32 protein-coding genes, 1 tRNA gene and 5 pseudogenes (2 of these 38 cut by a window edge) are annotated in these 57,671 nt (G+C 48.9%); 19 read left to right on the forward strand and 19 right to left on the reverse strand.

What is annotated here, in order from left to right; all coding sequences use genetic code 11:
* The 13 genes from E7747_RS00260 to E7747_RS00330 all read left to right on the forward strand — a co-directional run.
* Nucleotides 1-141 carry the final stretch of a hypothetical protein gene (locus E7747_RS00260; protein ID WP_136413332.1) on the forward strand. 1,158 nt of this gene lie to the left of the window's left edge, so the window shows 141 of its 1,299 coding nt (coding positions 1,159-1,299); its start codon lies off the left edge, out of view; its stop codon occupies nucleotides 139-141.
* A 420-nt stretch (nucleotides 142-561) separates the two neighbouring features.
* The gene (locus tag E7747_RS00270; RefSeq protein WP_136413336.1) at nucleotides 562-1,092 is read left to right on the forward strand and encodes a hypothetical protein; all 531 of its coding nucleotides are present in this window, start codon (nucleotides 562-564) and stop codon (nucleotides 1,090-1,092) included.
* Nucleotides 1,093-1,349: 257 nt separating this feature from the next.
* On the forward strand, nucleotides 1,350-1,571 hold the full coding sequence (locus E7747_RS00275) for a hypothetical protein (RefSeq protein ID WP_136413338.1): 222 nt from the start codon (nucleotides 1,350-1,352) through the stop codon (nucleotides 1,569-1,571).
* On the forward strand, nucleotides 1,568-2,227 hold the full coding sequence (locus tag E7747_RS00280; protein ID WP_136413339.1) for a hypothetical protein: 660 nt from the start codon (nucleotides 1,568-1,570) through the stop codon (nucleotides 2,225-2,227). The genes E7747_RS00275 and E7747_RS00280 overlap by 4 nt, the downstream gene beginning before the upstream one ends.
* Before the next feature lie 139 nt (nucleotides 2,228-2,366).
* Nucleotides 2,367-3,437, forward strand: coding sequence for an IS110 family RNA-guided transposase (locus E7747_RS00285; protein WP_136413341.1), 1,071 nt, complete (start codon nucleotides 2,367-2,369; stop codon nucleotides 3,435-3,437).
* Nucleotides 3,438-4,405: 968 nt separating this feature from the next.
* Nucleotides 4,406-4,702 carry a PH domain-containing protein gene (locus E7747_RS16420; RefSeq protein WP_168185165.1) on the forward strand — a complete coding sequence of 99 codons (297 nt, stop codon included), beginning with the start codon at nucleotides 4,406-4,408 and terminating at the stop codon, nucleotides 4,700-4,702.
* A 199-nt stretch (nucleotides 4,703-4,901) separates the two neighbouring features.
* Nucleotides 4,902-5,672, forward strand: a complete 771-nt coding sequence (locus E7747_RS00300; RefSeq protein ID WP_136413346.1) for a dihydroorotate dehydrogenase electron transfer subunit — start codon at nucleotides 4,902-4,904, stop codon at nucleotides 5,670-5,672.
* Nucleotides 5,672-6,580, forward strand: a complete 909-nt coding sequence (locus tag E7747_RS00305; protein WP_136413348.1) for a dihydroorotate dehydrogenase — start codon at nucleotides 5,672-5,674, stop codon at nucleotides 6,578-6,580. The genes E7747_RS00300 and E7747_RS00305 overlap by 1 nt, the downstream gene beginning before the upstream one ends.
* Before the next feature lie 27 nt (nucleotides 6,581-6,607).
* Nucleotides 6,608-7,033, forward strand: coding sequence for a hypothetical protein (locus E7747_RS00310; RefSeq protein ID WP_168185166.1), 426 nt, complete (start codon nucleotides 6,608-6,610; stop codon nucleotides 7,031-7,033).
* Between the two features lie 69 nt (nucleotides 7,034-7,102).
* Nucleotides 7,103-7,597 carry a hypothetical protein gene (locus tag E7747_RS00315; RefSeq protein WP_136413352.1) on the forward strand — a complete coding sequence of 165 codons (495 nt, stop codon included), beginning with the start codon at nucleotides 7,103-7,105 and terminating at the stop codon, nucleotides 7,595-7,597.
* A 43-nt stretch (nucleotides 7,598-7,640) separates the two neighbouring features.
* Nucleotides 7,641-7,973 (forward strand): translation initiation factor, encoded by a 333-nt coding sequence (locus E7747_RS00320; protein WP_168185167.1) that lies wholly within the window; start codon nucleotides 7,641-7,643, stop codon nucleotides 7,971-7,973.
* A 13-nt stretch (nucleotides 7,974-7,986) separates the two neighbouring features.
* Complete coding sequence (locus tag E7747_RS00325; RefSeq protein ID WP_136413354.1) at nucleotides 7,987-10,476, forward strand: UvrD-helicase domain-containing protein; 2,490 nt, start codon at nucleotides 7,987-7,989, stop codon at nucleotides 10,474-10,476.
* 172 nt (nucleotides 10,477-10,648) lie between these two features.
* Nucleotides 10,649-11,347: a hypothetical protein gene (locus E7747_RS00330; RefSeq protein ID WP_136413355.1), complete on the forward strand. Its 699-nt coding sequence runs from the start codon at nucleotides 10,649-10,651 to the stop codon at nucleotides 11,345-11,347.
* 31 nt (nucleotides 11,348-11,378) lie between these two features.
* Here E7747_RS00330 and E7747_RS00335 read toward each other — a convergent pair whose 3' ends face one another.
* Nucleotides 11,379-13,445 (reverse strand): porin family protein, encoded by a 2,067-nt coding sequence (locus E7747_RS00335; RefSeq protein WP_136413356.1) that lies wholly within the window; start codon nucleotides 13,443-13,445, stop codon nucleotides 11,379-11,381.
* 113 nt (nucleotides 13,446-13,558) lie between these two features.
* Between E7747_RS00335 and E7747_RS00340 the strand changes: the two genes are divergently transcribed.
* Entirely contained in the window at nucleotides 13,559-14,890 is a 1,332-nt protein-coding gene (locus E7747_RS00340) for a sensor histidine kinase (protein ID WP_136413358.1), read from the forward strand.
* The gene (locus E7747_RS00345; protein ID WP_136413360.1) at nucleotides 14,887-15,594 is read left to right on the forward strand and encodes a response regulator transcription factor; all 708 of its coding nucleotides are present in this window, start codon (nucleotides 14,887-14,889) and stop codon (nucleotides 15,592-15,594) included. The genes E7747_RS00340 and E7747_RS00345 overlap by 4 nt, the downstream gene beginning before the upstream one ends.
* A gap of 200 nt (nucleotides 15,595-15,794) precedes the next feature.
* Here E7747_RS00345 and E7747_RS00350 read toward each other — a convergent pair.
* A tRNA-Ser gene (locus tag E7747_RS00350) sits at nucleotides 15,795-15,881 on the reverse strand.
* Nucleotides 15,882-16,383: 502 nt separating this feature from the next.
* Between E7747_RS00350 and E7747_RS00355 the strand changes: the two genes are divergently transcribed.
* From E7747_RS00355 to E7747_RS00370, 4 genes and pseudogenes are all read left to right on the forward strand, one after another.
* Entirely contained in the window at nucleotides 16,384-17,700 is a 1,317-nt protein-coding gene (locus tag E7747_RS00355; protein WP_123613229.1) for a glycoside hydrolase family 28 protein, read from the forward strand.
* A 276-nt stretch (nucleotides 17,701-17,976) separates the two neighbouring features.
* Nucleotides 17,977-19,319, forward strand: a pseudogene (locus E7747_RS00360) (sodium-dependent transporter).
* Nucleotides 19,320-19,530: 211 nt separating this feature from the next.
* On the forward strand, nucleotides 19,531-21,582 hold the full coding sequence (locus E7747_RS00365; RefSeq protein ID WP_136413362.1) for an alpha amylase C-terminal domain-containing protein: 2,052 nt from the start codon (nucleotides 19,531-19,533) through the stop codon (nucleotides 21,580-21,582).
* 218 nt (nucleotides 21,583-21,800) lie between these two features.
* A complete protein-coding gene (locus E7747_RS00370; protein WP_136413363.1) occupies nucleotides 21,801-22,358 on the forward strand; it encodes a YhcH/YjgK/YiaL family protein in 558 nt (185 codons plus the stop codon).
* Nucleotides 22,359-22,453: 95 nt separating this feature from the next.
* Here E7747_RS00370 and E7747_RS00375 read toward each other — a convergent pair.
* The 17 genes and pseudogenes from E7747_RS00375 to E7747_RS00445 all read right to left on the reverse strand — a co-directional run.
* Nucleotides 22,454-23,791, reverse strand: a pseudogene (locus E7747_RS00375) (alpha/beta hydrolase family protein); the annotation flags it as partial.
* A gap of 3 nt (nucleotides 23,792-23,794) precedes the next feature.
* The gene (locus E7747_RS17405) at nucleotides 23,795-24,097 is read right to left on the reverse strand and encodes an alpha-L-rhamnosidase C-terminal domain-containing protein (protein ID WP_394366333.1); all 303 of its coding nucleotides are present in this window, start codon (nucleotides 24,095-24,097) and stop codon (nucleotides 23,795-23,797) included.
* A gap of 24 nt (nucleotides 24,098-24,121) precedes the next feature.
* Nucleotides 24,122-26,379 (reverse strand): annotated as a pseudogene (locus tag E7747_RS00380) (family 78 glycoside hydrolase catalytic domain); the annotation flags it as partial.
* Nucleotides 26,265-26,555, reverse strand: coding sequence for a hypothetical protein (locus E7747_RS17410; protein ID WP_394366312.1), 291 nt, complete (start codon nucleotides 26,553-26,555; stop codon nucleotides 26,265-26,267). The pseudogene E7747_RS00380 and the gene E7747_RS17410, both read right to left, overlap by 115 nt.
* 18 nt (nucleotides 26,556-26,573) lie before the next feature.
* The gene (locus tag E7747_RS00385; protein WP_136413367.1) at nucleotides 26,574-29,897 is read right to left on the reverse strand and encodes an MGH1-like glycoside hydrolase domain-containing protein; all 3,324 of its coding nucleotides are present in this window, start codon (nucleotides 29,895-29,897) and stop codon (nucleotides 26,574-26,576) included.
* Entirely contained in the window at nucleotides 29,894-30,853 is a 960-nt protein-coding gene (locus E7747_RS00390; RefSeq protein ID WP_228449211.1) for a glycoside hydrolase family 43 protein, read from the reverse strand. Before E7747_RS00390 ends, E7747_RS00385 begins: the two co-directional genes overlap by 4 nt.
* A gap of 69 nt (nucleotides 30,854-30,922) precedes the next feature.
* Nucleotides 30,923-34,828 carry a family 78 glycoside hydrolase catalytic domain gene (locus tag E7747_RS00395; protein WP_136413369.1) on the reverse strand — a complete coding sequence of 1,302 codons (3,906 nt, stop codon included), beginning with the start codon at nucleotides 34,826-34,828 and terminating at the stop codon, nucleotides 30,923-30,925.
* A gap of 39 nt (nucleotides 34,829-34,867) precedes the next feature.
* Nucleotides 34,868-36,313, reverse strand: coding sequence for a glycoside hydrolase family 140 protein (locus E7747_RS00400; protein WP_136413371.1), 1,446 nt, complete (start codon nucleotides 36,311-36,313; stop codon nucleotides 34,868-34,870).
* Nucleotides 36,314-36,538: 225 nt separating this feature from the next.
* Nucleotides 36,539-38,983, reverse strand: coding sequence for a glycoside hydrolase family 95 protein (locus E7747_RS00405; protein WP_136413373.1), 2,445 nt, complete (start codon nucleotides 38,981-38,983; stop codon nucleotides 36,539-36,541).
* Between the two features lie 717 nt (nucleotides 38,984-39,700).
* Nucleotides 39,701-41,307: pseudogene (locus E7747_RS00410) on the reverse strand (polysaccharide lyase); the annotation flags it as partial.
* Between the two features lie 25 nt (nucleotides 41,308-41,332).
* A pseudogene (locus E7747_RS00415) lies at nucleotides 41,333-43,962 on the reverse strand (glycoside hydrolase family 2 protein).
* 15 nt (nucleotides 43,963-43,977) lie between these two features.
* Nucleotides 43,978-46,260: a DUF5703 domain-containing protein gene (locus E7747_RS00420; RefSeq protein ID WP_136413375.1), complete on the reverse strand. Its 2,283-nt coding sequence runs from the start codon at nucleotides 46,258-46,260 to the stop codon at nucleotides 43,978-43,980.
* A gap of 60 nt (nucleotides 46,261-46,320) precedes the next feature.
* Nucleotides 46,321-47,790 carry a sialate O-acetylesterase gene (locus E7747_RS00425; protein ID WP_123613215.1) on the reverse strand — a complete coding sequence of 490 codons (1,470 nt, stop codon included), beginning with the start codon at nucleotides 47,788-47,790 and terminating at the stop codon, nucleotides 46,321-46,323.
* A gap of 20 nt (nucleotides 47,791-47,810) precedes the next feature.
* Entirely contained in the window at nucleotides 47,811-51,047 is a 3,237-nt protein-coding gene (locus tag E7747_RS00430; protein ID WP_136413377.1) for a glycosyl hydrolase, read from the reverse strand.
* Between the two features lie 21 nt (nucleotides 51,048-51,068).
* The gene (locus E7747_RS00435; RefSeq protein ID WP_136413379.1) at nucleotides 51,069-53,909 is read right to left on the reverse strand and encodes a glycoside hydrolase family 2 TIM barrel-domain containing protein; all 2,841 of its coding nucleotides are present in this window, start codon (nucleotides 53,907-53,909) and stop codon (nucleotides 51,069-51,071) included.
* A 51-nt stretch (nucleotides 53,910-53,960) separates the two neighbouring features.
* Complete coding sequence (locus tag E7747_RS00440; RefSeq protein WP_455550226.1) at nucleotides 53,961-57,203, reverse strand: glycoside hydrolase family 2 TIM barrel-domain containing protein; 3,243 nt, start codon at nucleotides 57,201-57,203, stop codon at nucleotides 53,961-53,963.
* Nucleotides 57,204-57,214: 11 nt separating this feature from the next.
* On the reverse strand, nucleotides 57,215-57,671 hold the final stretch of the coding sequence (locus E7747_RS00445) for a beta-d-glucuronidase/beta-L-arabinofuranosidase (protein WP_136413381.1). 3,719 nt of this gene lie beyond the right edge of the window; only the last 457 of its 4,176 coding nucleotides appear in the window; its start codon lies beyond the right edge, outside the window; its stop codon occupies nucleotides 57,215-57,217.

Genomic DNA, 57,671 nt, shown 5'->3' on the forward strand with positions numbered 1-57,671 from the left:
TATGAAGAAACTATGTATTGGGCGGCACGGCTGTTTAGCGACGTACTTCCCGCTGAGACTCATGATGCGGCAATTAGGTTAGTCGAAAACTGCGACAATCCCGAAATTGTCTCGCGTGCCAAAAGACTTCTAATCAAATAATATAATGAAAGATAAAAAGACGCTTTTAAGATACATAATAATCCTGATTTATTGTGCTATCGGATTAACAACGTTGCTTGCTTTGCCTGTGATGGCAATTGATGGTACGATTCGCTTTAGATGTCTACCAAAACTACTATTATTGGCGATTTATATCAGTAATGTAATCCTATACCTTATAAGTGGGACAATAGCGTGGCTTATTAATGGCAGAAATAAACAAGGAAATAGTAAATTTATGATTCTCCTGACATGGTTTATATATTATATCCTATTTTGTTTCGTGGCATACTGTTCTGATACTTATAAGTCTTGGTGGCCTTTGGCAGTTATCGGGTGCTTTATAGCCTCATTTTTGCCACAAATTGTTTTAATCCCCTTTATCAATAAATGGCTTGATAAGCAAAGATCAACGACATTATGAAGATTCTATTGAATATGATAATTGCTATCACGCTATTGTTGATAGGCGTGTCTCATGTCAATGCGCAGGAGCGTATTTTGCCCGAAGAAGAGCGTCACGCAAAACTTGACTCCATAATTGCTGAAACGGAGCGTCATTTTGGATGTAACGATGATGCTTATTCCGCCAAAGATAAATATGGTGCCAAAGCCTTCAAGAAAATGAAGTATGACGAAAACGGAGTAGCTACCATAACGCTACCAGTTATATATAGGGCATTAGGCAAAGCTGTTGAGCAGAGCGACAAAGACGAAATAGTTATAAAGGAACTGATTGGCTGCACCTCATCGACATCACTTGAATTCCTGTATCGTGGAAACGAGTATTACATTCCGTTATCATGTAATAACGATATTGAGGTAACTCCGGCAGAAAATGAACTGATTGAGGTAACAATCAGATTATTTAACCCAAAAGTGTTTCACTACTCTAAAAGGACAATACCTTATCCGTATTGCATTGTCGAATCCATTAATCTACTCAGATGAGATATGAAAAAGTGGCAGAAAATAGTAGGTGTTGTAGTGATTTTAGCCTTGATTGTTGCAAATGTCTGGGCTGTGATGGACTGTATCCATTTGGTCGATACAGCGGGAGCGTGGTGTGCTGAAATCACACAAAAATCATTCTTTGATTGCATCTTTAGTTTCAGACAGCATTTTTGGTTTTATACATTCCTATCAATAATTGATCTCGTTATAATAATAGTGTTGTTCATTTGTCTTTGGCGGAAAGGAGGCAGGCAATGAAGCAGATTTGGCCCATATTAGGTGTAGCATGCGTCCTGATTTCGTCAATCGGGAGAATAGCTAATTCCCTTACGGATGTGCTGATTGCTGTCGGTGCAATTGCCCTTGTCGCATTGGTTATATGGCTTTTCGAGACCGGGAGATTAAGGATTAACGAGCGTCTTGGCAAAGTACTGAAGAAAATCGGTGAGTTGCTGAAACCAAATACAGATCAATGAACAGCGACAAACAGGCAGCGTTCCGCGACGCATTCCACGAACTTGACGGCATGAATTATCATGGAGACTATTATGCTGAATATCACGGCGAATTAGGCACTATCCTTTTTGAATGTAACGCAGGAAATGTTATAATCCGAGCTATAAGAATTGAGCCAAGAGAGGAATATTACCTCGACTCGGATTGCGGTTTCCAGTCGGAAGAAGCATATTATTTCATAGAGCGTGGCGTGGATTGGACTGAGGGCACATACTCGTTGATTTCAGAAACGCAGTTCTTCACTAACTGGCGTGAGCGACTTGAATATGACGACAAAGATGATGCATATTCATTCTTTGTGCAGGCATCGCTGATGTATTTCGCTGCGGTAGCCAACGGCGACAAGAAAGAACAGACCAATAGCCGATGGGACATTGAAAACGCCACCAAATATCTCATAACTCATGACGCAATAGACGAAATGATTGAACTCATGACAATTTATGAACAGTCGATGTATTGGGCTTCACGACTGTTTGTAGATGTCATTCCGGAATACGCTCATGATACAGCCAATCGGTTGGTTGAATACAGCGACAATCCCTATATAGTCTCTCACACCAAAAGACTTATAGCACATGGCAGAAAGTCACTATGTTTGCATCAGATTAGCTGACGGGGCGCTCAACGGGGGCTGTCTGCCCCCTTGCCGCTAAGGCTTCCCCCGAGAGGAGTGAGGAGAAAAGATAGACGTAAGGGCAATTGCATGTAAATTTGTAAAAGCAAAATACATTAACAGCAAAACCGATACGTCTATGGTACAAAGTAACAAAAAAGATTTCAGCGGACAAAATATCTCTATTGGTATCGACGTCCATCTGAGAACATGGAGTGTCACGGTGCTCACCCCCTCTGGTTTTATGCGCACTCATACTCAAAAGGCTTCGGCCAAAGAGCTCTTTGAACATTTGAACAAGCATTATCCTAACGGTAGCTACCATGCAGCCTACGAGACGGGGTTTTCGGGCTTCTCGACCTATTATGCCCTGACTGAGCTTGGTATAAAATGCACCGTGGTACATGCGGCTGACGTTCCGACCACCCAGAAGGAAAAGGTCTCGAAGTCAGACCCGGTGGATTCAAAAAAGCTGGCCAAAGCCCTTATGCGCGGTGAGCTCGGCAGTGTGTACATTCACTCGAAGGACAGCCTCGACGACCGTGCGCTGGTACGCCACCGCGCCACTATTGTGAAGCTTTCCGGCGGCATAAAATCCAGAATCAAGCATCTGCTGTACAACAACGGCGTGGAGTACCCCGAAGAATATTTCCGAAGCAACCGCCACTGGACAAGATGTTTCATAACGTGGTTGCAGAATGACGTGCGGTTGCTCTCCGACACACGGGTCTCGCTTGACCTGCTCATTGCCGAGGTACTCCATTACAGGGAACGCCTCCTTGATGTGAACCGCAGATTGCGCTCGCTGGCGCGCAGCGACAGGTATGCCGAGAAATACGGCATCCTGATGTCGGTTCCAGGCATTGGTTCGACAATTGCCATGAGCCTGCTTACCGAGATTGACGACATCGGTCGCTTCAGTAACCAGCGCCAGTTCGCATCGTTCCTCGGACTCGTGCCGATGATGTCGTCAAGCGGCGACAAGGAATACGTCGGTGAGAAGACTTTCCGGGGAAACAAATTCCTCGGTCCAAAAATAGTCGAGGCCTCATGGATAGCCATACGGCACGACGCGGAACTCTCCGCAAAGTTCGGCGCATTGTGCACCCGCGGAATGAAGTCGCAGGAAGCCATAATCCGGATAGCCCGCAAGCTCTCCAACATAATATTTTCCGTACTGAAATCAAACCGCAGATATGAATGCCGTTAGATAATGCGACACTCAAAAGTCTTATAGGCAAATACAGTAAGACGGCTACTCTCGCCTCCTTGATGAGCCTTGGCTGCATCTAAAAGAAAGGTTGTGGCGTCTTTCCTATTATGCTGAATAAGTAAACTGTCAGCCCGATGGGGCGTGACTGATAGAAGTTTGCCTGATAGGACTTTTTTTACTACAAGGCATTTCGGGCTCTAACCGATTGCCGGTTATTTGATTGGGGCAGAGGCCTCGATCATGACTCTTTTGTGCCTACACAATTGGCACAGAAACATAAGCAATTGATTTTTAACGTTAATCTTTTCTAAATCTCAACGAGAATTTTGGAATACAACATAGAAGGTGGCAAGCAATGAAACTGACTGATAACCGATTTTGGATAGTATGGGCTATGACCGAACTGCTGCTGTTGGCGTCCTGCATAGATGTTGCTGTCAGATGTCAGTCGCTTGCTATGATATGTGTATTTGCTATAACACAACCGTTAATGATAGCTTTGGCTTTATTCAAAATCACTCATTATAATGCCGCGTTGGTAAATTTGGTAATCATAAGCTCGTACACGGCTTATTCAATCTATCTAAGAATGACGCATGAGGATACTGATGGCTGGGGTTGGTTTACCTTAACAGTTATGCTTCCAATTGCTCAACTCATACTGCTATTACTTTATTTGGGACTTGAACGATTCGCAAGAATCGCCCAACGCAAAAATCAATCATAATGTCTTTTGGTGACAGCCTCTAATATCAAAACAACACAACATGGATAATAATTCAATCGTTCCGCCTCCATATATCCACAAGTATCATGTAGTGTTTCGATGCAAGGTGGATAATAGGCTGTACAAATGGCCTATAATAATGTGGTGCATATTTGATGTAATCATTTTTATCGCAGCTCCGACTATCTTATGGGGATTGTTTGCCGTGCTTTGGAGCGGGGCCCCACTATTGGCAGTAGTGCTTTTAGCACGATATATATGGGGTAATGTCACTTATGCCATAGATGACGATGTATTACGCATATCAACACCTTTGAAGTCATTAGCCATCAATATAGACAACATCAAGAAAATACGACGTGGAAAATTCTGGGTTGAAAGTGGCCGAAATTACTCGGCGACTTACATCAAGCTCCGTATTATATACGACAGAAACAGTTACATTTACGTGTCGCCTGAAGATGAGGAATTATTCGTTGACACGCTGCAAGCTATAAATCCCAATATCGAATATAGCAGCGAACGCGGCTTGTAGTCGTAGGCAATACGGACGAAATGCGATAAATAGAACCGTAATACCCTCCAATGTTTTTATCCCGATTTTTGACGGTTTGTAGGGAATTTATTACTTTTGTGGTGACTGAAGGATTATTGCCTGATGTCACCGCTTATGGATTAGTGCATGGCTTACAAGGCCATTCCGATTCAAGAAATTGAAATGTAATCAATCAACCATGAAACAAGTTAAAGATTTCATCATTATTGATAACTGCAAGTCAGGCGACTCATACTGCAGGATGGTTCTTTCACCTGCCGACGGCAGCCGGCTCCCCGAGATGCTTCCGGGGCAGTTTGTCGAAGTCGGAGTAGAAACGTCCGGAGTGCTTCTCCGTCGCCCAATCTCAATCAACGATGTCGATTACGAAGCCAATACACTTACACTCCTTGTCCGGAATGCCGGACGAGGGACTTCGGCTCTGATGGACATGAAATCAGGCGACAGAATCAACCTTCTGCTGCCCTTGGGCAAGGGGTTTTCCACAGAAGCTCCACAAGGAGCGAAACTCCTCCTCATCGGAGGAGGTGTCGGTGTCGCTCCGCTTCTATATCTCGGAAAGGTGCTGAAGAATGAAGGTTTCGCGCCTGAATTCCTGCTCGGAGCACGCACTGCCGCCGATCTCCTCTCACTCGATGAGTTCAAAAGCGTCGGGACAGTACATGTATGCACCGAAGACGGCTCTGACGGAGTAAAGGGATTCGTGACCGCTCATCCGTGCCTTTCGGAAGCCTACCACCGTTATTATTGCTGTGGCCCCGCCCCGATGATGAAAGCTGTTGCAGCCGTGGCACGACGCAACGGCACTGATTGCGAGGTGTCTCTCGAAAACATGATGGCTTGTGGACTTGGCGCATGTCTGTGTTGCGTCGAGAAGACGGTGAAAGGCAATGTGTGTGTCTGCACCGAAGGCCCTGTATTTAACATTAACGAATTAACTTGGGAGTAATGGCAAATCTTTCAGTCAACATAGGCGGTCTGGAACTCAGCAATCCGGTGATGACCGCATCGGGAACTTTCGGTTATGGCGAAGAGTTTACACCCTTCATCGACATCGACCGGTTAGGCGCATATATAATAAAAGGTACTACCCTCAATCCACGTCAGGGCAACGACTATCCGCGCATGGTCGAGACACCGGCCGGCATGCTTAACGCCGTCGGACTCCAGAACAAAGGAGTGGATTACTTCATCGAACGCATCTATCCCCGCATCAAGGACTACAAGTCACGGCTTATCGTGAATGTATCCGGTGCAAACGTCGACGATTATGCCGAGACCGCACGCCGTCTCCACCCTCTCGACGGAATAAAGGCCATCGAGGTCAATATTTCGTGTCCCAACGTCAAGGAGGGAGGAATGGCATTCGGCACGACAACCAACGGAGCAGCATCCGTCACCCGGGCAGTCCGTCAGGCATACCCCGACAAGACCCTGATTGTAAAACTCTCTCCCAACGTGACATCAATTGCCGACATCGCACGAGCCGTCGAAGCCGAAGGCGCAGACTCCGTTTCGCTTATCAACACACTCATGGGCATGTCGATTGATGTGGAAAAACGCCGTCCTCATCTGTCGACCGTCACAGGAGGCCTTTCCGGACCTGCGGTGCGCCCCGTCGCAGTCCGTATGGTTTGGCAAGTGGCAAAAGCCGTAAAAATCCCGGTCATCGGACTTGGAGGCATCATGAACGGCCGCGACGCCATCGAATTCATGCTCGCCGGCGCACGAGCCGTCGAGATAGGCACTGCCAATTTCGTAGACCCCGCAGTGACAATGAAAGTCATCGACTTCATGGAAGACTACTGCCGGCGACACGGCATAAACGACATCAATGAGATTGTAGGCTGTATCTAACATGAGACAGCCTGCAATTAAATCAGAATGACACATCATTTTAACGCAATGAAATCAGCCCGCACCGCAATCCGCCTCTCCGTCATCGTCGCATGTGCGATGAATCTGTGTGCATGCTCACATCTGAGTAAAGAGGCCGAAGAAATCATCGGTACATATTACAATACCGAGCTATCGCAGACCGACCCCGTCATGGAGCTGCACAAAGATGCAAAATGTATAATCCGGGCAATAAAACCGGGAATCCTGACGTATAGCGTAGACGGAAAGTGGAATGTGGAAAATGATTCATTGATTGTTACGCTCGACCCCGAAAGCATGACTTTTGAAGGTGACAGCACTCTTATCGGACGAATACCGACACGCATTGCCCAGAAAGTTGTCAGCTATAATGATTTCTCACTACAGCTTGAGACCGACGGCATCACCTATCTATATCAGAGGCGTAAATAACGTGCCTGCTTCCTCCGAAAAGTTTAGTATCCTGATGTGTTTTTCCATTTATCCTCTTTTTAAACATTTATGAAACACGCATTTTTATTTAGTTGTATAATCTGCGGAGCGTTGTCTTTCAATTCATGCGGTGGCTCTGATTCTATAGCGGAGCGCATTTCGGCAGCCGAACTTGCATTAGCCAATGAAAACGTCGACGCAACACGCCAACTGTGCGGTGAAATCATCGGACAAAAAGACCGCCAGTCAGTTGAAGCCAAGCAGATGGCACGGCTGTCCATCCTCTATATGCAGCTCAACGAACGGACTGATGATCCGGAAGATGTGGAGTATGCCGTCCAATGCTTCCGCGAGGCATTCAAGATAAATGCCGATTCTGCAAAAGCCTATTATTCGTCACTGCCGGTCGAGCAGGACAAATATGCCATGACTCTTGCAACAATAGTCCATACTCTTGACAATCCTCGCGAGATACCTGCCGACCATGACTGTGACCCGACAACAACCGATGCTGATGAACTTCAGCAAATGAATGCTGAGACTGATAATTCTCAGCCGGAATAAGACGTGGCGGAGTCTAAACACTGTACACACTGAAAACAAATCTATGGACTGGAAAGATATTTTAGCGCAGAAAGTGAATGACGGAGAACTTGCCCGCGAAGAATTCGTCATTGAAGAAAAAAACGACAAGAAAACACCCGACGTTATCGATGTGTGCATTGACCGCAAAGGTCGCAACGGGAAAACAGCCACAATAGCCAGCGGATTTACATGTGACGATGACGAACTTAAGAAAATCGCATCGAAGCTGAAAATCTGCCTCTCGACCGGAGGTTCGGCACGTGGAGGAGAAATCCTGATTCAAGGCGAACGCCTCGACGAGACAAAAAAAATATTATCGGAACTCGGATTCAAGATAAAAGGCTACCGCAAATAGCAGACTGTCCATCATGATTAACATCTACAAGGCTTCAGCCGGTTCAGGCAAAACCTATACCCTTGCCCGCGAATACATAAAACTGATTCTCGGATATAAAGACGAGGAAGGTCGCTACCGCCTCAACCGTCGCGGAGGTCTTGCCCACCGCTCAGTACTCGCAATTACCTTTACGAACAAGGCCACCGAGGAAATGAAGACCCGTATCATACACGAACTGGCGGTGATTGCAGGTCTCGAAAAAGGATGGACAAAGGAGAGTCCGTATGCCGACGAACTTTGCACAACATTCGGCTGCTCGCGCGGAGAACTGAAGACCGTAGCGGCAAGAGCGCTTCGCGATCTGCTCTACGATTTCAATTTTTTCAGCGTCTCGACAATCGACTCTTTTTTCCAGACAATACTCCGCTCTTTTGCACGCGAGGCCGAGGTCGCAGGCAATTATGAACTTGAGCTTAACGACGAAGCCATAATCGGCATGAGCGTCGACAAACTCCTGCAGGATCTTAACCACGGCGAAAATAACAAACGCACACGCTATCTCATAAACTGGCTGTCCAGCTACATGACACAGCTCATCGAAGATGGCATGCCGTTCAATGTATTCAACCGCTCACTTCCGATACATCGCAATCTTATCCAGTTCATCAACAAGATAACCGATGATTTCTATCGCGAAAACGAAGCCCGGCTGTTGGACTATCTCTCCGACGAGACAAAATTCAATGATTTCAAAAACAGAGTCTATTCACAGCTAAAATCCATAAAGCACCAGACGGCCGAAGCCTGCACTGAAGCGCTCGACATGATTTCCACATGTGGCATGAGCGATATGGTCAAGACTCACGTCACAAACGGACTGCGTAAATGGGCATCCAAAGGTTATGTGTCTGACGGCTATTCGCAGAGCATGGCAAATGCGATGGACGACATCACCACAGCCTATAAAAAGCCTAAAAAAGGACAGCCCGCACCCTCCGACGAGCTTAACGGAATCATTGCCAAAGCCCTCGACATGGTAAGATTCTGTGACGGACAGGTAGGGACACTCCAGCTTATTGCAGCCAATCTATATCAGCTCGGTCTGCTATCGTCACTTGCGGAGTATATCGACAAGTACCGGCGTGAGAATTCCACAATATTACTAAGCGACACCAACGCTCTGATTTCAAGAATAATCGGCACTGAAGATGCCCCGTTTCTCTATGAGCGCGTAGGCGTATGGTTCAGACACTATCTCATCGACGAGTTTCAGGATACATCATTCAGCCAGTGGAGCAATATCCGTCCGCTTATAAACGAAAGTCTTGCTTACGAATATGACAATCTCGTCATCGGTGATGAAAAACAATGTATCTACCGTTTCCGTAACAGCGACCCATCACTCCTCCACAACCTGCACACCGACAGCATGGCAGAAGGACGGTGTGAAGTGCGTGGTGACAGCATATCGGAAAACACAAACTGGCGTTCATCATCAGATGTCATAAGATTTAACAATACATTCTTCTCCGCCCTTGTCAGGAATCTCGGCTATGAGGAAATCTATTCCAACGTAGCGCAACAGATTTCAAAAAAACACGCCGATCATCGCGGCTATGTCAGAGTCAGAATGTATGACGGTGATAAGAAATCTGACTGGTTGCCGGAAGCACTTGAAAATCTGACTCACGAACTGCGCCGGCAACTTGAATCAGGATATCGTCCCGGCGACATAGCGATTCTGGTCAGGAAACGCGACGAGGGCAATATAATCATCAGGCATCTTGAGGACACGGTAAAATCCGACCCACAGTTTCCTCCTTTCCGCATCGTATCCGATGCCTCATTGTTTCTTGGAAATTCACCGACGGTCGGACTCATCGTCAGCCGTCTCAAGCTTATCAGTGCTACGGATTTTGCCTCCGGCCCGCGAAAAAAGACAAAACGTGAGATTGCAACCCTGATTAACAGCTTCGAAAATGAAAAGAGCCGTGGAGCAAGTTCTTCGGAGTCTCTGCTAAAGGCTATCGCGATTCTTGAGTCCGGCTCAAAAGATGCCGGACATGAGGATGCTCCGGTAGCAGATGGTCAGGATAGCCGGACATCATCCGTGTCTTCCGCATCGGAAACTTCAGTCGATCTCATATCTCTTGTCGAAGAAATCGTCTCGACATACATCCCCGAAGCAAACCTGAAAGAAGAAAATCTATATATCAACGCGTTTCAGGACCTTGTGACGGAATTTGTCGGCAGAGGCCACGGAGACATCCGCTCATTCCTGTCATGGTGGGATGAAAAAGGCTATGCCACGCCGGTAGCAGGCGCTCAGGACGATTCGGCGCTGAATATACTCACCATACATAAATCAAAAGGTCTGGAATATCCCTGTGTCCACATTCCTTTTGCAGAAATGACCGAAAGCAATCGGCCTGAACCGGCATGGTTCGAACTCAAGTCGATACCCGGAATACCCGACGAACTCCTTCCCCTATGCTTCCTCTTGAACTGTCATCAGCCATGAGGAGGACACCTTTTGAGGATCGATACGATGAAGTCTGCCGGCAAAAGAAACTTGACACTGTAAACCTCCTCTACGTAGCATTCACACGTGCCGTTAACGAACTTTGCATAGGATTCCCCAAACCAAACCGAGAGCAAAAAATATTGCATCCGATCTGATAGATGCGATAGACATGTGCACACCCGAATTCTGCCATGAGCTTGAAAGCGGCGACAACCTGTCAGGCAGCATGTCACCCTACACCTATTTCTCTTTTGCAGATGAAACAATAACCATCGGCTCTCCGACAATTCCACAAGCTAAAGAAAAAAGCGAAAAGACAGCCCTGACTCCGGGTGAGTTATGGGATATGGGCGAATACTACACCCACACCCAACGCAATATCTGGGACAATACAACCCTTGAAGATAAATACTACAACATCGAGGATGCACGCGACCGAGGCATAATGCTCCACGACACGATGGCAAACATTCTGACCGTAAAGGACGTTGAAGTCGCAATCAACAGCCTGCGTCATTCTAAAAAAGCCAAGGAGCTGACAGCGGCAGACATTTCTGAAATCCATGCCATAATCATGGACCGCGTAAATGATCCAAAAGCGGCCGGATGGTTTGAAGGATATAAGAAAGTGATGATTGAACGTCCGATTGCAATCGGAGGCGACGACTCGCGCCGACCTGACAGAGTCGTATGGACTGCTGACGGGTATATCGATGTAATCGACTTCAAAAGTGGAAATCAAAAACCTCAGCGCTACATCAAACAGGTCAAGGAATACGTCGGACTAATGTCAATGCTCGGCTATAAAAACGTCAGAGGCTTCCTCTACTACCTTGACACCGGACAGATTGTGAAGATAACGGATTAAGTAGCCGTTTATCCGCCATTGATACCGCCACTCAATGCAGGATAGAGGTTGAAATATTCTTCCCGCCGTTCAGTTCTCCCGTCTGACTCACTTTTTTACCATAATTGATAGTGTAGGTCACATTCAGTGATATTCGGCGATGGAAGTCCGAGCCAAACCGGGTCATTTCACAGCCATACCAACGGGCTGTCAACGAATCTTTGCTGATTTTCCAAGACGATTGCAACAGATTGACAACCGATAGCTGGATATTCCATCCGCGAGAGGCCCATCCCGCACCTGCTGAATATGACATCGGCATCTTTCGAAGATAGGCCGTCTCCCCGTCAACATAACTGCTTCCTGAATCCCAGTAAGCGTTAAAGAAAAATTTTCCGAGATAGTAGTCAATATTTACACTGGCGTTAAACGGACAGTGAGAAATACTGTTGCTACCCGTCGTCTTGTAAAGCAATAGTCTTGGAGAAACGGATAACGAGAGTTTACCATTGATAAACTTTCCTGTCAGACTTCCTCCAATCTGTCCGTGATTATAGTCTCCGTCATTCTGATATTTTTTCAACATCATGCCGTCCGGTCCGTCGGGAGTATAGACCGGTATCTGGCGATTAATAATCCTGAACAGAACCGCGTATGCCGACATTTGCCAAGTGTTGCCGGGCAGAAAAGTATAGCTTATATTGGCTGCCACATGACGTGAACAATCCAGATCCGGGTTACCGCTTACATACATAAGTTCCGATTGCTGAATGACATTGGGATTCTTCATCGTTGCATCCGGCGACATTGTAGCATATTGGAACCACAGACTCAGCGAATTTTTATGATTAGGAGCATACTGCAAATTGATATGTGTAAACGGATAGCGTTCGTCCATCGTTTTACCGTTTATGAAGTTTGACTCGAAGGCATAACCGCCGTCAATACTACCGGAAACATGCCGGCAATTTAAAGATAGCCCCAGAGACACACCCGTGAATGTCTGGCGGAAACGATTGACTGCGACACTTGAACCGGAATAGTCAATCTTTGTACGCCCTCCACCTGACGACACACTTGAAAACAGTGTGATCTTATCAGTCAAGTATTTGTTAGCCTGAACCGTAGTACGCAGCCACCAAGAATCTTCGTCCGCATGATTTTCAATCGATTCGTCTCCTGCCGAATAATTGGACATTGTGTTATTACCTATGAATTCGGCTTGGAAATTACCATTGACCGACCATCCATTGCCAAGAGCGGCATAAAGTTCGCTGTCCCAACCGAGAGCATTATTTGCAGAAGGAGATTCTGTGTGAAATGCCTCCGACGGATAGAGACTTGAAAAATTTACATATCCCGAAGTACTATATTCCGGGATTTGGATTCGACGATATGAGACAAGATTTCTAAATGAGAATTTATCGTTTCTGTTCCATGATGCCCTGAAAGCGGAATAGAAACCTCTCTGGCGGTATCGTGCCGCTTCCGTCCCGTGCTCACGTCGGACAGTCTGTGACTCCAACCTGAATGTTTCATTCGCGGCTGAGCCTATATGGGAATTATAGTCATAATCACCGGATACCATAAGGTCATACTCCATCTTTCGGCAAGCGAACTTTGAATACACTGAAGCCTCTCCACTGTGTACCAGAAATCGTTCTTTACCATTTAATTTAGTATAACCTCCGTATGTATATGAGTGTGTGATGAAGTTTACAACATGTTGCGAACGCTGAAATCTCGGATCGACAGGAAAATCAAGATATTCAACCCGTTTTACATCTTCCGGATTAAGTCCGCTAATATCCTCGTCGGTGGCGGGATGATAATTTATAAACAAACGTACCCCTTGATTATCAACTGTCTTCACAGTTTCTGCAATAGGATTTACACTCAATTGCGGAATATTCATATGGGAAAGCAGCGAAATGCCGCCGGATGCTGTTGACTTCTGGTTTACAGACGGGATATAGACCGTCTTGGTTGCGCTTGTGCGCTGTGCATCGGCGACAACGGTTACTTCTCCAAGTTCTTTTACGGTCACAGTATCCGGCTCGGTGATCTGTCCGTGTGCCACAAGAGGGAGCACTATCAATGGTAATATATAATGTTTCATGTCGCGAAATTACCCTGTTATGTCTTAATCAATCCTTATGCTCCCTTATTTAGTCTTAATCTTTCAGTAAGAGTGAATCGGGATTGGCTGAATTTTAATAAATTTGCACTGAGATGAAACACTTTAAGCTAATACTGGCCTCAATCCGTATACTTGTTTCGCTGCTCTTTGCGGCCAACGTTATTTTTATGGTGCAGTTATACGATTCAATAAAAGAGCGATATATAAATGATGTGGAGCAATGCCTCGGAAGGGCAGACCAGATAGAAATGGTCGACCGCATAATTGGAGCCGGACTTGGAGAGGATGATGACGTGGTATGGATTAAGCTCGGTTTGCAGAAATCGGATATCGGCTCGACAATGAGTGCAGAAAAATTACGTGAAATGGACTACTCTCAGGGATTCCGCCGTTTCGACAAGCAGATACTATCAATAATTGCACAATATCTTCATGACAATTACGACGACTGGATTGGAAAACCAAATATATCAAAAATAGAAGAAGCATTTCGCCGCGACCTGAATTTCTCGGGATACTATCCGGAATACGTCCATATCACATGCCCGGGCGATACATTCGAATATCATTCCGACTTATGGAAAATAGAATATAGAATTAATGGAGAAATGACATATTATGCCTACATAACTCCGTTGACAGAAAACATATTGAGCGAAATGAGGGGAGTCATCGTGACTTCCGCCCTGATTGCTCTTGTCCTGACCTTCGGATTCTGGTATCTCCTTCATGTCATAAAACGTCTTCGCACTATAGAGGAGATGAAAGATGACTTCACCAACAATATGACTCACGAACTAAAGACACCAATCGCAATAGCCTATGCGGCAAATGATTCATTGCTGCAGTTTCCAGACCCGCATGATGAAGAACGGACAAAAAAATACCTCTCAGCATCTCTTGAACAGTTGTCAAAACTTGCAGGATTGGTCGAGAGTATCCTTGCCATGAGTATGGAGCGGAGAAAGCACCTTGTCATGGAAAAGGAAAAGATTGAACTTCGGTCCTTTCTGAGCTCTATAATCGAGCAGCAGAAGCTAAGAGCCGAAAAGAATTGTGAAATAACTTTTATTTGCCCGAAGGATGCCTCTGTCGATGCTGATCCGACCCATTTTTCGAATGTAATCAGCAATCTGATTGATAACAGCATAAAATACTCCGGCACGAATGTAAGAATAACGATAAGTGCCGATTCAACCGGTATGTCTGTCTCCGACAACGGAATCGGCATTCCTGAAAAATCTTTACCTGACATATTCAATAAATTCTACCGTGTGCCTCATGGCAACACGGTAGAAGTCCGTGGATATGGCATCGGCCTGTTCTATGTCAAATCAATTGTCGAGAAACATGGTTGGCAGATAAGTGTGGAAAGCAGAATAGGAAAAGGAAGCAAGTTTAATATTAAATTCAACAAACAATGAGCAATGTTAATCGGACAGCCGTTTGCACAGCAAGAATTTTATTGGTGGAGGACGACTCCACTCTGTCGATGATAATCTCTGAAACGTTGCAACGCGATGGTTTTGAGGTTGAGACAGCATGCAACGGAGTGGAAGGTCTGCAAAAATTCACAAAGTACGGAGCCGACCTTATAGTAGCCGATGTCATGATGCCTCGTATGGATGGCTTTGAAATGGGGCGGAAAATCCGACAGATCAGCCGGACTGTGCCGTTATTGTTTCTCACAGCCAAATCAGGAATAGACGACATTGTTGAGGGATTCGAACTGGGCGGTAACGACTATCTCAAGAAACCGTTCAAAATGCTGGAGCTGATAGTAAGAATCAAAGCATTGTTGCGTAGAAACATCAATGAAGAAGACCATAAATTTGAAATCGGCAGATATGTTCTGGATTTATCCACGCAGACACTGTCATATCCAGACAAAGACAACATAGAGCTTTCACTGATCGAAGCAAAACTGCTAAAGGAACTCGCAGTAAACGTCGGACAAACAGTGGAAGCCTCAACAATGATGCAACTTATATGGCAGCGTGATGACCCTTACAGCCGAAACTCTCTTCACGGATTCATCCACAAACTCCGCTTCTATCTTCGCCACGACACATCCATATCTCTGTTGAATCAGCGAGGCATAGGGTATATGCTCACGAAAAGAACATGAAATTTTCGTTCCGTTGCGCTGTCAATGCAGCACAATATCCATCAAACTAAGTCCAACGCTGTCATAAGTCATTGCAAACCATCAACTATCATAATAAACCTACTCAAAATACATTATATTTTTCGACGGCATTTATTTGAATAGTTTTAATACAAAAAAGTCTTATAAACTTAAGTTTATAAGACTTTTTTGCTCCTCTGCGGAGAGAACGAGATTCGAACTCGTGGTAGGATTGCTCCTACGTCAGTTTAGCAAACTGGTGGTTTCAGCCACTCACCCATCTCTCCAATATTTTCGGACTTTAACTCTTCAAATCCGAACTTTCAAGATTCTGCCACAATCAACAATGCGTTTCTCTTAAAAGCACTGCAAAGTTAGTGCTTTAATTGGAATCTACCAAATGTTTTTACTATTTTTTATCACACAAAAATATCATTTTTCAACAACAATGACTAAACATGTTGATTACCAATCAAATCTACACATTGCTTTTTTTATAATATTATAATTTGGCAAAATATGCTAACATTTCTTGCAGAAAGACCAATTTATCAACTCCTCTGAATTGATAGACACATATAACCAATAAGTTTTTTTATTTCAATAGTTCGGTAAAATTTGCATATTCAATTGAATATCAATAAGATGCAACAACAATTCAATATCAATGCAAACTATTGTGTATCAGTGCGATACAGCTATGCCTGCTCAAAAATTACCGAACTGTTGTGCATAAAAAATCGCTGTTTTTGTTTACCTTTGCACAATCTTATTTCTAAATGAAGACTTATGAATTTAAAGACCAAGGCTATCGCCCTTACATTATTCTCGCTGTTTGCCGTTAACTCACGTGCTGAATTCAAGACATTTCCCGACGGAAGCGCTGTGCCCGCATGGTTTAACAATGCGGAAATTCCCCAGATTGATAAATTAGGCAAAAAATATGTAGTAACTGATCATGGAGTGATAAATGACAGCACTGTCATCCAGACTCCGGCTTTACAAGCTGTCATCGACAAAGCCGCCGGCGAAGGAGGCGGAGTGATTGTCATTCCTGAAGGAACATTCCTAAGCGGATCACTATTCTTCAAACCCGGAACCCATCTTCACATTCAAAAAGGCGGTAAACTCAAAGGCAGCGATGCGATTACCAACTATGAGATTGTCAAGACCCGCCTCGAAGGACAGACAATCGACTATTTCGCCGCTCTTGTCAACGCCGACAGATGTGACGGCTTCACCATTTCAGGCGAGGGGACGATAGACGGAAACGGTCATCGCTTTTATGACGAATTCTGGCTTCGACGCAAAGTCAACCGCAAATGCACTAATCTTGAAGCCCTGCGTCCGCGAATGGCCTATATTTCTAATTCAAAGGATGTGACTGTCAGCGGAATCCACATGGTCAATTCCGGATTCTGGACTAACCACCTGTATAATTGCGAACGAATCAAATATCTCGGAGTCACCATACTTGCCCCGACCGACGGCTATCCCAAAGGCCCAAGCACCGATGCAATCGACCTTGACGTGTGCAACGATGTGCTCGTCAGCAATTGTTACATGAACGTAAACGACGACGGAGTCTGTCTCAAAGGCGGCAAGGGCACATACGTCGACACGATTGCAGGAAACGGCCCTGTCGGACGTGTGATAATCGACCGCTGCACATTCGGCAAGACAAATGCAGGTGTGACCTTCGGAAGCGAGGCATGGGACTGCTCAAATGTCATTATGAAAGACTGCAAGTTTGAAGACACCTACCATGTGCTGCTATTCAAAATGCGCCCCGACACCCCGCAGCAATATCGCAATGTATTAATCGACGGAGCGACAGGTCGCGTGCGCAATGCTGTCGAAGTCCAAACGTGGAAACAATTCTTCAATAAAGTAGACCGCGATCCGATGCCGGCATCAGGGGTCGACAATGTGACTTTCAGAAACGGCAAACTCGAATGCACCCGCGATTTCTATAAGGATAAGAAAATTGACGAATACACTCTTACCAATTTTACATTCAAAGATATCTGGGCCATAGACCCGTCGAAGTCATTCGACACCAAAAACATCGAAAACTGTGTGATTGAAAACGTGGTTCTCAAATAATCACATCTCTATACTATCCAAGAATAGGATATTCTTTCCGACCGCAAATGCTCAGGATTCAGGAATCTGCCTACAGATACCAGATCCTGAGCATTTTGTAAATCATAAGCCAGACTGACACATTACAATGAAAAGCACAATAAAAATTTATAGTATCTCACCGACGGCATTAGAAAAAGAATCCTTATCTTTGCGACATTGTAAAAATTTAATTTGGACGTGTAGCCACACATGGGTTCAACCACACTCAAATGTCTAACTTGCAAAGTTTAAAACATGACTGAAAAACGCGCACAGTTTGCAACCCGTCTCGGAGTCATAGCGACGACCGTCGGTTCGGCCGTGGGGCTCGGCAACATATGGCGCTTCCCTTTCGAGGCGGGAGTCCACGGAGGAGGCGCATTCCTCCTCATTGACCTATTTTTCATATTTATAATAGGTGTGCCGGTAGTCTGCGCCGAATTCATTATCGGACGTCATACAGGGCTGAATATCCGCGGAGCATTCCGCAAACTCGCGCCCGGAAAATCGTGGGGAATCGTCGGCTATCTCGGACTGCTGGCCTCGATGCTTATTCTAAGTTTCTATTCCGTCGTTGCCGGATGGACTCTTGAATACATCATTCAGTCAATGTCAGGCTTCGGTGGAATCACGTCTGTAGCCGGACTACACGGGCAGTTCGACTCATTTGCCACATCCGACATCCGCCCTGTCATCTGGACACTCGCCTTCCTTACCATAAACTATTTCATCCTTGCCCGCGGAGTCCAGAAAGGCATTGAAAAGATGTCAAACATCATGATGCCAATGCTTTTTGTAATACTAATCGTATTCTGCATAAACTCGCTGCGCATGGATGCCGCCACCGAAGGCCTTAGCTTCCTTTTCAAACCGGATTTCTCGCAGGTGACACCGTCGGTTATGCTTGGTGCAATGGGACAAGCCTTCTTCTCGCTAAGTCTCGGTCTCGGATGCCTTATCACCTATTCAAGCTATTTTAAGAAAGAAACCCTGTTGCTGCGCACCGCAGGGATAATGGCTTCGCTTGACACTCTCGTGGCCATACTCGCAGGAATAATAATTTTTCCTGCGGTATTTTCATTCGGTTTAGAGCCTGCCGCCGGGCCAAAACTCGTCTTCGAGATACTCCCTTCCATATTCATGCAGATGCCCGGAGCAATGCTCTGGTCCGCGCTCTTTTTCATACTCCTGTTCCTTGCATCGCTGTCATCAACCATATCGATGAGTGAAATCACCATAGCCTACATGACAGATGAGTTCGGTTTCTCACGTCGCAAGGCAACTGCAATCAATATCGTCATTGCAATGTTATTCGGGACACTGTGTGCCCTCTCCTTCGGCTCGCTCTCGGAGTGGACCATATGCGGGATGACAATATTCAACCTATTTGACTACGTTTCGTCCAACATCCTTCTGCCGGTGGGAGGCATGATTATCTCCATCTTTGTCGGATGGGTGCTTGACCGCAGTGTGGTCTGTGAAGAGTTAATCACCCGGACAGCAGTGTCAGGCCGTGGATGGTGACAGCTGTCATCACATGTCTGCGTTATATAGCCCCGCTCTGCATAGGTCTCGTTTTTATTTACGGATTAATCTGACCACCCGGAAAGAGGCTGTCATCAGCCAATCGGAATAAAAATTCGACTATTATAGCTGACTATTCGAAAATTATTGTTAAGTTTGTAGAAACAAACCAAGCGATGAGCAGGTTTTGTTTATTGGTAAAGCATATTCAATTCCGACGTGCCTGAGACTCTGACACAACGCCACTTGCAACAGGCATTCAGAAATAATCTCTATTTTCTCCCCATGAAAAAGAAGACTCTCAACATCATTAAAAACGATCCTTGGCTTGAACCATATACCGATGCCATCGTCGGACGTCACAATGAAGCCCTAAACAAAGAAGCTGAGCTCTGCGGGCCGGACGGCACTCTTGAAAGCTTTGCAAACGCCCATAACTTCTTCGGTCTTCACCACACAGCCGACGGAGGATGGGTGTTCCGCGAATGGGCACCGAATGCCACTGCAATCACTCTTATCGGCGATTTTTCCAAATGGAAGATCATGAAGAAATATGCCCTTAAGCCAAAGAAAAATGGTGTCTGGGAAATAAAGCTGAAGCCTAACGACATCCACCACGGCGACCTCTACAAGATGATGGTCAGCTGGGACGGCGGACAGGGCGAACGAATTCCCGCCTACGCGACCCGCGTGGTTCAGGACGAACAGACCAAAGTTTTCTCGGCTCAGGTATGGTCGCCGGAACCTTACAAATGGAAAGTGCGCCGTTTCCGCCCCGACACTCGTCCGCTCATGATCTATGAATGCCATATCGGCATGGCACAGGAAAGAGAAGGTGTCGGCACATACACCGAATTCCGCGACCTCATCCTGCCGCGTATAGCAGCCGACGGTTATAATGCAATCCAGATTATGGCCATTCAGGAACATCCCTACTACGGCTCGTTCGGCTATCATGTGTCGAGCTTTTTTGCTCCATCAAGCCGCTTCGGAACTGCCGAGGAACTGAAAAGCCTCATTGACCGCGCCCATGAACTTGGCATTGCAGTCATTATGGACATCGTACACTCTCATGCCGTAAAGAATGAAGTCGAAGGTCTCGGCCGCCTTGATGGCAGCTATAACCAATACTTCTACGGAGACTCGCGTCGCGAACATCCGGCGTGGGATTCGCTCTGCTTCGACTATGGAAAAAACGATGTGCTCAACTTCCTTCTTTCCAACTGTAAATATTGGCTTCAGGAATTCCGTTTTGACGGTTTCCGTTTTGACGGAGTGACCTCGATGCTCTACTACAGCCACGGACTCGGACAGGCATTCAACGGCTATGACGACTACTATAACGGCGGACAGGACACAAACGCAATCACCTATCTTACCCTCGCCAACAAGCTCATCCATAAAATAAACCCCAACGCTATCACCATCGCCGAAGAAATGAGCGGCATGCCGGGTCTCGCTGTACCCATCAAGGATGGCGGCATCGGATTTGACTACCGCATGGCGATGGGCATACCCGACTACTGGATCAAGACTCTCAAGGAGAAAAAAGACGAGGACTGGCATCCGACCTCTATTTTTTGGGAGCTGACCAACCGCCGTGCCGACGAAAAAACCATATCGTATGTCGAAAGCCATGATCAGGCTCTTGTCGGTGATAAGACTGTCATCTTCCGTCTTATTGACAAAGAAATGTACTGGCACATGATGCGCGACGATGACAATATGGTCGTTGCTCGTGGCATGGCTCTCCACAAGATGATTCGTCTTGTGACAGCATCGACCATCAACGGTGGCTACCTTAACTTCATGGGTAATGAATTCGGCCATCCCGAATGGATCGACTTCCCGCGCGAAGGCAATGGATGGAGCTATAAATATGCACGCCGTCAATGGGATCTCGTTGACCGAAAGGAATTAAAATACATGCTGCTCAACGCATTTGACAATGCAATGGTACATCTAATTTCAAGTGTCTACAACTTCCAGTCGCTTCCTGTAGTGAAACTTTGGGAGAAAGACGATGACCAAGTGCTTGCCTACATGCGCGGTGACCTCGCGTTTGTGTTCAACTTCAACCCGTCCAAAGCATTTACGGGCTACGGCATCCTCGCTCCCGCCGGAGAATACGACGTTGTGCTTTCAACCGACAATCCTGACTTCGGGGGCTATGGCAACATTGACGAAAGTGTCAGCCATCTGACACAGAACGACCCGCTCTTTGCGCCTTCAGGCAAGGAATGGCTCCGCCTTTACCTGCCACCGCGTTCGGCTCAGGTATTGCGTCTGCGTCGTGCGACACCGCCGAAATCCTCCAAAAAAGGATTCAAAGCATAAAAAACGGTACATGCATTCAACCATACACCACCGGGGAGCATCCGACATTGAAATTGCCGGAAACTCCCCGGATTTTTTCCCGGTCTCTGCAATCCGATAAAAGCCACAATAACGCAACTCAAATGCGATTTGCTTTATTCATGGCATTTCACTAATTTTGCAATCGGTTGCAACCAACCCGCGCAACATTGTTTCAACTCCATAAATCACCAACAACCATGTCAACAGAAAAAGTTATGACCCCTGAAGAGGCCCGCGAGTGGATGGAAACCCGCGAATGGGCAAACGGATGGAACGTCAATCCCGACGCGACCATCGACGCAGTCGAATTTGCGACACAGTATCACCGCAACAAACCTCTCTGGGACAAGCTCTTCAAATTTCTTGCCGAGCATGACCCGATGACTCTCGAGCCCGGAAAAATAGAGCTTGAAAAAGGCCGCGTATGGATTAATGTTCCGGAAGAATACACTCCGAAATCGATTGAGGAAACACGCACTGAAAACCACCGCAAGTACATCGATCTCCAGTACACTTTCGTCGGCGATGAACTCTATGGCCTCGCCGACCCTGACAAAGTGACCCCGACAATGGAATATGATCCGATAAAAGACCGCACATTCTATACACTCGACGCTCCCGCATCATACGTCCACGCAGGAGCTGACCGCTTCTTCCTCTATTTCCCGAAAGACCTTCACCAGCCTTCGGTCAAGGCTTCGGAAAATCACGGTATTTCGCGCAAACTCGTAGGCAAGATAGAATACGCTGAATAATCCGCCTGAAAATCACAATAAAAAGACAGATGCCACAGAAATTTTTGATGTCTGTGGCATCTGTCTTTTTATTAATACGCTTTTTCGCAAATTCACTTCTTCACGTAACGAATTGCATTGGCAGGCATATTCTCACCGTCATGGCCGAAACTTTTCATTGCATCATGCGGCTCTATCGTCACCTTTGATTCATCGAGTTTCGAACGGTCAAGCCCGAAAACTTCAATGAAAAAGTCATAGACAGCATTGCGCTTGCTCGGGCCGAAGTCATGACCTTCGTTCGGGAGATGGATATTCGAGACCTCATCCTTTGCGCCATAGAATCCATAGACACGCTGAAGATAGGGATATTCATTTTCAGGCACAATATTGGTCCAGTCCTTGCCGTCGGAAACAATGCACATCGGACGTGGAGCGAAAGCGGCTGCAAGCTCGGCATTGGTAGTACCACCGCCGGCACGCATTATAGGCATACCGCTTTCACACGGACAGCCGCCATCGAAATAAGATGACAGGCTCACCACCGGACATGAAGCTGTATAGCGCGGGTCGATAACCGACAGGAGCACAGACTGCGAACCGCCGCCCGAACCACCGTTGACACCGACGCGTGTAGAGTCCACATCCTTGCGGGCAATCATGAAATCGAGTATCGAGATTCCATTGAGAGCTTGTATGACATGAGCTTCAGGTTTGTGATGACCTTCGCCACCAACCTGCAAAGCGGATTCACCCCATCCATAAAGGTCATAATCCACACATATAGCTCCCATACGCGCAAGTGAGGCAAGGCGCTGCTGCTGAGCGTCGTTGTAACGGCCGTTGCCGAAATGTCCGTTCGGACAGATAATCAGCGGGTGCTTGCCTTTTGAATCAGGAGCATAAATCGAACCGCACACATAGAGACCCGGAAGAGTTTCAAGATAGAAATTCTGAACGGTATATCCGTCAAATTTACGCACTTTCGAAAAGACCGGTCTTGCTTCGACACGCTTTGCAAGCGCATCGTCAATGGTAAGAAGCTCACGGACTTCCTGACGGATAGAGTCTCGTCTCGCTTCCCAAGAATCCTTGTCGGAATAGAGCGAATTGAGCCATGCAACCATCTTGCGACCATCGGCTTCAGTGCGACGCGGATATTCATAACGTTTCAGTTTATAAGTCTTCTCATTCTGCTTCACGAACTTAAAGTCAAACGGCATAAGCACATTGGCCAGAGATTCCTCTACCGAATACGGACGGATACGAGAGTCGGCATACGGTAGTACAAGACCGGTAGTATCAATGTCATATTTCAATTTGACCTGAAAACGTTCGCTTATCTCTGTGAGCACTTCTCCCAAAGGACGGCGGAACTGGTTTTCATAATTATTCTGAGCCATTGCCGGCATGGCTGCAAGCGCCATGCCGAAAATGATAGTTGCTGATTTCATCTGTTACTTTATTTTTGAAGAAAAGGTATATTTACCGGATTTGACAGTCTTTGCCTGAGTTTCACCCGGAATAATCACGTCTGCCGACACATTGGCCGGAAGAGTCAAATCCAAAGTAAAATCGTCGCCATTGCGTCGCCAATCGACCTCAACGTCGCCGTAGAGGGTAGCGGTACGTCCTCTGACACTCGTCAGGTCACCCACAACCGAAGGCTCGATTATGAGATGCTGCATTCCGGGACGGCTCTCGTCAATCCTGATTCCTGCAAGCGAACGGAAAAGCCATTCGTCAATCTGCCCCATCATGAAGTGATTCCATGACGAACCCTGACGGGGATCCCACTGCTCGGTGAGCGTCGTAGCTCCGAACTGAAGCTGGAAACCATAGCCCGGAGTGTCGTAATGGTTATGCATTCTATACATGATTGAGTCAAGACCGTTGTCGGCAAGAGCACGGAAGAGATAGCGGTTACCGACGTCGCCTGTGGTAAGGCGCACGCCGTGCTCACGGATGTCGCCGACAAGATTATCAAGCACAGCCTGTTTCTTGTCTTCAGGAATCATGCCGAGGAAAAGCGGAAGGGCGTTTGAGGTCTGGCTACCCGTACCATAGTCGGATGTAGCCGGATCAAAATATTTCTTGTTAAACGCATCGTGCACCTTGTCAGCAATGGCCTGATAGCGCGCTGCATCATCCTTCTTGCCAAGCAGCTCGGCAGCCTTTATGACGTGGATAAGATCCATGTAATAATGAGCCGATGCGACAAGGCCGACAGGCGTGTTGCGCGAGAAGCCTGCACGGAAATCACCATAGTCATACCAGTCGCCGAGACCGAAGTCTATCAGATTGCCGTCTGCACGAGTGCCGAGATAGTCGACATAGGCAAGCATATTGGGATAGTATTCACGTATAAGACTGTCGTCGCCATAAGCTTCGTAGTACATCCACGGAGCAATAATCAATGTAGCTCCCCATTCGGGTGACTCGGCGAAATCATCCATACCCGGGCCTTCAAACACAACATATTGCGGGGCGACAGTCGGCACCATGCCATCGGCTCTCTGGCTGTCAGCTATATCGCGGAGCACCTTCGGATAATACGACGTGAGGTCGTAGTTATACAAAAGCCCCGGCCGTTTAGATGAACCTGCTCAAGCCATCCGAGCTTCTCGCGGTGCGGACAGTCGGTAAACACTGACTGCATATTACTCCTGACAGCATTGCGTATAAGACTATGGGCGGCTGTCAACACTTCGCTTGAACATTCAAACTCTCCGCCTTCAGAAGCCGAGTTATAGATGAAACATGATTTGATGTCCTCGATGACAGGCAACCCTTCAGGATTCGGTTCTCCGGCAAAGACCGCACCCTCGACCTGTATGTAGCGGAAACCGTAGTATGAGAAACGTGGATGCCACGTCTCCGGTTTGTCGCTGCGGAGTGTGTACGTGTAGTAATGCTGACGGCCGGTCTGTCGCTGATTGGCGGCATTATCGTCAGTGATACTTTCACCTACGACCATCGTAACTTTCTGACCCGGCTTGCCCTTGAGCGTGATTTCTGGGAATCCGGCAAGATTCTGTCCCATATCAAGAAGAATGGCAGAAGGATCGATGGTCCGCTTTGTAGCCTTGTTTCCCTTCTCAATTTCATCGGCAGTCAGCTTATGACGGCTTTTGACCGGAAAACGTTCCATAATCTTCACAGGAGGCGCAAGCTGAGGAGTCAGTTTGCCTTTAGGTGACTGCTGCACTACTACAGGATGCCATTTGCTGTCATCGAAACCGGCTTTATCCCATCCCGGCTGTTCAAGACGCGCGTCATAGTTCTCTCCTCCATAAATTGAATGGAAAGTAATCGGGCTTAGGTCATATTTCCAATTGTCGCCTGTCTCTATGATTTCTGACGAGCCGTCGGTATAGCGCACAAGCATCTTAACCCATAAGGTCTCAGGACCGAAACCAATCTGAAGTTTGCTGTAACGGTTACCGCGCACCACATTATAGAAACCGTTACCGAGCAAAACACCCATAGCGTTCTCGCCGGAATGGAGCATGTCGGTAACATCATAGGTGTTGAAATAGACAGTCTTGTCATAATCGCTCCAAAGCGGAGTGAACTCACCATCACCGACTTTCTCGCCATTGAGTGAAAGTTCATAGTGCCCGAGACCGCAGACATAGACTGTCGCATCAGCAATCTTTTTCGGCAAATCGAATTCTGTGCGGAGTATGATACTGCGCGATGCCATTGAGTCGACACGCTCCCAAGCTTCCTTCACTTCAGGTTTCTTCCATTTGTCGTAAGTATAATTGCGACCGTCAGGGAGATTTGCCTGCTCATAGCTGACAGCGCCGATCCATTTCCCATCAAGAAACTTGCTGTCGGGGGCTATGCGGAACTCAGCAGGATTGCTCCATGCCGATGCCTTGCCCTTCTCGTCCCAGACCTTCACACGCCAGTAGTAGCGTGTCATCGGTTCGAGACGCGGCCCGGAATAGGCCACAAGCTGGCTCTGTGGAGATTTAATTTTGCCAGAATTCCATACCTTGGAAGTTTTCTTACCGTCACGCGTGAAGAGCTCAATCTGATAAGCAGACTGCATCGTCCGTTGTCGCCTTTGAGCTGCCAACCGAAACGTGGGGTATCGGTGTCGACTGCTAAAGGAGTGTCGGTCATTTCGCATGTCATCCTGCCGACCTCGATTCCCCTTAACGGGAGCGAGGCCAGCAGAAGAATTGCCATATAAAGTATTCGCTTCATATAATTCTGTATTGATGATTAGAGGACATCCTTGCAGACAAGACGCTCAAGCGACGGTGCATGGCCGACTTCCTTGCCGTCGACATAGACACGCAGACCGCTGCCTTTGTGATAGCGCTGACCGTCCTTATCCCAGAGGATAGTGACATTTCGGCCATGATAGGGGACATTGTCAAGGCAGAACCAGTCCCATTCGCCTTCGGGGACAAGGGGATTGACCTCAATGGTATTGTCGTTGCGCGGGCGCAGACCGACGAGACCGGTTATGACGAGGTCGTTGAATGTCGAGTGATTATAGTAGCGGCTACGCTCCTGATCACCCTTCAGCCAATAGCCTGTAACCTCGTCGAGATACTCGCCTATATAGGGACGGCCACGATGGTGCTGCGACTCGACGTAGCGTTTCATCTGAGCGAAATAAGTGCTGTCGGTGACGACCGGATTCTCTTCGGTATTCAGATAGTTGGCAAGTGCGGTCAGAGTTTGGGCAGAGGCAAATGGCCAGATTGCACCGTCCCATTCGCATTTACCCACACCGCGCGTGCGGAATTCAGGGTGACGGCGCTCGGCAGTCGTAAGACCATAAGGAGCTGAGAAGCCATTCTCATCATTGAGCTGAAGCCAAGCCTCATCATATTTACCCTTGTCGGGAAGATTGAAATACCAAGGAATATAGCCGATGGCCTCGCGTGCCTGTGCGCAAGTGTCGCCTCTGACTGTCTCAAAGAAGGCGTGATCCTTATTCCATAGACGTGACTGCACAAGTTTTTTGATTTCTTCAGCTTTCTTCTCGTAAAGTTCCTGTTCATCCTTCTTGCCAAGCTTTTCAGCTATGGAGGCAAGAGCCTTGGCATTGCCATACATATAGGAGTTTATGGTCGGGCGCGCATATTTCTTCTTGCGGCCGCCGCTGATGCTTTCCTCCATACCGTCCTGCACATCGCCCTGCCAGTACAGTCCGTTTGGCAGACGGTGTTGCTCTTCCCATCGGGCATATTCGGCCTTCAGGTCAGGATACATCTTGGCGAGTGCGTCAAGATCACTATCGACAAGGTAACGGTTATAGACTGCATCAGGATTCCACGAGCTGAACTTCATCATCTTGGCCATAGGCTGACCGTCGTTGCCATGATACCATGTGTTGATGATGCCGTCGAGATACTTAGGGTCGCGCAGCCAGCGGCTTTCATAGATATGATGGCCGATGGCACATGCAATCAGGTTGTATTTGTCTGCATAGCTACGATCAACGAGGAATTCCGTCATTCCATAGCCTACAGGAGTATTCTTGATGTGCTTGCGCAGAGTCCACCAACGGTAATAATACATCTCTTCCATATCCTTGTCGGGACATTCGAACAGAGGTATGTTTTCCTTCATCCACTCCGACGATTCCGAATTGGGAATTGCCTGTGCGATGTTCTCATCCTCCATGTCATTGAAATAATCGGCATGATGTGAAAAATCATCGTATTTCAAGACAGATGCAGTGCCGTCAATGTCACGCGACGAGCTCTTGAAGTTTGCGATACGGTAGACGGCCTCCTTGTCTACGTCATTGGCACGGAGCATGTCGTTGTGCTGGTCGGCCTCAGTATCGACATTGGGGAAATTAGAGTGTGGACCTGTGCGGAATACCACGCGCTCAACCTCCTTGACAGGAGCGAAAAGCATTCGTGTAGTCTTCTTTTCTCCGTTGATATAGACTGTCGAATTGCGGTTGTCGAGCGAAAGGTCGACTTTCACATGATATGGCTTTCCGGGTTCGTAGTTGAGGATTTTGCCGTAGCGCGCTCCACCCTTCGAACGGAATTCTCCTTCCGGCGTGAGGTCAAGACGTGCGCAGGCTGTTCCCTCGTCATCAACGAACTCGATTAGCAGGTTGCCATAATCGTTTTGATCGGCCATAAGGTCAAACTCGACAGAAAGCTCACGTGTCGGCGGAATCTTTCGTTCCACTTTCGATATGTCAAACGGATCTTTGTCCGCAAGAGTCAGCCATGTTTTCCCATCTTTCTCCTGAAGCGAAACGGGAGCCCATACGGGTGAATAGATGTTCCACATCGTGAGATCGGAAAGCGACTTGAAATTGCCGAAATTCTCATCGGCATGTCCCGTAGCCACAAGCTCGACAGGGACAGGCACGCGTGCCACCCACATGTCTTCTTTACCGACGCTGTATGTCACCCAAAGGTCACCGTCGGGAGGATTCCCGTTGCCTTCCTGAATGCCTCTCACATATTGCGGACCGAACGACTTGTATTGGCCGGCATAGCGCATAGGCGGCACTTCACCGTGAACAAGATTAAGCGTAGTGTAGTCAAGACCGTCGGAACTGAGGGAGATTGCGAGCGGCCAACGGAATTCCGATGGATTATATACGGTGGCATAAGTGCCGTCGCTCAGTTTCTGTCCCCAGATTTTCGCGTTGCTGTTGACAAATCCTTTGGCGCGCTCCACAGGCTCGGCCCATGTATTGCCTCCGTCTTTGCTCACAGAAGTCAACGCATGTTTCCAGAGTGATGCTATGTCACCGTTGGGGAGCGTGTACCAGCAGAATGCCTTGTATGGTTTTGCAAGAGGAATCATCGGATCGTTGCGGTCGGCCTCCTCGACCCACTGCATGCGGTAAAGCGGATTGGCGATGATTTCCTCACAAGCTTCACGAAAACCCTTGTCCTTACTTTTCTTATAGTTGGGATAATTTGTATTCTTCTCGTTGAAGTCGTGATTGTAGTAGATAAAATATATCGGGCCGAACGAGCCGTCCTTATAGATCTCACGTACCACGCGTCCGATTCCGTTGCCGTCGTTTGGATCATCCTTGTGATGAAGGGCGATACCATAGTTGCCGATTGCAAGCAGACGGCCTGATTTCGACACATAGAATCCGACACGCTGGTGCATAACTGCGTCCTGACCTGAAGCTACGGCATCGATTCCTTCCTTCTTAAAACCGTCGGGGACGGGGTAGACAGGGAAAAGAATCTGAGGAGCACTCCAGTTGTAACCGTCTTCGGAGGTCTGGAGCAGAGTGCGGCCTCCGCCTACGTGTTCGTCGACCGGATTGGAAAGATAGTGCATGTAGAACTTGCCGTTCCAGTATGCCATCATCGGCTGATGATTGTAGGTCCAGCCGTTATCGTTCGGCGAATAGAGGTCATAGCGACGGTTGGCACGCATAGTCTGGATATTGTGCACGCCGACAGCCGGCGAAAGTGCTCCGTCGTGACGGTTGGGATTCGAAAGTTTTGTCCCTGTATAATGTATGCGTTCCTCGGCAGTAAGCCCGAAGGCTGTCAGACAGGCTGCCGATACGAGGACTAATTTTGTCAGCTTCATTTTTTATTGCTTGCTTCAATAAGGTTTTTGACTACCGAACGCGGAGCGCGGAATATAGTGCCGTGCTTGTGGTCCTTTGGTACGCTCACACTGTCTGTAACATCAGTGAATGTCACAAAGTCCTTTGTCTTGTGGGCGCTGTAGATGAATTTTCTGTAAGTATCATAATAGATGTAGTAGTCATCTCCGACTTTGGCTACCGACGGGCCTTCGGTGAAAGACTCTGTGAACGGCTCTGAAGCAGGAGAGTAAGGACCTTCGGCCGACTTTGCAAAAGCCACCTTGATGTTGCGGTTGGGACGAGTATTGTCCTTGACCACCATCACATAGTCATCAGTGCCACGCTTCACGAGTGTAGCGTCGATGCAGCTGAATCCCGGATCATAGAAAAGTTTCGGCTCGGAGAATGTATTGAAATCTTTTGTGGTGACGTAGTAGAGACGATGGTTGTTTTTCTCATCCTCGATGCCAACATCAAATCCGGCATCAACGACACATGAGGCGTATATGATCATGAACTGATCCTTAACATCGTCATAGAAAAGTTCGGGCGCCCACAGATTCTGGGTAGATGCAATCGAATCCATTGCCGGAATGCGACGCTGCTCGCTCCAATTGATAAGATCCTTGGAGCTTGCATAACCGAATCCCGTATCACCCTTCCACGCAATTGTCCACACAAGGTGATAAGTGCTGTCAGGACCGACAACAATCGAAGGGTCGCGCATGATGTTCATGCCGATTTCTGGCTTGAGCCATGTGCCGGCGATACTGTCCCAGTGAATACCGTCCTCACTGTAAAGGAAGCGCAAACCTTCGTCGGCTGGTTCGTGGAACGATGTGAACATATATAAATCGTTTTCGGGCTGCGTTTCAGTCTTGTTAGCACCCGAACTACACGAATAGAGGCCAAGACCAAGCCCGACTGTCGCTATAGCTGCTGCAAATATTTTCATGATGGTTAAATTCTGTAGGGACACGGCGACACCGCATCCCTACTGTTGATTATTGTTGTTATGAGTTTTTTATAAATCAAGTCCCGCGTATTTCACACGCTGACGACGCCACGTATATATTGCATGCAACTTGCCGTCTTTACCCTGTATGATACTCGGATAAGAATACTGACTGACAGGGCTGTCTTCAAGCGTCATGACATTCTCCCAATGGATTCCATCGTCTGAAACGGCCACACAAAGAGGATTGCGGACACCTTTAGGTGTTCCCGGAAGAGTTGCGAAATCATTGTAGATAAGCACATGGCGACCGTCTTTGAGAGTCACGGCATCAGTTCCCGAATTATTGTTGGGCATATCGATGAGCGTGACGGGAGTCCAAGTGTCACCGTTGTCACTGCTCCAGCTTGTCGCAATCTTTGAGTTGCGTGTGCGGCAAAGAATCTGCAGACGGCCGTCGGAATGACGCAGGATGCTCGGCTGAATCGCATAGATTGGTTCGGGCTCTGTACGGTCGGTGCGTATTGCCGAATCCGAGGGAAGCGCTCCGGCTGTGTGCCACGTCTTGCCTTTGTCATCGCTGATTTCAATCCATGCACGCCAGCCGTTGCCTTCACGGCTGCTCGGCGAAATGATACGTCCGTTGATATATTCCGGCTTATTCTTGATCGGACCAAGGATGCCTTCGGGGAGAGGCTCGCGGTCACTCCACGTTTTTCCCCCATCGGTCGACCGGACTACCCATCCGGTCCAGTCACCCACGCTTGAACCTATCTTATAGAACAGCATCAGTTCCTTTTCACCGGGAATCTGGAAAAGCACCGGATTCCAGCATGCCTTGCGGCGCGCATTGTTGATATCGCCCTTGAAATGCGGACCGACAGGCCCGGCTGTAGCCGGAGTTGTCTCGGCGTTGATGCCTGAAAGACCTGCAAGCTTGATATTGGGGTCATTGAGATCGAATACGCCATCAGCTGCAATCATAGGCTCGCTCCATTCGGTAGCACCTTTTGGTTTACGGCATACCCAGATCACGCAATCTGGATTGCGCTCCTTTGTTCCGCCAAAAAACGAAGCCACAAGATCGCCGTTGTCAAGCTCTACGATGGTAGCGCCATGACATTCAGGGAATGAGGCGGTTTCATAGAGGAACTCGTCATTGAGAATACCTTTGCGCTTGTCGCCCAAGGAGGGATCAACCTTTATGTCAAGATTATATACTCCAGAGCCTACACTCCAGTATGAATTCAGACCTTCAGAACGCATATATTTCGCTCCCGGGGCTTTCACAGCCTTTTTGTCGGGAGTCGGGACACAAAGCACAGCCGTGGTGTTGCACGGAATCTCGACACGCCATTCTATGTGCATCGGAGTCTTGACCCAACGGCTTGCAAGCAGGCCGTAAGGTGTGCGGTAGGATGCGTTCACGCTGTCGAGCTGCTGAATCGAGAAGTCGGGTTTGAGAAGAATCTCCTTGTAGCCCGGCTTAGCAGGATTGAAACCTGCGAGATCCTGATAATACCAGTTCAGATGGTCTCCGAGCATCATGACGTGGTTGTTGCTGTTCATCTTCCGGCTGGCGGTGTCGCCGTTCCAAAGTTCCCAGATAGTAGTAGCGCCCTTTGAAATCTCGTAGCCGTAGCTCGGATAGGAAGTGTTGGAGGCAAGCATAGCCGCAACATCGCCGCGTCCGATGCGCGATAGTTCACGCATGAGCCAGTTGACTCCGATGACACCGGTAGATATATGCCCTTTGTTGGTTTCGATTATAGTCTTTATCAGATTATCGGCCACCGGCTGGCGATATTCTTCGGGCACCATGTCAAATGCGAGCGGCAGCACATTGGCTGTAGCAGTATTGTTGCCGTAGAAAATGCTGTCGGGATACAGGATATGTGGAGTCTTGACAGGCGAAGTCCCTTTCTTGACAGTCAGGAACTGCCTGTTGAAAGCATCCTTTACCTTGTCGGCATCGCTTTCCCATGCTGAAGCCTCGGCATCGAGCCCCTGTATGCGGGCAAACTTGGCCATCAGCTGACACATCTTATAATAATAAGCGGAAGCTATCAGAGTGCCGTCAGTCTTGCGGGCCGGATCCTGACTGTGGATCATATCAGGCTTTTCAGGCGGGACACACCAGTCGCCATATTTGTCGGCCGTGATAAGACCGTCCTTGTTTGTAAAATCAGTCCTGATATGGTTCATCCACTTCTTCATCGCATCATAATTGCGGATGATTGGCTGCGGATTACCGGTCTGTTCATAAATCATATCTGACACGACGGGCAGTGTTGATGACCATGTCATATCGGAAGTGTAGTAATTATAGAACGCCGGAGCGATGTCGGGCAGACAGCCGTCCTCGCGCTGCGACTCGCGCATGTCGTCCATCCACTTGGCATACATATTGGCATTGTCGAAAAGGAAGTTTTCGCCCCATGTTCCCATGTTGTGGTCGCCTGTCCACGGCTGACGCTCGTCGCGCTGGGGACAGTCCACGGGCACACCTTTATAATTGCTGGCTATACCCCACCATGCGTTGCGGTGGATAGCATTCATGGTCTTGTTTGAGCTGGCAAAAGAGCCGTTGTCAGGAAGAGCGTCGTAAACGAACTCTGCCACGATGTCTTCCGGCTTAAGGTCCTTGACACCTGTAACCTCAACAAACTGGAAACCGTGATATGAGAACTTCGGACTCCACTTCGCTCCATTTTCAGTGCCGTTGGCTATGTAGCGGTCGGTGCTCTGCGCATGACGGAGATTCTCGACATCAAGCTGGGTGCTGTCAGGCGAGATACGCTCGGAGTAGCGGATAACGACAGTGTCGCCCTTGGCAACATCTGACACTGCTATCTTGACCCATCCGGCCATATTCTGGCCGAAATCAACCATAAAACGGTCACCGAGCTTGCGGACACTCTTGGGAGTGAGAGTTTTCATGACCTTCATGTTGGGGGCGGTATTGCCACGGAGTGTACCGAAAGGAAGCTCCGCGCGCTGAGCCTTCAGCCATTTCGAATCATCGTAGCCCGGCTTTGTCCAGTCGCCGAGATCGAGGCGGGCATCATAGATTTCACCGTCATACTCATTGTTGCTGCGGATAGGCCCTTCGGCTGTGAGACTCCACTTTTCATCTGAGTTGACACGCTGCTTTGTCCCGTCGGTGTACTCGATAATCATGTTCATGCGCATCTTCGGATAGCCGAACGTAGGAATCTTGTAAGGCTTATAGTTCTGGCGCATTGTATAGAAACGGCCGTTGCCAAGAGTCACGCCGACGGCATTTGCCTCACCGTTGCCTTTAAGAAGGTCAGTGACATCGTAGGAATTATAGAGTGTTGTCCGGCGATAGTCAGTCGGAGCGGGCGCGAGCACATCGTCGCCAACTTTCTGTCCGTTGATATAGAGCTCATAGAGACCGAGACCTGAAATATGGGCGGTTGCACGCTTGATTTCCTTTTTCTCGCTGTTGAACTCCTTGCGGAGATAACGGGAACTCATGCGGCTGTGGGAGTCTTCGATATCCCACTCGAACGGGCCTTCCCATCCTATCCAGCGTCCGCCCCAATGTCCTTCGCCGACAATACCCATCCCCCACTCTGCCTGAGGGCTCCAAGACGAGTCACCACGTGTGGTCGATACTTTCACTTTCCAGTAGCAGCGGGTATTGTCAGCAAGTTTCGGGCCTGTATATTCGACCCACACCGAACGGTCGGAAAAAACTTTTCCCGAATCCCAGATGTCACCCTGACCAGCTGCGAGCTTTTCGGGCGACGAGGCAACGAGAATATGGTAGGCTGTCTGCATCACATCTCGGTCAGACGATGTGATTATCCAGCTCAGGCGCGGATTAGGCGTCTCGACATTGAGAGGACAGACAAGCCCCTCTGTCGTCAGCGAACCGACATTCACACCTGCGCTGACACCTGTGACGATGAGCAATGCAAGAAGCAGGGTTGAAATCCGATACATCATAATGAAAATGTATTGTTAATAGCGTGAATATGCTAGGGATTAGTTCTTGGAAGGAAGATTTTTCCAATCTTTTCCGATGTAGTCCTTGGCGGAATCCACCGCTATGAGCACACGGTCATTACCTGCACCGTGGCCACCGTCATACTGGAAAGGTGTAACCTTGCTGTCAAATTCACCGATATACTCAAGATTTCCGTCTTTCGGGTCATACCACCATGCGTTTTTCTTTTTTCCTGAAATTTTTGTGAGATCAATCTCCATCGGACGATTTGTATAGTTGTAGACAAGCAGATAGTCATTGCCACGGGTGGCAATGAGACGGTCGTAGCGAGTGCCGTTCTCACCTGCGATTATGCTCTGGTCGGGGACACGCTCAAAAAACGGGAAAGCAAGGATAAGATTCTTAAGGTGCTTCATCTGATTGAAACCGGGATCTTTCATACCTTCATACCATGTCTTGACAGCTCCGTAGCCACCGACGTTGGCCGGTTTGAGCATCTGCATGATTGAATTGTGTCCGTAGGTATGGCCGAAAGCCCCTGCAAAAACAGCCCAGTATGCGTAGCGACGCACATCGGGAGCTTTCCACCAAGGCTGCGAAGGATCATGTAGACCCTGAGGGATTTCCTCGTAACTCGGTTCGGCATCAAATATAGGCTTGCGGGGCTTCATGGCAAGACCGGCTTCAACATAACGCCAGTTGTCCTCAGCCTGTGCAGCCTGTGCGGTATCGTCGCCGTCGCCACGCACTTGGTCATAGCGGCGATGACCGCTCTGGAACATATTGAAGTCAAGCCACTCTGCATTGTGAAACCAGTTGATTGACGATGTGCGGCCGAAAGGATGGTAGCTCATGAGATGGTTCTTGTCAATCGACTTGATTGTACGTGCCATCGCATTCCACTGGTCAGGATTTATGTCGCCCTTGACATCACCGCCCATGACCCAGATGATATTTGGAGAATCCTTGTAGCGCTCGGCAAGGAACTTGCCGTATGCCTTGGCATCGTCTACGCTCATGAGTCCGGCTTTCACAAGGCCACCCCAGATAGGGACCATCGCGATGTATATACCCTGATTTTCAGCCTGCTTGATGATATAGTCCATGTGATCCCAGTAACCGTAGACTCCTTTTTTGTTGATTTCAGAGAAGTCCCAGCCGTCGGGATTTGAAAGCTGTCCATAGAAATTGATGGCCGGTACACCGTTGATGGTCTGCACCTGCACCACATTGTAGCCGGCCTCGCGGCAACCATTCAGATAGTAGGAAGCCTCGGAGCGGTCAAGACGTTCAGGCAGGAGCCAGCCTGTCTCACCCATCCAGAAGAATGGAGTGCCGTTTTCATGCTGAAGATAAGTTCCGTTGTCGGAGACACGCAATTTTCCATTGTCCCAAGGCTTATAAACTTTCTTCACAGGGTCCTGTGCATAGATGCCTGACATCGCCGCAATGAAGAGACAGATGAATAAGCTTAATTTTTTCATGATTCGCTGGTTTATTATTCGTTGATTTTAGATTATTCGTTGATGATTCATGCCGGATTCTTACCGACGAAATTGCAGGGACAGCCTTCAAAACGCCTCCATCCCCTTGGACTCAGCCTCAGAGACGGGATTGACGTTGATTTTGATTGACGCAACTGATTGACGTAATTGAGCCTGATTGACGCTTACGGCGTTTTAAAGCGTCCCTGCAAAGCCGTCGTTATTTCACTTTCCGAACAGCGTATAGGTTTCCCCAGCTTTTGTGGGGAGATCGTAGAGATAGGTTTTCTTCAGTTCGACAGGATTGAGCTTTGCTTCCGGGCTGATAATAGGCGCGAGACCTTCGTTGACAGCAAACATAACATTGCTGTTGCCACCTTTGGCAGCCTTAAGTCCCTTACCTTTGAGTGGAGTGAGTGTGCGCAGACGGCAGTTTCCTCCAAGAGTCGATTTGACGGTTACTTTTTCGATACGGCCGTTTTTCCATGACATGTCTATCACAAATCCGCCACGGGCTACGAGACCGGTAATCTCGCCGTCGGGCCACACGGAAGGAAGAGCGGGAAGAAGATAGATGAATCCGTCATGGCTCTGCATCAGCATCTCGGCGATACCTGCCACACAACCGAAATTTCCGTCAATCTGGAACGGCGGATGCGCGTCAAAGAAGTTGGGATATGTCCCTCCCTTTTTCTTTTCATTACGCACGAGAGTCAGCTGGTCGGTGATCAGTTTATAGGCATGATCGCCGTCAAGCATGCGTGCCCACAGACAAACCTTCCAGCCCATGCTCCATCCGGTCGAGGGGTCTCCACGATGAATGAGCGATGTGCGGGCCGCATCAAAGAGTTCGGGAGTTCGGAAGGGAGAAATCTGATTCGAGGGGAACATGCCATAGAGGTGTGAGACATGACGGTGGTTGTCCTCGGGATTATCCCAGTCTCCCATCCACTCCTGAAGCTGTCCCCACTTGCCTATTCGCATCGGCGAGATTTCGTTGACACGCTTTTTAAGATGATTGGCAAATTCTTTGTCTGTATCAAGGATCGTAGAAGCCGTAATGATATTGTTCCATAGCTCGGTCACAAGCTGATTGTCCATCGTAGCGCCGGCGGTAGTTGTCGCGTTGTGACCCTTGGGCGCATTTTCCGGCGAATTGCTCGGAGCTACGACAAGCATTCCGCTCTGTGGCTCGTAGACCATAGTCGCATCAAAAAATTCACCGGCACCCTTCATGATAGGATATGCCTCACGGAGAAATTCAATATCGCCGGTGTGGAGATAATGTTCCCAAAGGTGACGGCAGAGCCATGCGCCTCCACTCATCCACATGCCCGAAGGAGCATTGTCAATCGCACCGGTGACGCGCCAGATGTCAGTGTTGTGGTGGAGCACCCAGCCCGGAGCGCCATACATGATTTTAGCAGTCTCTGCACCGGTCTTGCTCACTTCCTTGATGAGACGGAACAGCGGTTCGTTTAGCTCTGTAAGATTGGTGATCTCCGCTGGCCAGTAATTCATTTCAAGGTTGATGTTGCAGGTATATTTGCTATCCCACGAAGGGAACATCTTGTCGTTCCATATACCCTGAAGGTTCGCGGCCTGACCGCCCGGCTGAGAACTGCTGACAAGCAGATAACGGCCAAATTTGTAATAGTTGGCCACAAGTTGGTTGTCATGGGTATCCTTGAATCGTTCGATGCGGATGTCGGTCGGAACATCGGCATACTTGTCAGGACCGAGGTCGAGAGTCGAAGTGCCTATCTGCTTCTGATAGAAATCGACATGCTCTTTCTTCGCCTGTGAGAAAGGCTTGGTGACAGCCTTGGCAAGATAAGCCTTGCTGCGTGCTTCCTCATCTCCTGTGATGTCAGTATAATCGTTAAAATTTGTAGCGATTGAAGTATAGATGACAGCCTCATCGGCGTTCTCGACTGAGATCACCCCATCGCTTGTCGACATGCGGCCACCCTTCGGGACAGCAGTTACACGCCCCTGAAACTCTACTTTACCTTTGAGGCCCTCGTGGTTCGAGCTGACTCCGCTAAGAGTGATATCGTTGCCTTCGGAGGCAATCATCACATCGGGATGGGGTGAAGTGAGTGAGGCGTTGAATGTCACACTGCCGGGCTTGTCGGCAGTAATGCGGGTAATCACGACCTGATCTGGAAAAGACGTAAAGGTTTCACGAGTGAAATTCACACCGTCGACCTTATATTTCACAACCGTGCGGGCCGAGTCAAGACTCAGTTCACGGTAGTAGTCTTCATAGCGCGTATGACCGGGGAAAGTTATACGAAGGTCACCGAATGGCTGATATGGCATACCTTGATTTTTATGAGACTTCACATGAGCTGTAGCCATGTCCTGAGCCTCACGATACTTACCTTCAAACACGAGCTGGCGAATCTTTGGAATCCACTCCAGTGCATCGGGATTGGCATTGTTGTTCGGCTGGCCGGCCCAGATTGTCTCTTCGTTGAGCTGAATCTGCTCTGCTCCCGGATTACCATAGACCATGGCTCCGAGACGACCGTTGCCAAGAGGCAATGCCTCGGTCCAGACCTGAGCCGGTTTGTCGTACCATAACTTGTGTTCCTGCGACGCTGAAGCATCCAGCGCCATCATTGCGATTGCGGTGATGATTAGTTGTTTCGAAAGTACTTTCATGGAAGATAATTTTGGGTAAACAAAGATAGTGTTTTTCATTCATTCCTACAAATCTTATTGTAAAATCATTTCGCTGTAATATCCAAGATTATAAGGCAGAAACAAATTTCAATAGGGTAATCAGTCCATCGTCCGACAGACACCCGCAATCTAAAGGCGTGGCTTTTAAGTGTATATTTTACACTTTTATTCTCAATACCCGTATTTTTACCCTTCACAATCTATCCGGCAATTTTTGACGGGTATCATTTTAACCATCTCTCCCCCTCTTATTTTGCTTTTAAACCTTTTTTAGTTTTATTTTGTTTCTATAAGTAGCTATAACCATTTCATAACTACGGTTTTATTATGCAGAAAATCAAGAATCCGACTTTAAATCAACTGTGCTTGCTGTTGATACCCGTATTAATCGCCTATGCAGTCATGATAATACAAAAATCTTATCTGACATGGGCTATTGTAATGGCTATTGCATCAGTGGCAGTCTTTGTCATAGCTTCAGTCTATTTTTGCATCCGCCAGAAATGCTACCAACAACTGGCTATAACTTTAATTGTACTTCTCATCTGGGGATTGGTATTACTGTCAAACCATACTATATCTTCCATTTGACAGATAGAAGAGACATCATGTAATAAATACTCCGCCGCAGTTCAGAGTTACCACGACGGAGTATTATCCTGTTGTTGGAATTTTCAGGTCTTATTCAGCAAGCTCATTGGCATACACCTCAATCCATGTGTAGCCGTTGCCCGAATCCTTTGCTGAGTCAGTCGGGTTGTTGGGATTGAGACCATGTTTCTTCTCCCATGCGTCGGGCAGACCGTCGTTGTCGCTGTCAACGCGGGGTTTACCCTTGTATTCGGGAAGTCCGCCAACCTGACGCGGATCGGTGATAATACCGTTTTTATAAGAGTCGGAAGGCAGACGGCGCTTCACGTAGGGAGTGGAGCTGGTGTACTTGTCGGCATCCTTCTCATAAATAGCCTTACCGGTCTTCACGGTCTTAATGACACGCGCGTCGACGGCATCGCGCTTGGGCTTGGTAGCTCCGGCATTCTTAAGCACATATTCATAGGCGGGAGCGGTCTCCATAATGGTCACATCGGCCATAGGGAAAGGAGCGTCGGCCTTAAGCTCTGCAATGCGTTCGGCGGGCACTGGGCCATTGTAGATCTGCACACCTCCAGCCCAGTTATCGGCAGTCACCTTGTCGTTGCCCCACACCTTGTTGCCGCTGACATAGGCCTTGCCAAACTTGTCTTTGAAAGCCTTGTCGCGTCCGGCTTCCATCTTGACAATGCGGTAGCGGATGGGAGCGTTAGCCGAATTGGTTTCGGTGATAGGTCCGGGCTTGAAATTATTGTTGATAATGTTGAGCCGGCTCGTGTGGTCACCGCCGTCAACCGAACGATTCCACCAGTTGTAGGTCACGTTATTAATGAAGTTGAAGTCTTCGTCCATACCTATCGAGCAGTTGCGGGAGATATTTGAAGCAAAGAGGTTGCGGGCGAAAGTGCTGTTGTGGCCGCCGATAGTCGCACCGAAGGCGTGATTATAGAGGTCAAGCGCCTCAGAGAAAATCGAGTTCTGGATGGTGATATTTACTGTAGGTAGTTTCTCTCCCTTACCGGTCTCGGAATCTCGGTTGTAGACATGACGGTAAATCGACATGTTCTCATCAAGCCCCAAGAACCTGACACATGGTCAATGATTATGTTGCCGACGGCATTACCTCCGAGAGCATCGTCACGGAAAGCGACATCCTGTGCGCCTCGACGGAAACGCATGTGACGGATAATCACATCATGAGTATCAATAAGGAATGACGCACCGGTCACGCATACACCGTCGCCCGGAGCAGTCTGACCGAGGATGGTGATATAGGGCGCGCGGACAGTGATTGGCGAATTCAGTTTGATGACACCTGCGACATTGAACACGATTGTGCGCGCACCACCCTTCTCACATGCCTCACGAAGAGTGCCGGGGCCACTGTCGGCAAGGGATGTAACCACATATACCTTGCCACCACGACCGCCGGGAGTATATGCGCCTCCACCTTCAGCCCCGGGGAATGCCACGATGTCAGCCTTTATCAGATCTTCGGGTTTCGATGCCCACGGACGGTATGGACGGCCGTTTTCAGCCTCTTCTTTCATCACTATGGGATATGCTTCTGCCCAAGCCTTGTCGGAATGAGCGTCCCATTCTGCCTCCTGACGAGCCGCACGAGCCTTGATTGAATCAGGAATTGTGGGATACTGGGCAGCTATGTCCATCGTAGCCATAGCTGCAAGCACTAACACTGCTGTTTTCTTCATATTAATATATGTTTCTATAAGATTTTTATTTCTGAATACCGAATTCCTGCTGCTGGAGGTCGACTTCCTCAAGGATTTTGCGCTTCTCTTCTTCCGACAGCGACGGAGCATTCACATCGGCATTCTGACGCTTTGCAGACGAACCGATTTTGCGCTGATCGCTATAGAGCGCCGGGATTGTGGAAGGAACGCTCTCTATTTCAATCTCAGCAGGTGTTGGAGCATGAGTACCGGGAGCTTCAACACGGGCCTTTATCTTGATTTTGCCGGGAGTACGGGTCGAACGGATAAGCACAGGAGCTGATCCCCATTCAACGGGACGGGGATTGGCATGGATAGAGGCATCGCCGATTATCTCACCTTCACCCTCGACCTCAAACACGATGTTTTCCTTGGCAAGACGGCGCACATTGCCGTTATCGTCGGTTACCTCGGCAACAACAACGATGAAATCAGAACCGTCGGCAACAAGGGGCTTGCCATCCCAATCAGCATAAAGACGAAGTTTGGTCGAACGACGCGATGGCATCTTCTTTTCAGTAGCGACTACCTTACCGTCGACAATACCCTCGGCAACCATATTGACAGCCTGCCAGTTCTTGTTGGTATAGCTATAGTTGCGGGCTTCCCAGAAATCCCACACATTTTCAAAGACAACAGGAGCGGACGGCATGCCTCCTTCGCGATGAACCACCGGAAGTGTCCATGACTTGGCACCGTCATAAATTGAAAGACGGACTGAATCACAGTTACTGAACACGACAACATCAGGATCGGAGAACTGTGTCATTTCGTGCATGATATAGACCATCGGGCCTGACTCGGCTGTAGGATGATTAAGGTCGTGGGCTGTCTGGCTGCGGAACATGTGGTAGGCATACTTGGGCTGACGGAACGCGTCGTAGATACCGCCCCAGTATGGATCGGGATGATAACCGCGCTGATGGTCAAAAGGATGCCATTGTGCACCGCCAATAAACTTACCCGTAGTGCGGTAGAGCCCGTCGTAAGTCTTGGCAAGCGAAAGAGCCTGTACCTTCATCGGGCGTTCACCCCAGCTGCGCGATGCACGGTTGTCGTTGTTATGCGCATACCAGTCGTCGACATTCTCACCAAATTCGCGGGTAAAGATATTCTGACGCGGAGCATCTGCCTTCTCATCGTCGCCGGGCCATCCGTAGACAAGATCATAGTTTTCCTTCACCCCTGCCGAGTGCATGTCGGCTGCGGCAATCGGTCGGCCCGGATAAGGATATTCATCCTTTGTAATCTGAAGGGCCTCAAGTGAAAAATTCTCAGGATAGCGGGTCTCGTTAAGAATCGGTTCCCACATAAGCACTGAAGGATGATTGCGGTCGCGACGGATAATCTCACGGGTGTTCTGATGGACTTTTTCGGCAAACTTCGGATCTTTGTTCCAGAACTGCCAGCCGGGAGTAGCGACAATCACAAACATTCCAAGTTCGTCGCAAGCATCCATAAACGAAGGGTCTTGAGGATAGTGAGCCACACGGATGATACGGCATCCTGCATCACGCAGACGCTTTGCATCGCGCCACTGCTGCGAATTAGGGACTGCATTGCCGACATAGGCGAAATCCTGATGACGGTTTGCGCCGACAAGCTGACCGAAAGGCTTGCCATTGAGTATGAATCCTTTGTCGCCGTCAAACTCGAAATAGCGTATGCCTACACGTGTCGCACCACCGTCGACAGTTTCTTTACCGTCCTTTACACGCGACTCTATGCGATAGAGCGTCGGGCTGTCAGGGCTCCACAGCTGCGGATTTTTCACATGGAAAGTCTGCATCACAGTTTTTGTCTGGCCGGGCTTGAGTGTGATGGCCGAAGCACTGCTTTTCTGTATGAGCTTACCTTCAGGGTCAATCAGCGAAGTCTCGACATAGACCTTGCGCGACTTGTCGCCATTGTTGGCAACATCGGTATTGACCATGACTTCGGCACTCTTGTCGGAAACCTTGTCGAAATGCACAAATACACCGCCGCCGGCCACGCGGTTGGCCTCGACGGCATCAGTGATGGCTACAGGTGATTTGACAATCATCCACACATCACGGTAGATGCCTCCATGATAGGCAAAGTCGAGTGAATGCTGTGGCTTGCCGGGAGGGAAACTCTTGTCATCGCTGTTATCTGCCATGACTGCTACGACACAGCTGTCGCCTGGCTGCACACCGGCTTCTGAAAGTGAAATGGTTATGGAAGATAACCACCGAAATTCGCCTTGACTTCCTTGCCGTTGACAAAAAATTTCTGTTTGCCCATCACGGCCTCAAAATGGAGCGAGACATCCTTACCTTTTGTGTCGGAAGGCATCACGAAATGTTTGCGATACCACGCCACACCCTGATAGTTGCGACATCCGCTTCCTTCGGCCGGAAGAAGTTCTACTGTGTGGGGCGTAGACACGACTTCCCACTTGGAATCGTCAAGTCCTACGGCCTGGCCATCGGTCACGTCGCCGAGATGATAACGCCAGCCATTGTTAAAGTCATAGACCTGTCGGCCGGAATCCTCGATTGGGAAAAATCCGGCGACAGAGATTTCCTGCGGAGTCACTTTTCCCGTGTTCTCAGTAGCGATAGCCACTGTCGGAAGGAGCAGGAATGATAGGATAGTTGCAAGTATTTTCATGTTAATAGTCAATTTTTATTTCAGTTCGGTTGGCAACACGATGTCGGATGCTCGTGTGGCCGGAGTCACGACAAGCTTTGTCAGCTTCCCTTCCTTCAGCTCTGCCTCGACCGTCGTATTTGCCGGGGCATGGAGCTTGAAGCTTATATCACGGCCGAGCGGCCACGCAGGGAAAAGATAAATCTTATCGCCATCTGTCTGCATCAGCATTTCTTGAAAGCCGATCATGGCACTGCCGCCCCAGTTGTGGTCGGGAGTCCAGTCGTAACCCGGTCCGAGGAAAGCCGGGAAGCGGTGAGAACCGTCGGCCCACTTCTGCGAGTTGAGTTCAAACGCCTCGTCTGTCAGCCCGAGACATGCAGCCCAGATGTTATCCTGCTTCCAGCCCGTAGTGGAACGGAATCGCAGTGCATCCGGATCATACAGATATGTATTTCTGGCAATATCGAGCATAGCAGTGTCGCCGACAGTCGCACCGTAGAAGCGCCAAGGCCACACGGGATATAGCTGCGGTGTCTCCACATTGTTGATGCGCTCCCACGTCTTAGCCGGAGCAATCATCATACGTCCGTCGAGATAACGGTGAGGAATTTCAGGAATACGGGAAAGGAGATCATTCCATTTTGACACAGCCGTGTCGCCCTGAGTCTTCATGTAATTGACATAGTCGCCGGTGACACGACGGAGTGCTGCCACAGTCGAGGCGGCATTGTTGGTCATTTTGTATGTCTCGCAACCCGAACCGGGAAAAAGAATCAGTTTCCCATCGCCATCAAGACTCTTGCTGCCACGGCGCGAGGCAAGATAACGGTAATGCTCATCAAAAAAAGTGAGCGAACTTTCGATGAGGGGCCGGTAGGCAGAAATGTCTGTCCCGTGATAACGGGCGCTTTCAAGCATCATCTGGCAGAATTCAAGCACCGTGTCCCATTCATATTCAAGCCATGCGTTGTATTCAACGCCGGGATCGGCATACGCAGGACGTTTAGTGCCATATTCCATCATGTTAGGCAGACCGAACAGCTCGATTTGCTCGGCGAAGCATGCCCCGTCGTGATTCCAATAGACGCGCGACCTCAATTCTGCATTTGATAACATGCGGTTATAGAAATCAAACTGAGGCTTCATCATGTCAAAATCACCGCTTTTAAGCATCGGCCAGTAGACCAGACGCTGATTCTGCGCAGTCATTGTGCCACCTCCCCAGTTACGGTAGTCAGGGGTAAAAGCCTCGGTCGACTTGACATGGTGGGGATCAAAGGTGAAAAGGCCACCGTTGAACTTTGTCGGTTCTTTTCCGTAGGCATTACACCCTAACATATAGCGGAAAAGCGTATAGTTGCGCGCCATCCGGCTGACTACGCTGTCTGCATCAGTCGGCGAGGCGATGTAGCTACGCTTCCAGTAATCACGCCACCAGTCGCGGGAGGCTTTACGGTCTCGGCTGAGGCTGACTGTGCGCTCAAGACTGTCAAGACCATTCTGCCATTCAGCGGCTTCAGTGGTCTGACGGTTATGGAGGGCTATTGTATAGTGGTGTTTTTTTGACGGTCTTACACTTTCGAAATTCCATGCGCGGAAATCCGTACCGTCATATTCACCGTCTGAAGTGCCTTTGAAACGCAGATTATCACCATGAAGACGGCCACCTGAAATCAGATTGGCAAGCGGATTCCACAGCTTGTGTTTCACCGAATCAAGCCCTTCGCGCGCTACTGTCACATCAAAAACCGTCGACTGTGGATTCCGATGGAAAAATGTCACCTTGTTTCCATCGGCCATAATCGAATCGCGTGTCGTCACCAGATTCTTGGGTGATGACCATTTCCATGAGTTCTGCCGTCCCTCCCCTTTCTTGAAAGGACGGTCGGCATATCGCCAACTCTCATAGCTAAGCTCAGGCGAGATAGCCTTGGGGCTCTCAACCTCAACATGGATCACAGGCCGGAACACATCAGCCCATACCTCAACCTTCGAGCCGTTCACCAATAGTTCACAGTATCCCTCATTAAGCTTAAGACGCTGTGAAAAAGGCGAAGACTTGTCGCCGGGAATGTGAAGGCGCAGACGCCCCTGCTTCAAAAGAGTATTATTTTCGTCGTATGCGCCGCTACGGCTTATATAAAAAAGCACATCTCCGTCCTCGGTCCACACATTCATTCCGATGTCGCCACCACCCACCGGCATAGAAGCCGATGAGTCGTGACTCATGCTGTTCCACACATAATCGGTAGGGACATTGGCAGTCATCGTTATGGCTGAGGCCAAAATGACAGGCAGTAGCACTCGTCTTTTCATAATTAAGTTATTTTTAAAGGCTGTTGTTAAGGCTGATAAACCGGATAGAAAGACCATGCGCTATTCTTTAATCGGTCTCTCATCAGGCCAGTCATCGGAACGGAATGAGGAGACAGGGAGTCCGTCGGTGCTGAACAAGTCTCCTTCCGAAGCATTCTCAAACGCATAGCGCACAGCGACAGGATGAGGAACCTTGTCACTCTTCACCATGACCTTGCTACGCGATATCCAAGCCTTTGCAGGATAGAACACACGGTCCTCGCCCGCAAGCTTAAACTGTTTCGACTCGAAGCTCTGCTTTCCGGCAATCCATTCGGGAGCACGGTCAAAACTTACAATCACGGTATCGCCTTTCACCTCCATCGATTTGTAGACGGGGCTTTCAGCACCTATGCCCTTTATGCCGTATGTCTTGTTGAGAGCAAGAAGCGCGAGGCGTTCGCCGGGTATCTGTTTTTTCGGAGGATGGATTCCCTCAGGCCAGCCGGCATCCATCAGCACTGCCATACCTGTGTTCGGTACGATATGCTCCACACGAGCCTGTGCCTCGCGAAGATAGGCGGAGTTGATAATCTCTTTTCCCGATTCGGTGATAATTGCATAATCATACGGGGCTATCTGGCAATAGTAGAACGGAAATTCGCCCTGTCCCCAAAGGTTGCGCCAACCCTTGATCATGGTCGAAAGCATGTCGGTGTAGGAATGGGCACGGTTCCAGTTGTCCTCGCCCTGATACCAGATGACACCACGCATCGCCATGCCGATAAGCGGATTGAGCATGCCTTTGAAAAGCACACTCGGAGTTCGGTTCTTGGATGGAATCTCGCCGTTGACAGCAGGTATCTTGGCAGCAGCTTCGGGGAAAGCCTGAAGCATCTCGTCGTTCATCCATGCCTCGCAGGCCGAACCACCCCACGACACAACTACAAGTCCGACAGGGACATCGAGAAGCTCTTCAATCTCACGTCCGAAAAAGTAGGCGGTGGCACTGAAGTTTCTCACGCTTTCGGGCGAAGCCTCAGACCATGAGCCGGTCACATCGTCGACAGGGACAGTGGATGAATTACGCTTGACGGTAAAAAGACGGATATTAGGGTTACGGCTTTTCAGTGTGGCCATGTTCGCACCCTCTACCGGCTGGTTCTTATATCCTTTCATCGGCATCTCCATGTTGCTCTGTCCTGAACAGAGCCACACTTCGCCAAGCATCACATTGTTGAGCGTCAGTGGAGTGCCGTCGCTGACAGTGACAGTGTAAGGCCCTCCGGCCGCAGGGGTCGGGATAGAGATTTTCCATTTTCCATCTTTTCCGGCTTTTGTCTTGTAGACTTCCGATGTCCATCCGGGTGTGACAGTTACGGTTGACGAAGCTTTGGCAGTGCCCCACATATTTGCATCCGTATTCTGCTGCATCACCATGTTGTCGCCAAAAAACGCAGGCATCTTGACCTCTGCCTCTGCCATCAAACCAAAGGTCAGAAAAGCAGCGAGGCTTAAACCTTTATACAAGGAACGATTATTATTTTTCATCTGTGAAATATCTATTTGTTTTATTTTTCTGAAATCACACTCACCGAGACAGGACCGATCAGACCGGCAGGAATCAGCGTCGTGTCAGGCCGACGATACTTACCGTTTGTCCAAATACCATCGAAAGGAGCTTTGCCGTTATCCGCACCAAGGAGTGCGTTTGCCCATGTGTTGGTAACATCGATGGTCAGAGTATTACGGCCTTTCTTAACTGCATCGGTGATATCTACGGTATATGGCGCAGTCCAGACTATGCCACATTCCTTACCGTTGACCTTGACTGTAGCGACATCGCGGAGACCGTCAAGATTAAGCACCACACGGTCACCCTTGGAAAATTTCGGGGCTTTAAATGTGGTTAAATAGACAGCTGTGCCAGAATAATATCGGATGTCATCATCCGACGCTGAAGTCCAGTCAAATAATTCCGTGTTCTCAATCTTACGCCCTGTGGTTTTGAACTCGACAGTCCATTTTGAACCGTCGAGCATCCAGTCAGTCTTTCTGACTGCCGGAGCTTTCCCGGAAGTAGTCTGTGTCGGCTCGCGGAACACAATGAAGGCGGATTCCGCTCCGTCAAGATTCATTTTTACATCAGTGCGGCCATTGTCGCTAGTCCAGTCAAGATTTCTGTCAATACGGCCGGTCATAGGATTCCATAGCTCGGGGACACGGCCCGACACACGGAATGAGGCAGTAAATTCACGAGGCTGTTCCTCCTGATTCGAAATGAAATAGAGATCTACGTTGTCACCATCATGACGACGGTGAGTCCACGCAACATTTTCCGGCACTTTTACGTCACGTTCAAGTCCGTAAGCCGAGAAATCATCATTCACATAAGGCAGCTGCGGAACGACGACACCCGCCTTGACAAGCTCGTCGACTTTTGCTCTCACCTCAGGACTGAGCGTAGTGTCCGGCATAAGCGGATGTGCCATCGGGAGCACCAGCACACGGTAAGACGCGCCACCCGGGAGAGTCAGACATCCGTTTTCAGCCTTCGCAAGACGCAGAAGCGCATCCTTGTTCATTGAATCATAGTTGTAGCCACGCATCGGGTTAACCCATTTTTCAGGATCGGCCATATTTGCCGAATGCGACACGCCTACAGGCTTGGTACGCAGCGGTTGTCCCACGTTGGCCAGACGCACACGCTCTGATTCGACACGTTCAGCGCCAAAAATTCCCGGTAGCGACGGCACAAGACGGTCGGGCAACACGGCTCGGCGCGGAATCTCCTCACCCGTAAACACGGCTATGTCAGTCACCGGCGTTCCATATTGTAAAAGAGCCTGCGCACGGCGCATATAGTCTGTAAGCCCCTTTCCTCCGTCGGCAAACCATGTGTTGTCACGCTGGAAAAAGAGACCGATACCATCGAGGGTCATGCCCGGCTTCTTGTCAAGATAAGGATTATGTGTGTTGACGTGATAGAAAATTCTATTGATTCCGAGTGCATAATTCCTGTCAAGCAGAGTTTTAAGAGTGGCTGGAGTCTCATCCCATGTCCCGCGCAACTCGGTGAAACCTTCGGCCTGAATGATATTCTTGCCATACACATGACCTCCGTGAATAGCGTCGATCATATCGTTCGGCTTGTCGTGGGTAGGACTGTTAAGCCAGAATTCACCCATAGGAAAGTCTACAGCCTGATAATGGAGCATACCGTCGCTCACCATCGTAGGCGACACACACTCGGCAGAAAAAAGACAGTCGTATTCCTTGGCTTTCCCGGCAAGAACTTCGTAGAACACATCAACCACAAGTTCGGCAATGGTAGTGCGAACATCACGGAGCACTTTCTCGGAAGTCTCAACGTTGTCGACAGGCACACCGGCAAACAAAGGCAGATAAGGCATGATATCGTAGCCGCGACGACGCTTGAATTCGTCAGCGAAATTATCGCTCCAGTTCTGGCTTCCGCATTCCCAGCTGTCGACGTGCATGTATTTCAACACCTTCCGGGCGATTTCAGGATTGACCTTTTCAAATGCCTTGCCAAACCAGTTGTCAAACTGCTTGGCGACAGCCGCACGGCTGAATTTATCGGCTTCAAGCCCCAGCCCTGCTCCGCCGGTGGCATTGGTGTGGCCGGTGGCGGTGTGGCCTATACGCATAATTCTCCATTCTCCTTCAGGCAGTGAGGCCGACAGAGAGCCGTTGCGCAGTTGTGAAGTCAGGTCGATAATCTCCTCCTTTTTAACACACAGCTCTGCAGGAATCTCTGTCGAGGTGGTCTCGGGAGCTACACGCCAAACAAGCCCTGCCTTTCCTTCCCATTGGTTGAGTTTTGGCTCTCCGCTGAGCACTATGTCCTTTATCTTCAGATTGGGTTTCCATTTTGCAGCATCCATGTCCTCGCTTCCGGGTTCACTTCCGGCCGGAGTCCAGTCAAAACGGAAATACTTCGCTTTTGTCGGAGGAATCGCATGCGTGCTCTGGGCATCCGTATTCTGCCAGCCCTGACGTGCAGGCTGCAACTGCTTTACTTCCTGAAAATATTTCCCGTCGTTGCTCGCGTATATTTTCAGACGGTGAGCCTGATAATTGTTGCCGGAAAGAATTATTTCCACATTATCGACATCAACCGACTCTGAATACTCATATTGTATCCAGCATGGCACCGACGAACGTATCACTCCCTTGTCGTCAATGTTGACACCCTTGCCTTCAGGGACAGAAGCATCGACATTCCCGACTGTGATTTTAGGTCTTTCAGCAATCTTTCGGCCTTTGACCGGCATCGCAAGAATCGCTATATCCTCATAATATCCTTTATAATTTTCAGGTATCGGAAGTATGAGATTTTCGACTTTCCCACCTTTAATAATAGTATCGGCAGTCACGACTTTCTGCATTGACTCAGCCGGACTGATCCACGGACCGCCGGCAAGTGCAAAACCGTCGCAGATGTGCATGCCGAGCTTCAGTCCGAGACTGTCGGCAATCTCCATGCTGCGCCCGACCAGACGCCACCATTCGGGCGAAAGCTGAGGGGCTTTTCCTTCATACTGCGCACCGGCCTCTACCGATTTGATAGGCATGAGATACGTTCCACCCAGCCCGACCTGTTTCATGGCCTCAAGGTCAGCCTTTATGCCTTCCTCTGTAACCGCACCATACATCCAGTACCAGAAACACCACGGATTGGCCTCGAAAGGAGGATTGGCAAAAGCCCGCTCAAGTGTCGGACCGGCCGACACATTGAGAGCGAGCATTGCGGTTACAGATAATAATATGCTGCGTAATTTCATCTGTCTATATTTTAGCTGCGACTATTCGAAATTAAGAAGGATGCGGCCGGTGCGCTGTCCGGCGACCCATTTGGGCTGAGATGACGGGCCGATAAGGTCAGTCGTGTTGACCTTGTTGCGGACGGGAGGAATCACCTCCATGATTGCGATGCCTGTCTTTGGAAGTTCATAGAGGATGTGGTCACGTCCGTCACGTGGTTCATAGACACCGACATAGCTTTCAGGAGTCTCGTTGACGATGCTGATAGTTCCATCCTGAGTCTTGATGTCCATCCAATCGACATTTGCAAAATAACCCTTGAATTCCGGATATGTGAAACTTTCGGCAGGGATGGGGTCGTTATAGTCATTCTCCCATACACCATACTGCGGACCGTGGAGACGGTTTTGCCATACGCGATAAGGACCGTCGCCTACCCAACGCTTGCTGATGACCTTATTTTCAGGAAAGTCAAACTTTACACCCATAAGGTCAATGACACCGTTGAAATTATAGGCGAAGTCAAGTGCCGCGCTGCCGTCGGGAGCGATCGTCCACTTGGCGTTGTCGAAGTTTCCGAGTTTATAGTCGGCGGTCACGACAACATCATTGCCAATCTTCTCGGCCTTAATGCCGGTGAACTGGCCGGCGTCATCAAATTCTGTATATTGGGTTTTCTTCTTCTCGGCTTCCTTATCGTCATGATTGTAGAAACCGTCCATCGAGCGGTCAGAACGTTTTGCCACGATCACACGTGGACCGTCGGTCAGTTCGATGCGACGTCCGTTGACATCGACCCCCATGAGTCGGCCATTCTTCTTGCTGAAATGATATGTACGACCATTGGCGCTGACTATTAGCTCATCGGCTGTCTCGTTCCAAGAAGGAGCGACACCTGATTTAACCGTCTGAGCGGCCTTTGCCTTACCCTCCACCGGGTGAGACCATGTGAAGAGGTCTTCGCCATTGTTATCGGTTACAGTAAGTTCGAGCGCATCAGTTTCAGGTTTAAGAGCGGGAATTTTTACCGATCCGTTGCTACGGGCAGGTATATCCGGGAATGCAACCTTGCCTTCAGCTACAACCCGCGCATCGCCCTTTGTTCCGGCAGCAGGCATGGCAAGCTGACGCCATGTGAGCGAACAATCCCTGAGGTTGGTGAAGTCATAGCGGTTCTCAACGTTGAGCACTCCGTCAAAATCGGGAGTAAACGTATCGTTCATTATCTGGATAGGGTTCCAGACCTCCTTGACTGTCCAGTAGCTACCCTCCTTCTCGTGGTGAGGACCGACGATGCCGTCCGCACCATAGTTTCCGCAGTTGTCGATAAAGCCGTCCATGTCCACTCGCTTGACTCCCTCGTCGGCCAGAACCCAGAGGAAACCACCGGCACAGCGCGGATAATTGCGCATCATTTCCCAATAGTCATAGAGACCTGCACCGTGACCGCCGTCATAGAGGCCGTGGAGAAATTCGGTAGGCATGAAGATTTCGGGAAGACGCATGTAGTTCTGGCTTTCACCATACGAACGGTAGTGCATGGTCTCGAATCCGCCGAAATTGCCCTGCGGATGAAGCACCGGGCGCTTCTGCGGGTCATATTTGTGGAATTCACCGTTGAGTTCGTCGTTCCAGCCCTTTTCGTTGCCGTTACTCCACCAGATGATTGAAGGATGGTTGACATCGCGTTCCACCATCTCCTTGACAAGCTTCTGACCGTTGATGGTCTCATGCTTGCCGTGCCAGCCTGTAAGCTCATCCATCACATAAAGGCCGAGCGAGTCACAGATTTCATAGAACTCAGGGTCTGCAGGATAGTGTGACAGACGGACGGCGTTCATATTCATAGACTTGATAAGCTTCACATCTTCCAGATTCATCTGTCGGCTGAGAGTACGGCCGCTTTCAGGACGGAAGCTGTGACGGTTGACACCACGGATGTTGATTTTCTTACCGTTGATATAAAGACCGTCGCTTTCACGGACCTCGATTGTACGGAAGCCGAATTTCTTGTTTTCCTTGTGCAATACTTTGCCTGAAGCGTCGGCAAGTGTAAATTCAGCCTTATAAAGTTCAGGGGTTTCCGCGCTCCAAGTCTTGGGGGTATCGACCTTTACCTCAACCTGAGTGTCGCCCGCACCGGGACGCAGCGCTGTCACCGACTCTCCTACCTTCTTTCCATTTCTATCGGTAATGACAGTTGTTATTTTTCCACCCTCGACAGGCATGCTCAAAGTGCAGTCAGCCGTAAATTTTCCATCGGCCTTAGCGTCAATGGCTATATGCTTGAGATTGAGAGCCGGACGCGCCTGCATGAAAACAGGACGCCAGATTCCACCGAAATTCCAGTAGTCGGCACGACGTTCGGCAAGATTGACACCAGCATTCTCGCTCTCTTTTTCGACCGTCACCTCAATGCGGTTTTTCTTCTTCGGGCCGAAGAACACACGGTCGCTCACGTCATAGATGAAACGATAGAAACCGCCTTGATGCTTCGAGCCGGCCTTACGTCCGTTGATAAGCACATAGGTGTCGGTCATTGCCGCTTCAAACACGAGTTCAATCTGCTTGCCGCGCCACGACTCCGGAAGTTCGAATTCATATTTATAAATACCTTTTTCGTCGGCAACCCCTTCGGGGAAAGCTTTGCCGTAAAATTTCATTCCATACTGATATGTGCCGAATCCCTGCAATTCCCAGCACGACGGCACTCCGATTTTAGACCATTTGCCTGAATTGTTACCGTCGGTACACATGAAGTCCCATTCGACCATATCGTCTGCACCAGTTCCTGAAAGGTACTGACGCTCGGTGTTGACAGACTGTCCCATCAGCGTCATACCTGCAAACAATGAGCAGATAGTTACTACAGATTTTTTCATTGTATCGTTAGATTTATTTTCATTAGACTGTGTTTCGGATTGTATATTATGTCAATTCAACGGAGTAAAACGTACTTTCAGTGTATGTGCTCCATGAGGAATGGCATATTTCTTCAACACACCCGGGCCGCAACTGCTGTTGCCAAGCCCCATCACGGCTGCATCAAGATTTAGATAGGTTTTACCGCTATTTGTCAAATCGCAATCGTGAGAAACCGCATAGATGTCACTGACAGAGTAAGGAAGTGCCGATGCTGAAATTGTCGAACCTATGGAATTGACCCTAAGACCTCGTCCGGCCTTGTCGGTTATCGAAATTTCAGCTACCGATTCCAGATTTCCTGAATCCTGCGGACGCGGATAGTGGACATATTGGTCGCCGACCTTACCCTTCCATCTGCCTATCGAAGAGGCTTCAAGACGGTCGGGATAATTTTCTGTCGGGCCATAGCCATACCATTCGACATTATCGAATGTCTTATCGGCAACAAACACACTTCCAAGACGAGGAAGTTCCGGCAGATTCCCTTCCGGCGTATATGTCTGGGCGAGATCTATTGTCCCGTCAGGATATACCGTATAGTCGCTCTTGACATCTATCGAACCATCGGCGTAAGAGTATTTCTGAGTTGAAGTAACGATTACTGTTCCATTCGCCTCACGACTGTCAAAAGACACACATTTCACGCTCGGTGAATCAATCTTGTTCTTTGTCCAGTCCTTTGCCAGCCAATTGCCGAAACTCTTGTCGTTGTCGGTCGGGGCACGGAAGGCTTGGAAATAGGAATCTTCAATTATTTTCTTACCATTATACGTGAGAGCCACGAGATTTCCTGAGCTGCGGTCCCATTCAGCCGAGAATTTTTTGCCTGCGACTTCGAACATTCCTGCGGACTCGGTTACGTCAAGACCCTTTCCTGATTTCGGTTGAACATTGCCGCTTCCAAGGAGATTTTCATGAAGCGCAAGCTGACGGCTGACAATTTCATGGCCGGCAGAAGCCCAGTCTGTGTCATGACGAAGTGTGACACAGACATTGAGACGCAAATCGGCATTGTCGGCCACTTTAAGTTTTTTCAGATTGACTGTCACATCACCGCTCTTGCCCGGTGCGAGCGAGGGAAGAGTGAGAGCCATTGGTTTACCGGCCACCCCGTCGACAACAGGTGTCCACGTGCATTCATAGCCCGAAAGGTCGACATGGTGGTTGCGGTTTATGAATTCAATTACAGCATCGCCTGTTGCAGCGTCGTATGATTTGAGTCTGACAGCAACGGGGCTGTAGACTGTCTTGACCTCATAATATTTCGGATTGAGCGAACGGTCGGCAAACACCACACCGTTCATGCAGAAAGCTTTCAGATTTGGCTTGTCGCCGAAATCACCGCCGTATGACATTTCTGTCTTCCCGTCAGGACGGACACGGCTGATTCCTTGGTTAACCCAATCCCAGATGAATCCACCGGCCATACGCGGATTACTGTAGATTTCATCCCAATATTCTCCGAAATTGCCCATAGCATTACCCATAGCATGAGCATATTCGCTCGTAAGCACAGGACGATTGTCGTTTGTGCGCTGCGCGATTGACAGCAGACGTTCCCATCGTGCATTTTCGGCTCGCTCTTTATCGTCGCCCTCTTTTATACCGGGGTTGAGATACTCATCCATCACGCGCGGATAAAATCGGCTGATAATATCGACTGTGGCAGGATCTGGATTTCCATCTACACCCTGAGCGCCCTCGTAGTGAACCGGACGTGTGGGATCAAAATCATGAAGCCACGCCGAGATAGCAGCGAAATTAGGCCCGTAACCGCTTTCGTTGCCCATGCTCCAGAACACGACTGAAGGATGGTTCTTGTCGCGCTCGGCCATTCTTACAGCCCTGTCAAGGAAAGCCGCATGCCAGTCGGGAGTGCTGGCGAGAGTCCCTCGCAATCCGTGTTCTTCTATGTCGGCCTCATCCATGACGTAGAGTCCGAGCGAGTCGCAAAGTTCATACCATCGTGGAGTATTCGGATAGTGGCTCGTACGCACGGCATTCACATTGGCCTGCTTCATGAGCTTGATATCCTTTATCATAAGTTCGTCGGTCATAACGCGGGCGGTCTTCGGATCGTGCTCGTGGCGGTTCACACCACGGAAACGAATCGGCCTACCGTTGACCAGCACTTGCCCGTCCTTGACCTCAACGCTCCGGAAGCCGACCTTGCAGTCAGCACGCTCAATGACCTTCCCGTCAGCGTCGCATAATTCGAGTTCGAGATTATAAAGCACCGGGGTTTCAGCAGTCCAGAGATTCGGAAGACGTACAAGACTTGAGATTCGTCCCATCTTGCGCGGGCCGCGTTGCGGATACCATTCGTTCATCACCGAAGCCTTGTGGTCAAGGTCAAGGATTTCATTGATGACAACTGTAGTGTCGACAACCGGGGCAAGATTCTTTTGACCGAGCTTTACATGAAGCTTATAGTCAGTCCCGCGCTCACCGTCGTAGACCGAAAATTGCGGGTCGAGCTGAAAGACAAAGTTACGGTAATGCTCGTCGGGAAGTGTGCGCACTGCAAAATCCCGCAATCTTACATCGGGTGTATGGAAAAGCGTCACATCGCGATGTATTCCGGCAAAACGCCAGAAATCCTGATCTTCGAGATATGAACCGTCACTATACTTATAGACTTCGACTGCGATTTCGTTATTTCCGGCATGAAGATAGGGAGTCACATTGAATTCCGACGGTTCCATGCTTCCCTGCGAATAACCGACGCGCTTACCGTTGATCCAAACATAGAACGCGCTCATCGCGCCGTCGAAGCGCAGGAACGTCTGCCCGTCTTTCAGCCATGTTGCCGGAACTTCAAACGTGCGGCGGTATTGACCTGTAGGATTGCGTTCGACATATGCCGTATAGTTCTCCTTAGGAGTGTCCGTCACGAAAGGAGGATTGATTTTGAACGTATATCCGGCGGAGGCATATATAGGCGTACCATAACCGTTGACCTCCCAGACGGCGGGGACAGCAAGCTGCTTCCACGACGAGTCGTCGAAGCCGGTCTTTTCAAAACCGTCTACCCTGCCCTCAGGCGTAGGCGACCAATGGAAACGCCATTCGCCATTAAGCGTCATGGCTCTGTCTCCCTTGGTGTCGCCGTAGGGAATGAACGCCGCACGGGCAGGTTCGCGGTTGATCTGCAATATGTGGTGGTTCTCCCAGTCATGAGCCGGACGGGTGTCGGCCATTGCTGTGGCCGATGCCATCAGAAGGAGAGCGCCTGTCAGTTTTATCTGCATTCTTTTTTGTCTTACTGTATTTCCAATGAATCGAAAGCCACTCCGCTGAGATTAGGGGCGGAAACTATCACTTTATATGTTCCGGCATTGATATATCCGCCGGTAGTGGTGCTCAGCATACGCCATTTTTCCGGTGTATCGGGAAGATTTATGGTGTCATCCTTCAGCACAGCACCGTTGGGAGCAATAAGCTTGAGGTTGACGGCCACAGGCTGCTTGTTGGTGTTCATGAACTTGAATCGAAGCGCATAGACCTGCGCGAGACCTGTCGAGATAGTCCATTCAATGCTGCCTTTGCCCGAGAAGAACACACCGTTCTGCTTCTTAAATTCCTTGACCTGATATTTGCCTTCACACTTTGCATCCTCGGCCTCGTATGTCACAGCAGCACGGGCATTTTCATCTTTTGGAAGCATCTCGGCCGGCATTTTCTCAATCACATCCTTGTCGGCAGCCTTCCAGCTCCAG

The sequence above is a fragment of the Duncaniella dubosii genome (genome assembly GCF_004803915.1).
GTDB classification, from domain to species: Bacteria; Bacteroidota; Bacteroidia; order Bacteroidales; family Muribaculaceae; genus Duncaniella; species Duncaniella dubosii.

Excerpts from the sequence above, each read along its gene's own strand:
- E7747_RS00270 (WP_136413336.1), top strand. The coding sequence starts at position 562 with ATGAAGATTCTATTGAATATGATAATTGCTATCACGCTATTGTTGATA.
- E7747_RS00275 (WP_136413338.1), top strand. The coding sequence starts at position 1,350 with ATGAAGCAGATTTGGCCCATATTAGGTGTAGCATGCGTCCTGATTTCG.
- E7747_RS00280 (WP_136413339.1), top strand. The coding sequence starts at position 1,568 with ATGAACAGCGACAAACAGGCAGCGTTCCGCGACGCATTCCACGAACTT.
- E7747_RS00285 (WP_136413341.1), top strand. The coding sequence starts at position 2,367 with ATGGTACAAAGTAACAAAAAAGATTTCAGCGGACAAAATATCTCTATT.
- E7747_RS00300 (WP_136413346.1), top strand. The coding sequence starts at position 4,902 with ATGAAACAAGTTAAAGATTTCATCATTATTGATAACTGCAAGTCAGGC.
- E7747_RS00305 (WP_136413348.1), top strand. The coding sequence starts at position 5,672 with ATGGCAAATCTTTCAGTCAACATAGGCGGTCTGGAACTCAGCAATCCG.
- E7747_RS00310 (WP_168185166.1), top strand. The coding sequence starts at position 6,608 with ATGACACATCATTTTAACGCAATGAAATCAGCCCGCACCGCAATCCGC.
- E7747_RS00315 (WP_136413352.1), top strand. The coding sequence starts at position 7,103 with ATGAAACACGCATTTTTATTTAGTTGTATAATCTGCGGAGCGTTGTCT.
- E7747_RS00320 (WP_168185167.1), top strand. The coding sequence starts at position 7,641 with ATGGACTGGAAAGATATTTTAGCGCAGAAAGTGAATGACGGAGAACTT.
- E7747_RS00325 (WP_136413354.1), top strand. The coding sequence starts at position 7,987 with ATGATTAACATCTACAAGGCTTCAGCCGGTTCAGGCAAAACCTATACC.
- E7747_RS00330 (WP_136413355.1), top strand. The coding sequence starts at position 10,649 with ATGTGCACACCCGAATTCTGCCATGAGCTTGAAAGCGGCGACAACCTG.
- E7747_RS00335 (WP_136413356.1), bottom strand. The coding sequence starts at position 13,445 with ATGAAACATTATATATTACCATTGATAGTGCTCCCTCTTGTGGCACAC.
- E7747_RS00340 (WP_136413358.1), top strand. The coding sequence starts at position 13,559 with ATGAAACACTTTAAGCTAATACTGGCCTCAATCCGTATACTTGTTTCG.
- E7747_RS00345 (WP_136413360.1), top strand. The coding sequence starts at position 14,887 with ATGAGCAATGTTAATCGGACAGCCGTTTGCACAGCAAGAATTTTATTG.
- E7747_RS00355 (WP_123613229.1), top strand. The coding sequence starts at position 16,384 with ATGAATTTAAAGACCAAGGCTATCGCCCTTACATTATTCTCGCTGTTT.
- E7747_RS00365 (WP_136413362.1), top strand. The coding sequence starts at position 19,531 with ATGAAAAAGAAGACTCTCAACATCATTAAAAACGATCCTTGGCTTGAA.
- E7747_RS00370 (WP_136413363.1), top strand. The coding sequence starts at position 21,801 with ATGTCAACAGAAAAAGTTATGACCCCTGAAGAGGCCCGCGAGTGGATG.
- E7747_RS17405 (WP_394366333.1), bottom strand. The coding sequence starts at position 24,097 with ATGATGGGGCAGATTGACGAATGGCTTTTCCGTTCGCTTGCAGGAATC.
- E7747_RS17410 (WP_394366312.1), bottom strand. The coding sequence starts at position 26,555 with ATGAAGCGAATACTTTATATGGCAATTCTTCTGCTGGCCTCGCTCCCG.
- E7747_RS00385 (WP_136413367.1), bottom strand. The coding sequence starts at position 29,897 with ATGAAGCTGACAAAATTAGTCCTCGTATCGGCAGCCTGTCTGACAGCC.
- E7747_RS00390 (WP_228449211.1), bottom strand. The coding sequence starts at position 30,853 with ATGAAAATATTTGCAGCAGCTATAGCGACAGTCGGGCTTGGTCTTGGC.
- E7747_RS00395 (WP_136413369.1), bottom strand. The coding sequence starts at position 34,828 with ATGATGTATCGGATTTCAACCCTGCTTCTTGCATTGCTCATCGTCACA.
- E7747_RS00400 (WP_136413371.1), bottom strand. The coding sequence starts at position 36,313 with ATGAAAAAATTAAGCTTATTCATCTGTCTCTTCATTGCGGCGATGTCA.
- E7747_RS00405 (WP_136413373.1), bottom strand. The coding sequence starts at position 38,983 with ATGAAAGTACTTTCGAAACAACTAATCATCACCGCAATCGCAATGATG.
- E7747_RS00420 (WP_136413375.1), bottom strand. The coding sequence starts at position 46,260 with ATGAAAAGACGAGTGCTACTGCCTGTCATTTTGGCCTCAGCCATAACG.
- E7747_RS00425 (WP_123613215.1), bottom strand. The coding sequence starts at position 47,790 with ATGAAAAATAATAATCGTTCCTTGTATAAAGGTTTAAGCCTCGCTGCT.
- E7747_RS00430 (WP_136413377.1), bottom strand. The coding sequence starts at position 51,047 with ATGAAATTACGCAGCATATTATTATCTGTAACCGCAATGCTCGCTCTC.
- E7747_RS00435 (WP_136413379.1), bottom strand. The coding sequence starts at position 53,909 with ATGAAAAAATCTGTAGTAACTATCTGCTCATTGTTTGCAGGTATGACG.
- E7747_RS00440 (WP_455550226.1), bottom strand. The coding sequence starts at position 57,203 with ATGCAGATAAAACTGACAGGCGCTCTCCTTCTGATGGCATCGGCCACA.